General features: G+C 69.1%; 52 protein-coding genes and 1 pseudogene (2 of these 53 running past the window's edge). 36 read left to right on the top strand and 17 right to left on the bottom strand.

Annotated elements, in window-relative coordinates:
- Both FSV73_RS03085 and FSV73_RS03080 read left to right on the top strand, forming a co-directional pair.
- Nucleotides 1-638, top strand: partial view of an ABC transporter permease gene (locus FSV73_RS03085; protein ID WP_145003654.1) — the 3' portion only. The gene continues 316 nt to the left of window position 1, outside the view; only the last 638 of its 954 coding nucleotides appear in the window; its start codon lies off the left edge, out of view; its stop codon occupies nucleotides 636-638.
- Nucleotides 639-646: 8 nt separating this feature from the next.
- The gene (locus FSV73_RS03080) at nucleotides 647-2050 is read left to right on the top strand and encodes an LLM class flavin-dependent oxidoreductase (protein WP_145003651.1); all 1404 of its coding nucleotides are present in this window, start codon (nucleotides 647-649) and stop codon (nucleotides 2048-2050) included.
- A gap of 61 nt (nucleotides 2051-2111) precedes the next feature.
- Here the strand turns inward: FSV73_RS03080 and FSV73_RS03075 are convergent, their stop codons facing one another.
- Nucleotides 2112-2822 (bottom strand): SOS response-associated peptidase family protein, encoded by a 711-nt coding sequence (locus FSV73_RS03075; protein ID WP_145003648.1) that lies wholly within the window; start codon nucleotides 2820-2822, stop codon nucleotides 2112-2114.
- Nucleotides 2823-3222: 400 nt separating this feature from the next.
- Here FSV73_RS03075 and FSV73_RS25510 point away from each other — a divergent pair, with 400 nt between their 5' ends.
- The 7 genes from FSV73_RS25510 (at nucleotide 3223) to FSV73_RS03045 (ending at nucleotide 8854) form a co-directional block, all read left to right on the top strand.
- Nucleotides 3223-3384, top strand: coding sequence for a hypothetical protein (locus tag FSV73_RS25510; protein WP_181902077.1), 162 nt, complete (start codon nucleotides 3223-3225; stop codon nucleotides 3382-3384).
- A 128-nt stretch (nucleotides 3385-3512) separates the two neighbouring features.
- Entirely contained in the window at nucleotides 3513-4424 is a 912-nt protein-coding gene (locus tag FSV73_RS03070) for a SctD/MshK family protein (protein WP_145003645.1), read from the top strand.
- The gene (locus FSV73_RS03065; protein WP_145003642.1) at nucleotides 4421-4750 is read left to right on the top strand and encodes a hypothetical protein; all 330 of its coding nucleotides are present in this window, start codon (nucleotides 4421-4423) and stop codon (nucleotides 4748-4750) included. Before FSV73_RS03070 ends, FSV73_RS03065 begins: the two co-directional genes overlap by 4 nt.
- Nucleotides 4743-5084, top strand: a complete 342-nt coding sequence (locus FSV73_RS03060; RefSeq protein ID WP_145003639.1) for a tetratricopeptide repeat protein — start codon at nucleotides 4743-4745, stop codon at nucleotides 5082-5084. Before FSV73_RS03065 ends, FSV73_RS03060 begins: the two co-directional genes overlap by 8 nt.
- Complete coding sequence (gene sctV, locus FSV73_RS03055) at nucleotides 5077-7173, top strand: type III secretion system export apparatus subunit SctV (RefSeq protein WP_145003636.1); 2097 nt, start codon at nucleotides 5077-5079, stop codon at nucleotides 7171-7173. The genes FSV73_RS03060 and sctV overlap by 8 nt, the downstream gene beginning before the upstream one ends.
- On the top strand, nucleotides 7170-8471 hold the full coding sequence (locus FSV73_RS03050; RefSeq protein WP_145003634.1) for a type II and III secretion system protein family protein: 1302 nt from the start codon (nucleotides 7170-7172) through the stop codon (nucleotides 8469-8471). The genes sctV and FSV73_RS03050 overlap by 4 nt, the downstream gene beginning before the upstream one ends.
- Nucleotides 8468-8854 carry a hypothetical protein gene (locus FSV73_RS03045; protein WP_145003631.1) on the top strand — a complete coding sequence of 129 codons (387 nt, stop codon included), beginning with the start codon at nucleotides 8468-8470 and terminating at the stop codon, nucleotides 8852-8854. Before FSV73_RS03050 ends, FSV73_RS03045 begins: the two co-directional genes overlap by 4 nt.
- 8 nt (nucleotides 8855-8862) lie before the next feature.
- Here FSV73_RS03045 and FSV73_RS03040 read toward each other — a convergent pair whose 3' ends face one another.
- Complete coding sequence (locus tag FSV73_RS03040) at nucleotides 8863-9633, bottom strand: tetratricopeptide repeat protein (protein ID WP_145003628.1); 771 nt, start codon at nucleotides 9631-9633, stop codon at nucleotides 8863-8865.
- Nucleotides 9634-9717: 84 nt separating this feature from the next.
- Here FSV73_RS03040 and FSV73_RS03035 point away from each other — a divergent pair, with 84 nt between their 5' ends.
- The 14 genes from FSV73_RS03035 (at nucleotide 9718) to FSV73_RS02970 (ending at nucleotide 22083) form a co-directional block, all read left to right on the top strand.
- On the top strand, nucleotides 9718-10308 hold the full coding sequence (locus FSV73_RS03035; protein ID WP_145003625.1) for a hypothetical protein: 591 nt from the start codon (nucleotides 9718-9720) through the stop codon (nucleotides 10306-10308).
- 14 nt (nucleotides 10309-10322) lie between these two features.
- Nucleotides 10323-10535, top strand: coding sequence for a hypothetical protein (locus FSV73_RS03030; RefSeq protein ID WP_145003622.1), 213 nt, complete (start codon nucleotides 10323-10325; stop codon nucleotides 10533-10535).
- A 9-nt stretch (nucleotides 10536-10544) separates the two neighbouring features.
- Nucleotides 10545-10934 carry a hypothetical protein gene (locus FSV73_RS03025; protein WP_260856013.1) on the top strand — a complete coding sequence of 130 codons (390 nt, stop codon included), beginning with the start codon at nucleotides 10545-10547 and terminating at the stop codon, nucleotides 10932-10934.
- A 3-nt stretch (nucleotides 10935-10937) separates the two neighbouring features.
- Entirely contained in the window at nucleotides 10938-11717 is a 780-nt protein-coding gene (sctJ, locus tag FSV73_RS03020; RefSeq protein WP_145003619.1) for a type III secretion system inner membrane ring lipoprotein SctJ, read from the top strand.
- Nucleotides 11714-12292 (top strand): hypothetical protein, encoded by a 579-nt coding sequence (locus FSV73_RS03015; RefSeq protein ID WP_145003616.1) that lies wholly within the window; start codon nucleotides 11714-11716, stop codon nucleotides 12290-12292. Before sctJ ends, FSV73_RS03015 begins: the two co-directional genes overlap by 4 nt.
- Complete coding sequence (locus FSV73_RS03010; RefSeq protein WP_145003613.1) at nucleotides 12285-12866, top strand: HrpE/YscL family type III secretion apparatus protein; 582 nt, start codon at nucleotides 12285-12287, stop codon at nucleotides 12864-12866. Before FSV73_RS03015 ends, FSV73_RS03010 begins: the two co-directional genes overlap by 8 nt.
- Nucleotides 12856-14184, top strand: coding sequence for a FliI/YscN family ATPase (locus tag FSV73_RS03005; protein WP_145003610.1), 1329 nt, complete (start codon nucleotides 12856-12858; stop codon nucleotides 14182-14184). Before FSV73_RS03010 ends, FSV73_RS03005 begins: the two co-directional genes overlap by 11 nt.
- Nucleotides 14181-14642, top strand: a complete 462-nt coding sequence (locus FSV73_RS03000; RefSeq protein WP_145003607.1) for a hypothetical protein — start codon at nucleotides 14181-14183, stop codon at nucleotides 14640-14642. Before FSV73_RS03005 ends, FSV73_RS03000 begins: the two co-directional genes overlap by 4 nt.
- Nucleotides 14633-15604, top strand: coding sequence for a type III secretion system cytoplasmic ring protein SctQ (gene sctQ, locus FSV73_RS02995; protein ID WP_145003605.1), 972 nt, complete (start codon nucleotides 14633-14635; stop codon nucleotides 15602-15604). The genes FSV73_RS03000 and sctQ overlap by 10 nt, the downstream gene beginning before the upstream one ends.
- Nucleotides 15601-16257 (top strand): type III secretion system export apparatus subunit SctR, encoded by a 657-nt coding sequence (gene sctR, locus FSV73_RS02990; protein WP_145003602.1) that lies wholly within the window; start codon nucleotides 15601-15603, stop codon nucleotides 16255-16257. Before sctQ ends, sctR begins: the two co-directional genes overlap by 4 nt.
- A gap of 3 nt (nucleotides 16258-16260) precedes the next feature.
- A complete protein-coding gene (locus FSV73_RS02985; protein WP_115946921.1) occupies nucleotides 16261-16530 on the top strand; it encodes an EscS/YscS/HrcS family type III secretion system export apparatus protein in 270 nt (89 codons plus the stop codon).
- Nucleotides 16531-17346, top strand: coding sequence for a type III secretion system export apparatus subunit SctT (gene sctT, locus FSV73_RS02980; RefSeq protein ID WP_145003599.1), 816 nt, complete (start codon nucleotides 16531-16533; stop codon nucleotides 17344-17346).
- A 3-nt stretch (nucleotides 17347-17349) separates the two neighbouring features.
- Nucleotides 17350-18399, top strand: a complete 1050-nt coding sequence (locus tag FSV73_RS02975; protein WP_145003596.1) for an EscU/YscU/HrcU family type III secretion system export apparatus switch protein — start codon at nucleotides 17350-17352, stop codon at nucleotides 18397-18399.
- Nucleotides 18400-18531: 132 nt separating this feature from the next.
- The gene (locus FSV73_RS02970) at nucleotides 18532-22083 is read left to right on the top strand and encodes a hypothetical protein (protein WP_145003593.1); all 3552 of its coding nucleotides are present in this window, start codon (nucleotides 18532-18534) and stop codon (nucleotides 22081-22083) included.
- Between the two features lie 55 nt (nucleotides 22084-22138).
- Here the strand turns inward: FSV73_RS02970 and FSV73_RS02965 are convergent, their stop codons facing one another.
- Entirely contained in the window at nucleotides 22139-23686 is a 1548-nt protein-coding gene (locus FSV73_RS02965) for an ATP-binding protein (RefSeq protein WP_145003590.1), read from the bottom strand.
- Nucleotides 23687-23976: 290 nt separating this feature from the next.
- Entirely contained in the window at nucleotides 23977-24930 is a 954-nt protein-coding gene (locus tag FSV73_RS02960) for a GlxA family transcriptional regulator (RefSeq protein ID WP_145003587.1), read from the bottom strand.
- Nucleotides 24931-25361: 431 nt separating this feature from the next.
- Between FSV73_RS02960 and FSV73_RS02955 the strand changes: the two genes are divergently transcribed.
- Together FSV73_RS02955 and FSV73_RS02950 are read left to right on the top strand one after the other, a co-directional pair.
- On the top strand, nucleotides 25362-28562 hold the full coding sequence (locus FSV73_RS02955) for a hypothetical protein (RefSeq protein ID WP_145003584.1): 3201 nt from the start codon (nucleotides 25362-25364) through the stop codon (nucleotides 28560-28562).
- 256 nt (nucleotides 28563-28818) lie between these two features.
- On the top strand, nucleotides 28819-31020 hold the full coding sequence (locus tag FSV73_RS02950; protein ID WP_145003582.1) for an OsmC domain/YcaO domain-containing protein: 2202 nt from the start codon (nucleotides 28819-28821) through the stop codon (nucleotides 31018-31020).
- A gap of 51 nt (nucleotides 31021-31071) precedes the next feature.
- Here the strand turns inward: FSV73_RS02950 and FSV73_RS02945 are convergent, their stop codons facing one another.
- The 11 genes from FSV73_RS02945 to FSV73_RS02895 form a co-directional block, all read right to left on the bottom strand.
- Nucleotides 31072-32688, bottom strand: coding sequence for a gamma-glutamyltransferase family protein (locus tag FSV73_RS02945; RefSeq protein WP_145003579.1), 1617 nt, complete (start codon nucleotides 32686-32688; stop codon nucleotides 31072-31074).
- A 33-nt stretch (nucleotides 32689-32721) separates the two neighbouring features.
- Entirely contained in the window at nucleotides 32722-33498 is a 777-nt protein-coding gene (locus tag FSV73_RS02940; protein WP_145003577.1) for an amino acid ABC transporter ATP-binding protein, read from the bottom strand.
- Nucleotide 33499: 1 nt separating this feature from the next.
- On the bottom strand, nucleotides 33500-34267 hold the full coding sequence (locus FSV73_RS02935) for an amino acid ABC transporter permease (RefSeq protein WP_145003573.1): 768 nt from the start codon (nucleotides 34265-34267) through the stop codon (nucleotides 33500-33502).
- Between the two features lie 12 nt (nucleotides 34268-34279).
- Nucleotides 34280-35086 (bottom strand): ABC transporter substrate-binding protein, encoded by an 807-nt coding sequence (locus FSV73_RS02930; RefSeq protein WP_145003570.1) that lies wholly within the window; start codon nucleotides 35084-35086, stop codon nucleotides 34280-34282.
- A 46-nt stretch (nucleotides 35087-35132) separates the two neighbouring features.
- Nucleotides 35133-35813 carry a GntR family transcriptional regulator gene (locus FSV73_RS02925; RefSeq protein ID WP_145003567.1) on the bottom strand — a complete coding sequence of 227 codons (681 nt, stop codon included), beginning with the start codon at nucleotides 35811-35813 and terminating at the stop codon, nucleotides 35133-35135.
- A gap of 211 nt (nucleotides 35814-36024) precedes the next feature.
- Nucleotides 36025-36852: a phosphodiesterase gene (locus tag FSV73_RS02920; RefSeq protein ID WP_145003564.1), complete on the bottom strand. Its 828-nt coding sequence runs from the start codon at nucleotides 36850-36852 to the stop codon at nucleotides 36025-36027.
- Nucleotides 36853-36864: 12 nt separating this feature from the next.
- The gene (locus FSV73_RS02915; RefSeq protein WP_145003561.1) at nucleotides 36865-37896 is read right to left on the bottom strand and encodes an ABC transporter ATP-binding protein; all 1032 of its coding nucleotides are present in this window, start codon (nucleotides 37894-37896) and stop codon (nucleotides 36865-36867) included.
- Nucleotides 37893-38687: an ABC transporter permease gene (locus FSV73_RS02910; RefSeq protein ID WP_145003558.1), complete on the bottom strand. Its 795-nt coding sequence runs from the start codon at nucleotides 38685-38687 to the stop codon at nucleotides 37893-37895. Before FSV73_RS02910 ends, FSV73_RS02915 begins: the two co-directional genes overlap by 4 nt.
- Nucleotides 38684-39541: an ABC transporter permease gene (locus FSV73_RS02905; RefSeq protein WP_145003555.1), complete on the bottom strand. Its 858-nt coding sequence runs from the start codon at nucleotides 39539-39541 to the stop codon at nucleotides 38684-38686. The genes FSV73_RS02910 and FSV73_RS02905 overlap by 4 nt, the downstream gene beginning before the upstream one ends.
- A 1-nt stretch (nucleotide 39542) precedes the next feature.
- Nucleotides 39543-40556: an ABC transporter substrate-binding protein gene (locus FSV73_RS02900; RefSeq protein ID WP_145003552.1), complete on the bottom strand. Its 1014-nt coding sequence runs from the start codon at nucleotides 40554-40556 to the stop codon at nucleotides 39543-39545.
- The gene (locus FSV73_RS02895) at nucleotides 40553-41554 is read right to left on the bottom strand and encodes a LacI family DNA-binding transcriptional regulator (RefSeq protein ID WP_145003549.1); all 1002 of its coding nucleotides are present in this window, start codon (nucleotides 41552-41554) and stop codon (nucleotides 40553-40555) included. Before FSV73_RS02895 ends, FSV73_RS02900 begins: the two co-directional genes overlap by 4 nt.
- Before the next feature lie 304 nt (nucleotides 41555-41858).
- Here FSV73_RS02895 and FSV73_RS02890 point away from each other — a divergent pair, with 304 nt between their 5' ends.
- The 8 genes and pseudogenes from FSV73_RS02890 (at nucleotide 41859) to FSV73_RS02860 (ending at nucleotide 50454) form a co-directional block, all read left to right on the top strand.
- Nucleotides 41859-43613: an ABC transporter permease gene (locus tag FSV73_RS02890; RefSeq protein ID WP_145003547.1), complete on the top strand. Its 1755-nt coding sequence runs from the start codon at nucleotides 41859-41861 to the stop codon at nucleotides 43611-43613.
- Nucleotides 43614-43768: 155 nt separating this feature from the next.
- Nucleotides 43769-45076: an ABC transporter ATP-binding protein gene (locus FSV73_RS02885; protein WP_145003544.1), complete on the top strand. Its 1308-nt coding sequence runs from the start codon at nucleotides 43769-43771 to the stop codon at nucleotides 45074-45076.
- A gap of 98 nt (nucleotides 45077-45174) precedes the next feature.
- Nucleotides 45175-46233, top strand: coding sequence for a sensor histidine kinase (locus tag FSV73_RS02880; protein ID WP_145003542.1), 1059 nt, complete (start codon nucleotides 45175-45177; stop codon nucleotides 46231-46233).
- Nucleotides 46230-46862, top strand: coding sequence for a response regulator transcription factor (locus tag FSV73_RS02875; RefSeq protein ID WP_145003539.1), 633 nt, complete (start codon nucleotides 46230-46232; stop codon nucleotides 46860-46862). Before FSV73_RS02880 ends, FSV73_RS02875 begins: the two co-directional genes overlap by 4 nt.
- Nucleotides 46863-46996: 134 nt before the next feature.
- Nucleotides 46997-47767, top strand: a pseudogene (locus FSV73_RS26020) (MCP four helix bundle domain-containing protein); the annotation flags it as partial.
- Nucleotides 47741-48625 carry a methyl-accepting chemotaxis protein gene (locus FSV73_RS26015; RefSeq protein WP_437179258.1) on the top strand — a complete coding sequence of 295 codons (885 nt, stop codon included), beginning with the start codon at nucleotides 47741-47743 and terminating at the stop codon, nucleotides 48623-48625. The pseudogene FSV73_RS26020 and the gene FSV73_RS26015, both read left to right, overlap by 27 nt.
- A 243-nt stretch (nucleotides 48626-48868) precedes the next feature.
- Complete coding sequence (locus FSV73_RS02865; protein ID WP_145003534.1) at nucleotides 48869-49921, top strand: catalase family peroxidase; 1053 nt, start codon at nucleotides 48869-48871, stop codon at nucleotides 49919-49921.
- Nucleotides 49918-50454, top strand: a complete 537-nt coding sequence (locus FSV73_RS02860) for a cytochrome b (protein ID WP_437179251.1) — start codon at nucleotides 49918-49920, stop codon at nucleotides 50452-50454. Before FSV73_RS02865 ends, FSV73_RS02860 begins: the two co-directional genes overlap by 4 nt.
- 130 nt (nucleotides 50455-50584) lie before the next feature.
- Here the strand turns inward: FSV73_RS02860 and FSV73_RS02855 are convergent, their stop codons facing one another.
- Nucleotides 50585-51208: a VOC family protein gene (locus tag FSV73_RS02855; protein ID WP_145003531.1), complete on the bottom strand. Its 624-nt coding sequence runs from the start codon at nucleotides 51206-51208 to the stop codon at nucleotides 50585-50587.
- Nucleotides 51209-51655: 447 nt separating this feature from the next.
- Here FSV73_RS02855 and FSV73_RS02850 point away from each other — a divergent pair, with 447 nt between their 5' ends.
- Entirely contained in the window at nucleotides 51656-52978 is a 1323-nt protein-coding gene (locus FSV73_RS02850) for a M20/M25/M40 family metallo-hydrolase (RefSeq protein WP_145003528.1), read from the top strand.
- Nucleotides 52979-53002: 24 nt separating this feature from the next.
- Here FSV73_RS02850 and FSV73_RS02845 read toward each other — a convergent pair whose 3' ends face one another.
- Nucleotides 53003-54127: an MFS transporter gene (locus FSV73_RS02845; RefSeq protein WP_145003525.1), complete on the bottom strand. Its 1125-nt coding sequence runs from the start codon at nucleotides 54125-54127 to the stop codon at nucleotides 53003-53005.
- Nucleotides 54128-54410: 283 nt separating this feature from the next.
- Between FSV73_RS02845 and FSV73_RS02840 the strand changes: the two genes are divergently transcribed.
- Nucleotides 54411-54839 (top strand): DUF2231 domain-containing protein, encoded by a 429-nt coding sequence (locus FSV73_RS02840; protein WP_145003522.1) that lies wholly within the window; start codon nucleotides 54411-54413, stop codon nucleotides 54837-54839.
- On the top strand, nucleotides 54836-55524 hold the 5' portion of the coding sequence (locus tag FSV73_RS02835; protein WP_145003520.1) for a PQQ-dependent sugar dehydrogenase. Its footprint extends 607 nt past the window's final position; only the first 689 of its 1296 coding nucleotides appear in the window; it begins with the start codon at nucleotides 54836-54838; its stop codon lies off the right edge, out of view. The genes FSV73_RS02840 and FSV73_RS02835 overlap by 4 nt, the downstream gene beginning before the upstream one ends.

Below are 55524 nucleotides of genomic sequence, written 5' to 3'. Positions count from 1 at the left end.
TCGGCGTGGCCAATGCCCTGCTGGTGGCCGGTGTGGGGCTGTCGCCCTTCCTCGCCAGCCTGGGGCTGCTGTTCATCGGCACCAGCCTGCAACAGCTGCTGTCGGAGGGCGGGCTGCCGCTGTATCTCAAGCCCGAATTCAGGCCGGCCGCGAGCAGCTGGCTCGAGGTCCCGGCGGCGGTCTGGACGGTGTTGCTGTTGGCCCTGGTCTACGGCCTGGTGCTGGCCCGCGGGCGCCTGGGCCGCGCCGTGCTGGCGCTGGGCAGCCAGCCGCTGGTGGCGCGTTATTCGGGGCTGGCGCTACGGCGCCTGGCGCTCTGGACCTGCCTGGCCACCGCCCTGGCGGCCGCGGTGGCGGGAATGCTGCTGGCGCTGCGTATCGACGCCTATGTGCCGCTCTCGGGCAACGCCTATCTCATCAATGGCATCGGCGCCGTGTTCATCGGTGCCAGCCTGAATCGCCATGGCCGGCCCAATGTGCCTGGCACCCTGCTGGGCGTGCTGCTGCTGGCGGTGGCCGCCAACGGCCTGCTGCTGGTGGGCTGGAATTTCTATTGGCAACAGGTGGCCACCGGCCTGCTGATCCTCCTGGTGCTGACCCTCAATCAACTCGCCCGGCGCCACGACGCCTCCCACTAGGAGCCCCCATGTCCAGTGAAATCCGCCTCAACGCCTTCGACATGAATTGCGTGGCCCATCAATCGCCCGGCCTGTGGCGCCACCCGCGCGACCGCTCTTGGGAATACAAGGATCTCGAGTACTGGACCGACCTTGCGCAATTGCTCGAACGCGGCCTGTTCGACGGCCTGTTCATCGCCGACGTCCTCGGCCTCTACGACGTCTACGGCGGCGGCCCCGAGGCTACCCTGCGCGAGGCCACCCAGGTGCCGGTCAACGACCCTCTGGCGCTGATCACGCCCATGGCGGCGGTGACCCGCCATCTGGGCTTCGGCCTGACCGCCTCCCTGAGTTTCGAGCATCCCTATCCCTTCGCCCGCCGGCTGTCCACCCTGGATCACCTGACCAAGGGGCGCATCGGCTGGAACATCGTCACCTCCTACCTGGAAAGCGGTGCGCGCAACCTTGGCCAGTCCGCCCAGGCCGACCACGACGCCCGCTACGACTACGCCGAGGAATACCTGCAGGTGATCTACAAGCTGCTGGAGGGCAGCTGGGAAGAGGGCGCGGTGGTGCGCGACCGCGTCTCCGGGCGCTTCACCGATCCGGCCAAGGTGCATCCCATCGGTCATCACGGCCGGCATTTCCAGGTACCGGGCTCCCACCTTTGCGAACCCTCGCCGCAACGCACCCCGGTGCTCTACCAGGCCGGCGCCAGCAGTCGTGGCCGCCAGTTCGCCGCCGAGCACGCCGAATGCGTCTTCGTCGCCGCGCCATCGAAGACGGTGCTCAAGAAGACCGTGGCCGACATCCGCCGGCGGGCCGCCGAGGCCGGGCGCGATCCGCGCCAGGTACTGATCTTCAACCTGCAGACGGTGATCGTTGGCGAAACCGATGCCCAGGCGCGGGCCAAGTGGCAGGAGTACAAAGGCTACGTGAGCTACGAGGGTGCGCTCACCCTGATCTCCGGCTGGACCGGTATCGACTTCGCCGCCTACCGTCCGGACCAGGTGCTCAAGCACCTGCACACCAACGCCATCCAGTCGGCGGTGGAAGCCTTCTCCACCGCCGACCCCAGCAAGCAGTGGACGGTGCAGGAGCTGGCCGACTGGGTCGGCATCGGTGGCTTCGGGCCATTGCTGGTGGGCAGCGCCGCGACGGTGGCGGACGAGTTGCAGAGCTGGGTCGAGGAAACCGACGTGGACGGCTTCAACCTGGCCTACGCCGTGACCCACGAGACCTTCGCCGACGTGGTCGAGCTGCTGGTCCCCGAGCTGCAACGGCGCGGCGTCTACAAGCGCGCTTACCAGGAAGGAACCCTGCGCGAGAAGCTTGGTGGTTCCGGCCCACGCCTGCCGGCGGCGCATCCTGCGGCGGGCTACCGCGATCTGGCGCGGCACCGGGAGGTGAGTGCGGCGCGGGTTCTCGCCTGACCAGCGCCGGCCTCGTTCCGGCGGTCGAGCGCAGGGTTCGGCAGCCGGTCAGGCCGCGCCGTCAGACCAGCGGGTCGTCGACGCGCGTCAGCAGCGCCGGCCCCTCGTTCTTCACGCTGCCCACCGCCTGGCCCACGGGATACCAGTCGAAGGCCGCCACCGGCATACCTTCGACCTGGCCGATCTCGCTGGCGCGCGCGTCGTCCAGGGCGGGATCCAGCCATTCGCGGGCGATGGGCGGCGGCAGGACCAGGGGGCGGCGGTCGTGGATGTCGACCATGCCGGCATCGGCGGCGGCGGTGACGATGACGAAGCCGTCTTCCTCCTGGGGCGCCTGGTCTGCCGGCCGGAAGTGGCCGATGGCGGCGAAGAACAGCGGCTCGCCGGATCTCGTGGTGATGAAGTAGGGCTGCTTGCGCTTTGGATCCGCCGGATCCTTCTTCCACTCGTACCAGCCATCGGCGACCACCAGGGCGCGGCCGTTGCGCCAGAGGCCGCGAAACATCCGGCTGGTGGCCGCGGTCTCGACCCGCGCATTGATCACGGGAGGCCGCTTGGCTTGGCGCGCCCAGGCGGGCTGATACCCCCAGCGCACCGGGTCCAGGTGCAAGCCGTCCGCCTGCAGGTGGAGCAACGGCACCCGGGTGCCGGGCGCCACGTTGTAGCGGCCCAGGGCGCGCGGCTCAAGGCCGGTACGAACGTCCGAGACGCCGGCGCCGAGGGCGCCCAGGTAGTCGAGGGCATAACGGTATTGGGCGAAGCGACCGCACATGGCTGGCTCCCGAGGGCGAGGCGTGGGGGCGGACGCCCCCGGTCGCTGCTCGGCGGCGCGGCCGGGCGCCCGGTCCAGACATGGGACCTCATATCCCCGCGGAAGTAGCGACGGTGCCCGTCAGTACCCGGCGCCCAGGCAGGGCGGGCGCGTCCGCTGCAGCGGGGCGCGACGCTCCCCGGCACCTGGCCGCCGGTGTTTGGCCACCGCGGACGCCGACTGCATCACACCTGGCCAGGGCTTCATGCCACTTCACAACTTTTAACACCCGCACGGCGGAGGCCTGCCTAGCATGGATTGCGCCGATGCCCATCCCGACCTCGCTCGGACCAGGCAGTCGTTCGGTTACGCAAGCGACGCCCTACGTCGCCCAACCTGACCTCGTTTCTGGAGCTAAACCATGAGCAATACGCCCCCGGTAAGCAGTGGCGGTACCGACGCCGCTATCGACAAGATGTCCGCGGTGTTCGACATGGCCATCGAGAAATCCGCCAAGATCACCGAACTCACTACCGCCAAGAAGGCTGAGCTCGACGCGACCAAGCAGCGGCCGCAGAACTAGCCGTCTGCGCGGGTGGCGCTGCGCGCCGCTCGCGCCTCCAATTCCCGGCGTTCGCGCGACTGCCGTCCGCGAGCGCCTGATCTTCGGATTGCCTGGCCAGCCGCCGGTGTAGTGGGAGTCCTCCGATCATGACCGCCGCCGCCATCGAATTGCCCACCACGCTCGTCGATGCCCTCCAGCTCGTGGTGCTGGAAGGGCGGCATCGGGGTGTCCAGTTGCCGCTGTCCCGTGCCCGCTACCGGGTCGGCACGGAGCCAGGCGCCGACGTCGTCCTGCTCGACGAAGGGGTGGTCGAAGGCCATCTGGAGCTGGACCTCACCGCTCGCGAGGTCGAGATACGGGCCCGGCGCGGCGCCGTGCAACTGCTGCAGGGCGGTGCCGGTCTCACGCTCCAGGCGGGGCAGGGCTGCCGCCTGGCACTGCCGGTGGAATTGACCCTTGGCACCGCCCGCCTGGTGCTCAGGGGCCCGGTCGCGCCGGCTGGCGCGTCCGTCAGCCGGCCCTGGCAGTGGGGCGTCGCCGCAGTACTGATGGGCGTCTGCCTGACCACCTACGCCATGTGGCCGACGGTGAACGCGCCTACGACCCAGGCGGCGCCCCCCGCTGCGCTACCGGCCCTGGCCACGCCGACGCCGGACCCGCAGGCGCTCATGCAGCCCCTGCTGGACGCCAGCCAGCTCGGCACGATTCGCCTGGGATGGCAGGACGATCGCCTGATCGCCAGCGGGGTCATCACGCCCGCCCAGCGGGCGGCCTGGATCGCGGTCCAGCGGCGCTTCGACGAGGTGAGCGGAGGCCGCTTCCCCTGGCACGACGCCGTGCGCGTGGAGGCCCTGTCGGCGCCGCCCGCCTTGGCGGTGCGGGCGGTCTGGTTCGGTCCGGCGCCCTATGTCGTCGTCGATCAGGGCAAGCGCCTCGTCGAGGGCGCGGCCCTCGGCGATGGCTGGACCCTGGCGCGAATCGCCGACCGGCAACTGGTGCTGGCGCAGGGTGAGCGCCGGGTGCTGCTGGATGTCCCGCGCCTGGAGGCGCGTCGATGAGAGTCGGCAACGAGCCGCTGTCCAGGCTCGTCGAGCCACGCGCCGCTGCCCACCACCCCCTGGCGACGCCGGCTGCCCAAGCGGCACGCCCCCAACCGATCCCACCGCCAGCCGCCAGCCTCGACCGCCCGGGCGGCCCCTCACCGCAGGCCAGTGTGTTCGCCGAGGCGCCACGGCTGCTGCGGGATCTGCTGGAGCGACGCCTGCCCGCCCTCGGCCTCGATCCCGCCACCCTGGAGCAGGCGCGACAGCTGCTGCAGGACGAGCTGCGGACCCTGGAGTGGCTGGCCGACCAACGTCACCCCCTGGAGAGCGAACATGAATGACGATGCCCTGACGACGTGTTTGCTCCAGCGGCTGGCGGAACTCTACCGCGAGGCGGGCGATGCCGAGCGTTCGCTGGCCTTGCTGCTACTCGCCGACCGGCTCGCCCCGGCGCAGACCGAGCTGCGCATTGCGCTGGCCGCGGCCTTTCTCGCCAGCGGCCAGGCAACGCGCGCCCTGGCGGCGCTGGACCCGCTAGTGGGCCAGGCGGCCGATCGGCCCGCGGTGCTTCGTCTCTCCAGCCAGGCGCTCTGGGCGCTCGGTCGGCGTGACGAAGCCCGCCAAAGCCTGCAGCCCTGGCTCACCCGGATTCGCCAGGAGGCCACCCATGCTTGAGCGGCTGAGCGGGTTCGCCCAGGTCGCCGCGCGGCGCACCGACATCATCATTGCCCTGTTCATGATCATGGCGGTGGTCATGCTGGTGGTACCCCTGCCCACGGCGCTGGTAGACGTGCTGATCGCCATCAACATCGCCTTCAGCCTGCTGATCCTGGTAGTGGCCTTCTACCTCACCAATCCGGTGGAGCTCTCGGCGCTGCCGCCGCTGATCCTGCTCAGTACGCTGTTCCGCCTGGCCCTGGCCATCAGCACCACGCGCCTGATCCTGGTGCAGGGCAACGCCGGCCATATCGTCAAGGCCTTCGGTGAATTCGTCATCGCCGGGGAAGTGGTGATCGGCCTGGTCATCTTCCTGATCATCACCACGGCCCAGTTCGTGGTGATCACCAAGGGCTCCGAGCGGGTCGCCGAGGTGGCGGCGCGCTTCTCCCTGGATGCGATGCCGGGCAAGCAGATGAGCATCGACAACGACCTGCGCAGCGGCGACATCGATGCCCAGGAGGCGCGCCGCCGGCGGGCCGACCTGCAACGTGAGAGCCAGCTGTTCGGCGCCATGGACGGGGCGATGAAGTTCGTCAAGGGCGATGCCATCGCCGGCCTGGTCATCCTCGCCGTCAACCTGCTGGGCGGCCTGCTGATCGGGATGCTGGAGCGGGGCCTGAGCCTCGCGGAAGCGGCCCACCTGTATACCCTGCTCAGTGTCGGCGACGGCCTGATCGCCCAGCTTCCAGCCTTGTTGATCTCGGTGGCGGCCGGGGTCGTGGTGACCCGGGTACGCAACGAGGCGGCCACCACCAGCCTGGGTGGCGAGATCTTCCAGCAGCTGGGTGCCAGTCGCTCCGCGCTCCTGTTCACGGCAGCGGTCACGCTCGCGCTGGCGGCGGTACCCGGCTTCCCCAGCCTGGTGTTCCTGGTGCTGGCGGCGATCCTGGGCGCCTGCGGCTATGCCGCGGGTCGCCGCGCGCGTGCCGCCACGCCGGGCGTGCCCGCCGCGGCCGTGGAAGTCGAGGATCCTGCCCCGGTCGACGTGGAGGAGCCGGCGGCGGTGGAGGACCTGCAAGGGCGGCTACGGCTGCGCCTCGCCGGCGGTCTCGACGCGGCCGTGGATCGCGCGGCGCTCCGGCAGCGCCTGGAGGCGGCGCGCTTGAGTGTCCAGGAGCAACTGGGCCTGGCCTTGCCGCGCTGCGGTCTGGTCCGGGACCCGGCGACGGCCGATGCCTATGGCTTCGAGCTGGACGAGGTACCGCTGGACGGCCGCGCCTGGCCGAGCGGCGCGCTATTGGTGCGGGGCGACGCGGAGCGCCTGGCACTGTGCGAGATTCCCGCCGAGGCGGCGGGGGAGGCCGGAACCTTCTGGGTCGCTGCCGAGCACGGCCCCCTGCTGGACGCGGCCGAGCTGGCCCACTGGTCCCTGCCGGACTGGCTCGCCGAGGGCTTGCGCCGACTCTATCAGGAGCAGGCCGCCGAGTTCCTCGGGCTGCAGGAGACCCAGGCGCTGGTGGCGGCCATGGAGCAGGACTATGGCGAATTGGTGCGCGAGGCGCTGCGCTGCGTACCCTTGCCGCGCCTGGCCGAAACGCTGCGGCTGCTGGTCGCCGAGGGCGTCTCGCTGCGCAATCTGCGTGGCGTGCTGGAAGGGGTGGTGAAGAGCGGTGCCGGTACCGAGACGCCCTTGCTGGTGGAGCGACTCCGGCGGACCCAGGCCCGCCAGATCAGCCATCGGCATGCCGATCCCGAGCGGCTGATCAGTGCCCTGGTCCTGGCGCCGGCGCTGGAAGAGCGGCTCCTGGCGGCGGTTCGCCGGGGCCCGGGCGAGCAGGTCCCCAGCGAACTGGCGGACGTGCTGGTGGAGGCGCTGGCGGCCTGTTGTCGCGAGGCGAACCGGCCGCCCCTGCTGGTGGTGCATCCCGGCTTGCGCCCGGCCGTGCGGCGGCTGGCCCGCCAGCGACTGCGTGGCTTGCGCGCGGTGCTGTCGTTCGCCGAGATCGCCGACGACTACCGCCTGCATGCCGCGCGCGTGGTGGCCGGTGGCGAGTTGCAGGAGCCGCGCCGGGCGCGCGCCCTGGCGGGAGCGAGCCCCCTATGAAGCGGATGACGATGGCACTCTGGCTGGGTCTGGCGCTGCTGGGTCTGACCCTGGCGTATCACGCTGGCGCCGAGGCCGCCGGCCTGCCGCGCCAACTTGAGCTGGATGCGGGCCAGGGTCGCCTGTTGCATTTCAAGGCCCCGGTGGATACGGTCCTGGTGGCCGACCCCGAGATCGCCGACCTGCAGGTGGTCTCGGCCGGGGTCATCTATGTGTTTGGCAAGCGTCCCGGTGATACCACCCTGGCCGCGGTCAACGCGGCGGGCGACACCCTGGCCGACATCGCACTGGCGGTGTCCGCCAATGCCACCGGGGTAGGCCAGGCGCTGCGCCAGGCTCACCCCGGCAGCGGCGTGCAGGTCCGGGGTGCGGGCAATCGCCTGGCGGCGCGGGGACGCACCGCGGACGTCGGTGAAGCCCTGGAACTCGATGCCCTGCTCGACGAGCGCGATCAGGCCTGGAAGGGCAGCGTCAACACGGCGCGCTACGCGGGCTCGCCCCAGGTCAACATCCGCGTGCGCTTCGCCGAGGTGTCGCGCAGTGAACTGCTGCGCTACGGCGTGAGCTGGAATGCGCTGTTCAACAACGGCACCTTTTCCTTCGGCTTCCTGACCGGGGGCGCGTTGCCCGCCCAGGCGGCCAGTGGCGCCTCCAACCTGATCAGCGCCGGCCTGGCCTCGGGTAACGTCAATATCGATTCGCTGCTCGAAGCCCTGCAGAGCAAGGGCGTGCTGGACATCCTGGCCGAGCCGAACATCACCGCCGTCAGCGGCGAGACCGCCAGTTTCCTCGCCGGTGGCGAGGTCCCGGTCCCGGTACCGGTGAACCGCGACCTGGTGGGTATCGAATACAAGTCCTATGGGGTGTCGCTGCTGTTCAAGCCGACGCTGCTACCGGATGACCGCATCGCCCTGCAGGTGCGGCCCGAGGTGAGCGACCTGTTGAGCGAGACGGCGGTCAGCGTGGGCGGTATCAGTGTGCCGTCGTTCCGCGTCCGCCGCGCGGATACCCGGGTCGAGGTGGGCAGTGGCCAGACCTTCGCCATCGCCGGGCTGTTCCAGCGCAACAACACCCAGGATCTGGAGAAGGTGCCGGGGCTGGGCGACCTCCCGGTATTGGGCAACCTCTTTCGCTCCAAGCGCTTCCAGCGCAACGAGACCGAGCTGGTGATCCTGATCACCCCCTACCTGGTCGAGCCGGTGCGCAATCCCGAGCAGCTGCGCACGCCGCTGGATCCGCCGCAGCGCCTGTCCAGCGGCCAGGCCGCCGGGCAACCCTTCGGGTTCTACGTCCGATGAGCCGGCGTCTGGCTAGCCTTATCCTGCCGCTGGGACTGGCGCTGGTGGCCGGCTGTGCCACGTCGCTGGAGACGCCACCGCTGCCCCACGGCTACCGCCCGGTGGTCACCGCCAACGGTGAGACCCTGCTGCTGCCGCGACGCTGCGCGGCCTGGGATACCAGCGAGCCGCCCGCGGCCTTGCCGCCGGGCTGCGCCTCGGCGCTGAACCTGCTGGAGATGGTGGAGCGCCAGGACGATCTGCGGGTCGGTCGCGCCACCGGTCCGGCCTTCGCCGCGCCGGTGGGGCGTGCCGCCCATCGGTACCTGCAGGGCGACGAATTGCAGCAGCGGCAGCGCGAGCGTGACCAGGATGCCCAGGCCACGACCCGGGGGCAGCCATGAGTCGCAACTCAGGGTTCCAGCAGGCCCAGCGCCGTGATCCGCGCCTGGGGATTGGGCAGCCCCGCGATGCGCTGGGCCTGGTGCAGCAGCTGCGTTCGCTGCGCGGCATCCCGGGCGCCCAGGGGGACCTGCTCGGCGCGGGCCTCCTGGCCGGCCAGGACCAGCACCATCAGGGCATTGCGCTGCTGCCGGGGCAGGGCGTCGGCCTGTTGCCCGAGATCGCCGAGGGTCTGCAGCGCCTTGCCGGGGTCCTCGGCGACAGCGTAGGCCAGGGCCAGGTTGCCGCGGATATCGGCATTGTCGGGTTCGCGGGCGAGGGCCTTGCCCAGGGCGGCCTGGCCTCCCGTGGCGTCGCCGGCGAACAGCCGGGCGAGGCCCAGCCGGCTCCAGCTGCTGCCGTCGTCCAAGGCCTGCGCCGCCTGCTCCAGCAGGGGCACGGCCAGTGCCGCCTGGCCCTCGCGCAGATACAGGGTGCCCTGGCCGAGCTGGCTGCGCGCATCGTCCGGCGCCAGGCTCAGGGCCTGGCGATAGGCCGCCGCGGCGCCCGAAAGGTCATCGCTGGCCAGGCGGATGTCGCCGAGGCGGCGCCAGAGATCGGCATTCGCCCCGGGCAGCTGACTGGCCCGCTGGTAGAGCGCCGCCGCCGTGGCGTTGTCGCCGCGCTGGGCGACGTCATCGGCCAGCTGGGTAAGACGAGTCTGTTCGTCATCCCGCGGGGTATGGCTGCAAGCCGCGAGCAGCAAGGGCAGAGCGAGAGCGAAAGCGCGACGACTGGGCACCGGACAGCCTCTTGGCGGTGGACGAGGAGCGCCAGTGTAGCTGCAGCGCGTCCGTCGTGGGACAGGCGCGGGCGTCGAATCACGGTGCCAGGGGCCTGGCTGTCAGCCTGCCTCGTCCTGCTCCTGGCCTTGCCGGCCCAGGCGCGGGTCGAGCCGGCCTGGTGGCCGCAACCCTATCCCTACGTGGTGGTGGACCAGCCGCTGCAGGAGGTGCTGGAGGCCTTCGGCCGCAACCTCGGGCTACCGCTGGACGTGGATGCGACCATCGAGGGCCAGGCCCCGGCGCGGCTGGAGGCGGCGACCGCCGGCGAATTCCTCGACGCCCTGGCCCGGAGCGCGCGGCTCGCCTGGTTCTACGACGGCAACACGCTGCACGTGACGCCGGCCGCGCGTAACCAGCAACAGCGTATCGCCACCGGCGGCCTGGCGGTGGCGCAGGTGCAGGAGCGCCTGGATGCCTATGGCGTTTCCGGTAATCCCCTGGCCGTGCGGGCCTTGCCCGGAGCCGGCGGCATCCTCGCTTCCGGCTCGCCGGCCTTCGTCGAATGGCTCCGGCAGCGGCTGGAGATCCCGCCCGTCATCGCCACCCGGGAGCCGTCCCGGGGTGGCGTGCGGGTATTCCGTGGCGCGGCGCGGGAAGAAACCGTCCCGGTCCGCGCCGCTTCGTCCCCCTGAACCAGGAGTTCCCCATGTCCGTGACCCCCGTAGGTGCCAGCGACGTTCCGGTCGACACCACCCAGCGTTTCGAGGCCGCCGTCGACTCGGCCAAGAGCCAGACCTCCGACGCCCAGTTGCAGGATGAGCTGATCAGCAACGCCGTGAGCATCGGCGGGCAGTTCATCATCATGCCCAGGGCGCAGGAGATCTTCCAGGAAGCCATGTCCTCGGACGATGAAGAGTAGGAGGTCAGCATGAGCCTGCCCGCGGTGGCCGCCCCGGCGGTCGCTCCGGCGCCCGCGATGGCGCCGGAAACCCTGCACGCCCAGAACCTGTTCGAGCAGCTGGCGCAACGGGCGGCGGCCGCACCCGCGCCCGATGCCCAGCTCGGCGAGCGTCTGCTGCAGCGCCTGGATGGCTTTCTCGACCGCTCCCATGCCTTCGCCAGCCAGGCCCATGCCGGCGAGCAGGCGCCGGCGGCGGTCGCGCCCCAGGCGTCACCCCGGCAACAGCCGGCGGCTGACGTCGGCCAGCTGGTGGGCAACCTCAGCCGCCTGTTCGACTACGCCATCGAGACCCAGATGGTGGTCCGCGGCGCGACCCAGGTGTCGGGTTCGGCCAACACCCTGATGCGAGGGCAATGACGCATGAGTACCGCCTGGTTGCGTAGAAGTCTGCTGTTGCTCTGCCTGGCGCTGCATGGCTGCGGCGGTACCACGCTCTACACCGACCTCAGCGAGCGCGAGGCCAACACCATGGCCGCCGCGCTGCTGCGCGCCGGCATCGCCGTCGAGCGGCAGGCCCAGGATGACGGCAAGGTCACCCTGAGGGTCGACGAAGCCCGCTTGGCCGAGGCGGTCCATATCCTCAACGAGGCGGGGTTGCCCGAGTCGCGCTTCGACAACCTCGGCCAGGTGTTCAAGAACAATGGCCTGGTGTCCTCGCCGATGCAGGAGCGGGCGCAGATGATCTATGCCTTGAGCCAGGAGCTGGCCCATAGCCTTTCCGAGATCGACGGCATCCGCTCGGCGCGGGTCCACGTGGTGCTGCCGGACAACGACCTGCTCAAGCGGGTGATCTCGCCGTCGTCGGCCTCGGTCCTGGTGCGCTATGGCAAGGGCACCGACATCGGCCTGCTGCTGCCGCAGATCAAGACGCTGGTGGCGAAGGGGATCGCCGGTCTCACCTACGAAAACGTCTCGGTGACGGCCATCGAGGCCGTGGAGCCGCCGCCGAGTACGGCGCCGCTCCTCCAGCCGTTCCTCGGGCTGCAATTGACGGCGTCCAGCCTGCCGTGGGCGCGAACCCTGGCCAGCGGTGCCCTGCTACTGGTGCTCGGTCTCGCCGCGGCCCTGGCCTGGAGCCTGGGACGGCGCCGGTCGCGGCCCGCGGCACCGGTCGTCTACAGCCTGGAGTCCCGCGAATGATGCCGGCACCGGCCGCGGCCTTCGATCCGCTGGAGCTGTTCGACGATGCCTTCCTCGCCGCCTGTTTTCCCGGCGCGCTGGCCGTGGCGGAGGCGCGCGTGCTGCGGCAGGCGCGTTGGTGCACCGAGGCGGCAGCGGTCATCGCCGAGATCCATGACCTGCCGGCCTGGGCAGGCGGCGCCCTGGCGAGTGGCGATATCGCCTTGCTCCGCAGCGGCGCCGCGGGACTGCAGCGCGTGGCCCTGCGCTGCGGTGCGGTACGCCAGGCGAGCGCGCTCAACGCCGAGGTTCGCGGCGAGTATCGCCGGGTGTTCGAGGCCGAGCTGGGCGCCGATGCCCTGGGCTTCGCGCGGCGCCATCCCGCACCCCCGGACGCACGGCCACCGCTGCCCGCCACCCGGGTGATCGAGGCGGTGCGGACGGAGGGGGCCGCCTGTCTCGACGCCTGGCTCGCCAGCCTCCCACCGCCGGTCATGGCCTGGGTGCGGCTCGGGTTGGCGCTTCCCGTGGCCGGCGCTCAGGATGGTGATGCCGAGCTGTTCCGCCGGTTGGGCGAGGAGGGCGGTGATGTCTGACTTGCCCCGGCAACCCACGGCGCGGGTGATTTGCGCTGCCGAAGCCGACGCCTGGCGCGATGGCTTCGCGCTGCTGGAGGCGGCACGCCGGATGCTGGCCGAGCAGCAGGCGATCACCGAGGCCGCGCGCGCCCTGGCCTATGAGGAGGGCTTGGCGGAGGGTCGCCGCGCTGCCGAGCGCGAGGCGGTCGGGCACCTGGCTGAGCTGAAGCGCCGCGTGCAGGCGTACCTGGCTGGTCTCGAGCCCGCCCTGGCCGAGCTGGCCGTCGGCACTGCGCAGCAGGTGGTGGCGGACTGGCCCTTCGCCGACCGGCTGCGTGGCGCGACGCGGCGGGCCTTGACCGCCTTTCACGACGAGCAGGAGCTGGTGCTTTACCTGGCCCGCGAGAGCTTCACCCCCGCGATCGCCGAGGCGCTCGCCGATCTACCGCTGCGGCTGCAGGTCGACGACGAGCTGGCGGCGGGTCGCGCGCGGCTGTGCAGTCCGGCGGCCTGCGTCGAGGTCACCCTGGACGCCCAGTGGGCGGCCCTGCGCCAGGCCTTGCGACCCGCGGAGGCCGGCGATGACCGATGACCTCCAGGCCATCCTGCCACGGCTGTCCCAACGGCTGCACCAGGCCCAGCCGCGGCCGCTGCTCGGACGGCTGCTCGGGGTGCGGGGCCTGGTGATCCAGGCTAGCCTGCCCGGCGCCCGGGTCGGCGACCAATGCGAATTGCTCGATCCCCACCGCGCTGCGCCATTGCCGGCCGAGGTGGTGGGGCTGGACGGCGCCCAGGCGCTGCTGGCGCCCGCGGGCAGTCTCGAGGGGCTGTCGCGGCACACGGCGGTCCGCCGCACCGGTCGGGCCCAGGAGGTCGCGGTGGGCGAAGCCTTGCTCGGGCGGGTGGTGGACGCCTTCGGCGCGCCCCTCGACGGTGGCCCTGCCATTGCCGCCACGGCGCTCAGTCGCTGGCCGTTGCGCGCCGCGCCGCCGGCGCCCTTTGCCCGGGAGCCCCTGGAGCGCCCCCTGAGCCTCGGCGTACGGGCGATCGATGGCCTGCTGAGCGTCGCCCAGGGCCAGCGGCTCGGGATCTTCGGCGAGCCCGGGGTGGGCAAGTCGTCGCTGCTGGGCAGCGTGATGCGGCATTGCCAGGCGGACGTGCTGGTGATCGGCCTGATCGGTGAGCGCGGGCGTGAGGTACGGGACTTCATCGAAGGCCAGCTGGATGCCACCAGTCGGGCGCGGACGATCGCCGTGGTGGCCACCGCCGAGCGGCCGGCCGCGGAACGGGTGCGTGCCGCCCTGATGGCTACCGCCCAGGCGGAATACCATCGCGCCCAGGGCCGCCACGTCCTGCTGCTGATCGACAGCCTGACCCGCTTCGCCCGGGCGCAGCGCGAGCTGGGGCTGGCGGCCGGCGAGCCGCCCACCCGGCGCGGCTATCCGCCGTCCTGTTTCGCCAGCCTGCCGGCCTTGCTGGAGCGCGCCGGGGCCACCGCGTCCGGCAGCGTGACCGCGCTGTACAGCGTGCTGACCGAAGGCGAGGCCGATCTCGATCCGATCGCCGAGGAAGTACGCTCCCTGCTCGATGGCCACCTGGTGCTCAGCGCCACCCTCGCGCAACGCAATCACTTCCCCGCCATCGACATCCTGCGCAGTCGTAGCCGCCTCATGGAGCGGGTGGTCACGCCCCAGCAGAGCGCCCAGGCCAGTCGGATCCGCGCGCTGCTGGCACGCCATGCCGACCTGGAACTGGTGCTCGCCACCGGTGACTACAGCCCTGGTAGCGACGCCCTGAGCGATGAGGCCATCGCCCGGCGTGCGGCGATCGAGGCCTTTCTGCAACAGCGCGCCGAGGAGCCGAGCACGCCGGCGGCTACCTGGCGGCAGCTGGCGCAGGTGCTGGCATGAAGTCCGGTCTTGCGGATCTTCACCGGCTGCGTGAGTTACGGCAGCGCCGGGCCCTGGCGGCCAGGGCGGCCCAGGTCGAGCGCGTGCGCCTGGCCGAGCAGGCGTTGCACCAGGCGCGAAGGGCCGAGGATGCCCAGGCCGAGGCCGGACGGGCGGCGCGCGCGGCCTTTCTCGACGCCCTGGCGCAGGACGGCGCAGGGCCGGCCCAGGGTACTCGCGAACGCCATCGGCAGGCAGAGCATCGCCGAGCGGCCGAGACCCTGGCCGCCCGCTGCGCAGCCCTGGAAGCCCAGCTGGTGCAGGAACGCCAAGAGGAACACCACCTGCGGCGGGAGCTGCTCCGCCAGCAACGCCGGCTGGACGCCCTCGGCGAGCCCCTGGCGGCGGCGCAGCGGGCGGAGCTGCAGCGGCGGGAGGAACGGATGAACGAGGCTGTGGAGAGGTCGCGATGCCCCTGACCGAGTTGGCCCTGCCCGAATGGCCACCCGCGTGTGACTGGCGGCTGCACAATCGGCTGCACCGGCCCGGCCGCCTGGCGGTGGGCGACGTCGTGTTGCAATGGCCCTGGGCGGAGCCACCGGCGGCTGCCCGCCTGCTGTGCCTGAACGTGGCTATCGCCGGAGAGGGCGCTCGGATCCGCCTGCCGGAGGCGTGGCTGGCGGCGCGGCTGGCCCCCGCCGACCTGGCGGCGACCCTGGCCTTGCCCCCGCGGGCGCGGACGCTCCTGCTGAACCTGCGCCTGGCGCCCTGGCTGGACGCCCTCGGCGCGGCCCTCGAACGGCCGGTCGCCCTGGTGACGGCGCCGGGAGAGCCACCCGCCTATCGCCTGGCGCTGGGGATCCTGGCCGGGGAGCAGGTCACCGTCGCCGATTGCGCCTTCGGTCCCGAGGCCGCGGCCTGCCTGAGGCGCTATCTGGAGCGTCTGCCCGCGTCCGACACGCCGGCTTTCGCCGGTGTGCCGCTTCAGGCCCGGGTCGAGGCGGGTCGCCAGTGGCTGACCGTCGCCGAGTGCCGCGCCTTGCAGCCCGGTGACGTGGTGCTGCTGGAGACGCCCGCGCCCGACGGCGCCCGTCTGGTGATCGGCGACCGGCTTGGCGCGCGGGTACGCCTGAGCGACGCCGGCTGGCTGCTTAGCGAACCCCTTGGATCCCTTGACCTTGCGAGAACACCGCCCATGCTCGACTCCGAACTCGATGCGACCCTGGATGAGCTGCCCCTGGAACTGATTTGCCAGGTCGGCCAGCTGCGGCTGACGCTGGCCGACCTGCGTGGCCTGGGCGAGGGCAGCGTGCTGCCGCTGAACGCCAATCCGCCCGGCCAGGTGGAGTTGCTGCTCAATGGCCGGCGCCTGGCTCTGGGCGAACTGATCAAGCTTGGGGAAGGGCTGGGCGTGCGGCTGTTGCGGGTGGAGCGCGCATGACCGGCTACCAGCCCAATCTGGTCGAGATCATCCTGGTCGTCGCCACCATCGGGTTGATACCCCTGGCGGTGGTGACCCTGACCGGCTTCCTCAAGATCTCCGTGGTGCTGTTCCTGATCCGTAACGCCCTCGGCGTTCAGCAGACGCCCCCCAACCTGGTGCTCTACGGCCTGGCGCTGATCCTCTCGGTCTATGTCACCACCCCGCTGATGACGCAACTCTATGGCGCGGTGGCCGACCGCCCGCTGGAGCTGGAACGGGTGGAGCAGCTCAAGGAGCTGGGAGCCACCCTGCGCACCCCCCTGCAGGAGCACCTGGGTCGCTTCGCCAATCCGGGCGAGCGGCAATTCTTCCTGCAGGCCACCGAAGCGGTCTGGCCTGCGGCCGCCCGCCAGGATCTCAAGGAAGACGACCTGGTGATCCTGGTGCCGGCCTTCGTCAGCTCCGAGCTGACCCGCGCCTTCGAGATCGGCTTTCTGCTCTACCTGCCCTTCCTGGTCATCGATCTGCTGGTGGCCAACGTGCTGATGGCCATGGGGATGATGATGGTGTCGCCGACGCTGATATCCATCCCGCTGAAGATCTTCCTGTTCGTGGCCCTGAGTGGCTGGTCGCGACTGATGCACGGCCTCATCCTCAGCTATGGGAGCTGATCCATGAACCAGGCGCTGTTCCAGGGCCTCATGCAGCACGCCTTGCTCACGGTCCTGCTGTTGTCGGCACCGGCGCTGCTGGTGGCCATCGTCATCGGCCTCGGGGTGGGGCTGCTGCAGGCGCTGACCCAGGTGCAGGACCAGACCCTGCCGCAAGGCGTCAAGCTGGTGGCCGTGCTGCTGGTGGTCATCTTCCTCGGTCCGCTGCTAGCGGGGCAGGTCATGGGCCTGGCGGACGAGGTGCTGAACAACTTCCCGGCCTGGACGCGCTAGATGGATTTCGCCCTGGCGCCCGATGTGCTGGAGCAGGTCGTCCCGCTGCTGCAGGGCGTGGCGCTGGCCGCGAGTCGCGCCACTGGCCTGGTGCTGGTGACGCCGGCCTTCAACCGGCTCGGCCTGACCGGGCTGTTGCGTACCAGCGTCGCCGTGGTGATCGCGGTCCCCATGATGCTGCCGGTGCAGCAGGGCCTCGCCGCGCTGGCCGACTACTCGGGCTGGCTGATCATGGGCCTGCTGGTGAAGGAGCTGCTGATCGGCGTCACCGTCGGCCTGCTGTTCGGCATTCCGTTCTGGGCGGCGGAGGTGGCCGGCGAGCTGGTCGACCTGCAGCGGGGTTCGACCATGGCGCAGCTGGTGGACCCGGCGCAGTCCGGTGAGACCGGGATCTCCTCGACGTTGCTGTCGGTCGCCCTGATCACCCTGTTCTTCCTGTCCGGCGGCTTCATGCTCATGGTCGGCGGCTACTACGACAGCTACCGCTTCTGGCCGGCCACCGCCTTCACCCCGGTGGTGGTGGCGCCGGCCCTGGAAGGCTTGCTCGCGGTGCTCGACCAGGTCATGCGGAGCGGATTGCTGATGGTGGCGCCGCTGGTGATCGCCCTGCTGATCGCCGACCTGATGCTGGCCTTTCTCGCCCGCATGGCGCCCAACATGCACATCTTCGACCTGTCGCTGGCGGTCAAGAACCTGATCTTCGCGGTCATCATGGTGCTGTACTGCGTCTACCTGGTCCCGCTCATGCTCGACCAGCTGGCGGAATTCCGCGGCACCGTGGAGTTGCTCAAGACCCTCGCCGGCGCGGAGGGCTGAGGGGTGGCCGATACCTCTGAAGAGAAGTCCCAGCCCGCCTCGGACCGCAAGCTGCGCGAAGGGCGCCGCAAGGGCCAGACCGCGCGTAGCCAGGACATGGTCTCCGCCGTGGTGCTGCTCAGCGCCAGCCTCGCGCTGCTGGTGCTGGTCCCGCGCTTCGTCGGTCGGCTACGGGCCTTCTTCGAGCAGGTCGCCGACCTCTATGTGCAGCCCTTCGCCGAGGTGGCGCCGCGCCTGCTGGGTGATGCCCAGGGCCTGATCCTCCAGGGCTGCCTGCCGCTGTTCGCCCTGGTAGTGGTCACGGTGATCCTCACCAACTGGCTCATCACCCGTGGACCGGTGTTCTCCCTGGAGCCGCTCAGGCCGCAGTTTTCCCGCATCAATCCGGTCGAGGGCCTCAAGCGGCTGTTCGCCCTGCGCAACCTCGTGGAGTTCCTCAAGGGCCTGGTCAAGGTCGGGGTGCTGTCGCTGGCCTTCTATGTCGTCGGCCGGCTGGGCCTGCAGGCGCTGCTGGAGTCGTCGCGGTGCGGCCTCGGCTGCGTCGACGCCACCTTCATCGCCGTCCTCAAGCCGCTGGCCGTCATCCTGATCGTCGTCTACCTGGCGTTGGGCTTGGCGGACATCCTGCTGCAACGCTGGCTGTTCCGCCGTGACCAGCGCATGACGCGCAGCGAACAGAAGCGCGAGCGCAAGGATCTCGAAGGCGATCCGGCGATCCGCCAGGAGCGCCAGCGCCTGCGGCGCGAGACCCAGACCCTCACCAGTCGCCGTACCGGGCTGGCGGCGGCCACCCTGGTACTGGAAGGCGCCGGTGGTGAGGTGGTGGGCCTGCGCTATCGCCGGGGCGAGACACCGGTGCCGGTGGTGGTCTGTTCCGCCCAGGGCGAGGGTGCCCAGGCACTGCGCCAGCAGGCGCGGGCGGCGGCGCTGCCGATCGTCGCGGTGGGCGACCTGGCGGCGCGCATCACCCGCCGCAGCGTGGCGGGCGAGCCCATTCCCGAGGCGACCTTCCAGGAAGTGGCCGACCTGCTGGTCCAGGCAGGCTTGATCTAGCAGCGCCACGAATCCCGTCACAACTCGGTGATTTCACAACATTTCGCAGCCATTTAACCCTGAGCGCCACGGCCGCTTCCTAGACTGGAGGAGGCCACCTCGTCCCCACCGTCGCCTTGAAGGATTCCCGAAATGTCGACCTCACCCGTCTCCAGCAAGACCGATCGTCCCGCCGCGCCGACCGCCGACGCCCCCAGTGCCAAGCAGGGGGTGTTCCTGCGTGCCCTGAAGAACAGCGGCACCACCCCGCCACGGGCGGCCGGACCGGGTGACAAGGCGCCGGCGCTGAGCGACTACGCGAGCATCGGCAAGCCCGGGGCTCAGGGCGCCGATACGGTCGTCTATGTCACCGCCGACGGCGAGCGGGTGCTGGTGGCCCGTTCCACCAATCCCGACCTCTACGAGCAGGTACTGGCCGATGCCAAGGCGCTGCCCACCGTGCAGGCGCGGCTGGCGGAGGGCTATAGCCTGGCCGATGCCGATGGGCAGGCACCGGCTGCGCTGGCCGGCTATGCCGGGGTCCCCGAGCGCCTGAGCGATCGCCTGCTGGCCTACAGCACCCCCGAGGGCAAGGTGTTGGTGGACGTCGCGCGCAGCCCCGAACTCGCCAAGCAGGTCAAGGCCGATCTCGAGACCCTCGCCGCGCTCGACGGCAGCGTGGCCCAGGGCTATGAGCGCGCGGGGAGCGAGCGGGCCCCGGAAGCCGCGGACAACTACCTGAACATCGGGCCGCCGGACGAAACCGGCCCCGGGGTGATCCGCTACGAAACCCAGGACGGGCACAAGGTGGTGATCGCCGAGCGCGAGAACCCGGAGGCCTACGCCGCGGCGAAGAAGGCCTACCAGGCACTCGCCGAGGTCAACCAGCGCCAGGCGGAAGGCTATCGCGCCGCCGCGGCGGACGACGTGCCGCCGCCCTACGTCGGTACCAACATCGAGGCCCCGGGCAAGGGTGGCACCCTCAGCTACCGGCATGGCGACGATAAGGTGGTGGTGGACCCCCATACCAATCCCGCGCTCTACGCCTACCTCGAGGGCATGCGGACCATCGAGGCGGACCCTGGGCGTTCCAGCGCCATCCAGGGCGCCCTCGATGGCGGTGCCACCCTGGCCAGCCAGGATGCCACCGCGCCCAAGCTCAACGACTATAAGGAATTTCATTGGCAGGTGGGGGAGGAGGGCAACGTCCTCAGCTACCAGACCCACGATGGCCAGAACGTGGTGGTCTCCCGTGACCTGACCCCTGAACTCTTCGCGCGGGTCAAGGCGGACAAGCTGAGTTGGGACAAGATCCACGAGAGCGAGCAGGACGGCTACAAACTGGCCGGCCCCAACGACTTCATGAAGGGCGATTCCTGGACGATCGGCCCGCCGGACGAACTCACCGACGGCCTCATCCGCTATGAAACGCCCGACCAGGGCAAGGTGATCGTCTCGCGGGATCTGAGTCCCCAGCTCTACCAGGAAGTCCTGGATCGCTGGGACGCCATGAGCGCCAAGCCGGTGGACGATACCCGGGCCAAGTACGAGCTCAAGCCGGAGAGCGAGCTGGACATCCTCGCCATGGGGACCGGCCAGCATGGCGACGGCGACAACGCCCCTGAGCTCAATGTCCAGGAGCTGGCCACCAAGGACCTGATCGATGGCTACAAGAAGGGCGTGGAGGACGGCAGCATCGGCAAGGACGATCCGCGCGCCCAACTGGTCCGCGCGCTGGAGGCCCAGGCGGCGTACCAGAACGGCCGTGGGGTCACCGGCTACGAGGAGGCGACGCGCCCCTTCAACACCACCTGGCGCGAGTCCGACGACAAGCAGACCCAGCTCACCTCGGCGGACATGCATGATTTCATCGACGGACCCAAGCTGCAGGAGCGCCTCACGGCGCTGTTCGACGACCCGACCATCCAGAAGGATTACGCCGACAAACTCAATGGCGCCCTCGAACGGATCCCCGACAAGGACAAGATCAAGCAGAACCTGATCGATACCCTCAACAGCGACGCCTACACCCACTACCTCGACGACCTCAAGGGGCAGGGACGGCAGAACGAAGCCAGCCAGGACGTCAACCGGATGCTGGCGGCGCTCAACGTGCTCGACCCGGAGGAGGGCAAGAAGGCGGCCCAGCGGCTGCAGGTCAACGCCCTGACCAGCGATCTCAACGAGCTGGTGGACGATCCCAGCAAGATCGAGCAGTCGGTGAAGAACAAGGCCGCCGGCGATCTCTTCACCCTGATCAAGAGCATCCTCAGTTCCTCGGCCGGCATCAGCCGGCAGACCTACAACTCCATCGACGGCTTCATCAAGGAATTCGCCGGCGACGCCAAGCTCACCGAGGTGACCAAGGCCATCGAGGAACTGCAGACCAAGTTCAAGAACGGCGAGATGGTTACCGCCGACGACATCAGCAAGGCGGTACAGAAGCCCTATGTCCCCCTGGAAGATCGCGGCAAGATCGCCGGTTTCCTCGGGACCCTCAACAACGCCGGCATCCTCGGTTCCTTCTCCGGCGCCCTGAGCCTGGTGTCGGGTATCTATACCCTGACCAAGGGCGGTGAGGCGCTGGCCAGCGATCCGCTGGCGCGTCTCGGGGTGGCCCGTGACTTCATCAACTTCCTCAGCATGGGGCCGCAGTTCGCCAAGCTGTTCGACCAGGGGCTGTCGGTACTGGGCAAGAATGGCGTGGCCGATGCGCTGGGGGTCAGCAAGACGCTCAAGGAAAACCTCGGCGCGTCCTGGATTCCGACCTGGGACAAGCCGCCGCAGATTTCCTCGGTACCCCTCTATGTCCCGGAGCTGCCTGAGGTGACCACCGGGGTGGCGGACGAACTGCGTCGGGACGGCAATGCGATCGCCGATCGGGTGCTCAGCGAGGCGACCCCGCCAGCGGCCCCCGCCGTGCCGGCTACCGGCAGTGGCAGTGGTGCGGCCGGCGGCAACGATGCCAAGGGCATCCAGGGGCTGATGGACGACCTCGCCAACAGCTCGAAGATTGCACCGGTGAAGAGTTCCACCGGGACCCGGATCGCCGGTTCCGCGCTGAAGACCCTGGGCGCGCTGAGCGACGGTGTCGGCGGCGTGGCGGACATCGTCCTGGGCGCCTTCTCGCTCAAGTCCAGCGTGGCGAGCAACGACAAGGCCGGCATCGCCATGGGTTCCTTGCAGGTGGTCAGCGGCACCATGGGCATGGCTGCCGGCGGCATCGGCATCGCCGGGCTGTTCGGCAGCGTCGGCGCGGCATCGGCGCTCACCGGCCCGCTGTTCCTGGGGGCGCTGATCCTCGGCGGCATCGCCGCCATCGCCGGCATCTTCATCAACCACAACAAGAAGCAGAAGGCCACCGACGGCGAGGGCGACTGGTACAAGGAGCTGGCCAAGGACGGTCTGATGCAGGCGGATTGGGCGGAGAAGCTGGAGTACGCCCGCTACGAGATCCACCACTACGGTGGCCGCGATACGCCGGACGACGACAGTCTGTTCCGCTACCAGTCCAGTGAATTCGAGCATTTCAAGGACACGCCGCAGCAGGGCGGCAGCTCCAGCAATCGCCTGGATGGCACGCTGCACAAGGACTACGTCTCGCCCGAAGAAGCGGCGGCCAAGGCCAAGGCCGAGGAGGAGCAGGATAAGCAGCCGGAGCGTCCGACCCGCGGGGGTGGCGGCGCCGGTGCGCGGCTGGTCTAGGACGCCGCGCGCTACCGGGCCCGCGCGGCGGGCCCGGGGCGCAGGGTCGGGCTGCTCAGGACAGCGGCCAGGCCTCGACCCGGTAGGAAGTAGGGCCGGTATTGGCATAGCCGGTCAGGATGCGTGAGCGCAGCGCGATACCGGTGACCGGCGCCACCACGCCCAGGGGCTCATCCAGCCGTTGCCGGACCTGGCGCAGGACGAAGGCGCGGACGGTGCTATCCAGCCGATAGCGATGGCTGCCATCGACGTTGTCGGTGATCAGCCAGGATTTTTCGATCAGGCTCTCGATGCACAGCAGCAGGTCGCCGCCGAGGCTATCGACCTGGGGCAGGCTAGTGGTCAAGGCCTCCAGCGGCAGGGGACGGCCATGCAGGGCCAGCTGGTTCAGGATCGCCCGCTCCTGGTCGCCCAGGCGATCGTAGGTCCAGTCCAGCGCCGCCTGCAGGGAGCGATGGCGGCCGATGGCGGTCCGCCGTCCGCGCATGTCGAGGCGGAAATCCGTGTCCAGCAGGGTGAGCAGCCGCTCCAGGCCGAAGCTGGGTACCCGGGCCGCGGCCAGTTCCAGCGCCAGCGGGTTGCCATGCAGACGCGCACAGAGGTCGCGTACCAGCGCCAGGTTGCGCTCGTCCAGCTGAAAGCTGGCATCGACGGCGCGCACCCGTCGCTCGAACAGCGCCAGGGCCGGGTAGTCGGCCCAGCACAGCCGCTCCGGCGTGGCCTGCTCGGGAAACCCCAGGGGCGGAATCCGCTCGATGACCTCGCCCAGGGCGCCGAGGGGTTCACGCGAGGTCACCACGACCTTCGCCAGCGGGCACTGTTCCAGCAAGCGCTCGACGAACAACGCCAGGCTGCCCAGCACCTGGTCGCAACCATCCAGGATCAGCAGGAAATCCTCCTGGGTCCGGGCCAGCAGCTCCTGCAGGGTGGCGCCGGGCGTGGTGCCCGGGGCGCGCAGGGCGAGGCGGGCGGGCACCTCGGCGTCCGCGGTCTCGCTGACGTCGACCAGGTAGACACGGCCGCCGAGCGAATCGCTCAGCGCGCGTCCCAGCGCCTGGGCCACCACCGTCTTGCCCGCGCCGGCCGGTCCGCTCAGCGTCAGCAGGCGTTGCCTGGCCAGGGTGCCGAGCAGCCGGGCGAGCAGGCTGTCGATGCCGAACAGCTCGGTGCCGCCGCCCAGCGCCGGCATGACCTCGCGCGCGTCGGACTCGAGGGTGCAGGCCGCGACGGGTATCACGAAGCGATAGCCGCGACCCGGTACGGTGACGATGTAATCCGTGCCGGGATCATGCTCCGCCAGCAGGCGGCGGATGGCGACCATCTGGGCGCGCAGGTTGCACTCCTCGACGAAGGCGTTCGGCCAGGCGCGGGTCAGGAGCTCCTGTTTCGACAGCAGGACCCCGGCCTGGGCGACCATGGCGCCCAACAGTTCCATGGCCCGTCCGCCCAAGGGGATCGGCACGTTGTCCTTGAGCAATTGCTGGCGCTGCGGCAGCAGCAGGAAGGGGCCGAACGCCCATCCCGTTGCCTCGGCTGACAGATTGACGACTGAATCTTCGGTCTCTTCATGACGGAGGCCGTAAGCACCTATCGTGTCTAGCATGAATCACCCCTTTGCCTGACTGAGCCCTGGTCCCGACAGCGAAAGGCAGTGGCAAGGCCCCTGGCTCGTACCTGATTTTTTCGGAGAACCTTTGTTCTGCAGCGGCGATGCTTCGCCGTCTTGTCTGTGGTTCCCGCGTCTGCACGGATCGCCCCTGCCAAGGGCGTCTAGCGACGGCTACGACCTTTGGCTAAGGGGCTAACCCTATGATCTATCACCAGATGTGTCCTGTGAGTTACAAATGGGTAGCGATCCGGCCACGGACGTACGCCAGACGGTCATATCGCCGATTAAGTGAACTGCTTCCGATACTGGTTCGGCGAAACGCCGAGTTTTTCGATGAAGGCCTGGCGCATGGTGCGCACCGTGCCGAAGCCTGCGCCGTGGGCAATCGCCTTCAGCGGCAGGGTGGTGCTCTCCAGCTGGGTACGGGCATGGTCGATCCGCACCCGTTTCAGGTACTCCATGGGCGTCAGCCCGGTTTCCCGCACGAAAACGCGGGCGAAGTGCCGGGCGCTCATGGCGGCGGCGGAGGCCAGACGCTCGATGGTCAGGGGCTCGTGCAACCGCTCGACCATGGCGTCGTAGGCAGCGCTCACCGCGGGCGAGGCCGCTCCATGCTGCTGGATCAGCGGGCTGAACAGGCGCTGGTTGGTCTGCCGCGGCAGGCTGACCACCATGGTCTTGGCCACCTCGGTGGCGATGCGCTGACCGTGGGTCTCGGCGACCAGGGTCAACGCCAGGTCGATGCCGGCGGTGATACCGCCGGAGCTGATGAAGGCGCGGTCGCGCAACACGATGTGGTCGGCTTCCACCGACAGGGCGGGGTACCGCTGGGCCAGCCGTTCGGTGTAATTCCAATGGGTGGTGACGCGGTAGCCGTCGAGCAGTCCGGCCTGCGCCAGGACGAAGGCGCCGGTGCAGATGGAGCCCAGCACCGCGACCTCGGCAGCGGTTCGCCGGAGCCAGGCCTGCAGGCGTTCCGGCGGGGCCTGCTGGTAGGCGCCCGGCCCACCGGGAATGAGCAGGTAGTGACCGCTGGTGGGGGCGTCGTCCAGGCACCAGTCCGTCTGGATCCGCATGCCATTGCTGGCGGTGATACTGCCCTGCCGCTCGCTAACGGTACTGATGCGGTAGTGCTGGTCTTCCGCCAGGAAGCGATTGGCCAGCGAAAACACCTCGATGGGCCCCACGACATCCAACAACAGTACATCGTCGAACAGCACGACCAGGATTGTCTTCATGAAGTCATCGAGTGAGAGGGCCTAGTGGCGGACACACGGGCTTACGAATCATTCAGACCATATGGTCATACTATGTCTAACTGGTCAACCGCTTCGTTTCAGTCCTTTGGCGGATGTCGCCTTCCATCGCCGCGGGTGGCGCGTTGGCGTCCCCAGGCCGCCGGCTCGCTGCAACAGGACTGTCACCCGGCGGCGCCATAGTCCTCCACTCGGGCACGGCAAGCGACCCTCCCGCGTGGCCATCGATCCAGGTGGCCGGCAGGCCAGCGAGCCCGCCGCCGCAAGGCGTAGGCACCCTCGAACCCAGGATGCTTGCCCGTGCACCGCCATCTTGTCCCACGGCAGCACCCGCTGCCGCGGCCATGAACCTGGAGTGGCGTCGTCGTCACTGAAGTCCGGGTCCTTTTGCGCGCCTCCCAGGGAGTACGACAATGACCACCGTCCAGGATTACAAAACCGCGAGTGTCCCGCCCTCCCGCGAGCGTTTCGACAGCCTTTTGCTGGGTAGCCAACGCAAGCAGGGCACTGCCGAGGGCCACGGGGAATATCGGCCCGCCGCTGCCGAGGATCACGCGCCAGCGCTTGGTGACTACCGGGCCATCGGCCGGCCGGGCGAAGTCGCTGCCGATACCATCCGCTACGAAACGCAGCGAGGCGAGAAGGTGCTGGTGCTGCGCTCCACGGCCCCGACCTTGTTCGAGCAGGTCAGGCGCGACCGGGCAAGCCTGGAGGCGCTGAACCAGGCCATGGCCCGGGGTGACCGGCGGGCGACGGCTGCGGATGGCCCTCCGGCCAGTCTCCGAGAGGTGCGCCAGGTCGACAGGCTGGGCCCGGACGTGCTGAGCGTCGAGGACGCCGAGGGGCACCGGACGGTGGTCACCAAGGCGGACAATCCGTCGCTGTTCCAGGCGCTGGAGGGTTACCAGGCAGCGCTGGACGGCATCCAGGGCAGCGAGCGGCAGGGCTATAGACGCGCGTCCGACAACGAGACCTGGCCGCCCTACAGTGGCATCCAGGTCGGCCCGGTCGATGAAGCGGGGCCGGGCCTGATCCGCTACGACAATGGCGACGGCAAGGTCGTGGTGCACCGCGACGACAATCCCGGCCTGTTCGACTACCTCGCGGGGTTGCAGCGCATCGTCAGCGACCCGGCCAGGCGTGAACGCCTGGACCAGGCCCAGGGGGAAGGCTTCGGGCTGCTGCAACGCGACGGCGACGCGCCCCCCTATGGCGACATCGCGCGCCTCGTGCGCGCCGACGGCCTCATCACCTACGAGACCTTCGCCGGCGAGCGGGTGGCGGTGTCCGAGGCGCTGAGTCCCCAGGCCTATGCACGCCTTTCGACCTACACCGAGGTGATGGTGAAGGCCAATGAACAGGAGCAGGAGGGCTATGCCACGCTGCATCCCGGCGATTACCTGACCACCCAGGAAATCGAGGGCGCGACGATAGGCCCGGAGGGTGAGGTGGGCGAGGGCTTCATCCGCGCGGAGATCCCGGATGGTGCAGGTGGCCTGCGCAAGGTGATGGTCTCCCGCGAACTCAGTCCGGAGCTGTATGAGCGCCTGGTCGCCCAGTACGAGGGCCGGGTCCATGGCGCCGCGCAGATCGACGCTGCCCGGCGGGACAGCCGGTTGCCCACCACCGGCGAGGTCGATGTGCGGGCGCTGAATACCACGGAGCAGGATCCCAACGACCGGCAGCGGACCCTGACCGTCGGGGAGCTGACCTGGCAGAAGGCGGTGGAGGGCTGGAAAAAGGGTATCGCCGATGGCTCGATCAAGGCCGATGACGATCGCGCCAAGCTGTTCCGGGCCCTGCGCGCCCAGGGCATGCTGGAGAGCGGCCTGGACATGGTGACGCTGGACATCAGCCAGGGCCAGGGGACCGCGAAGACCCAGGGCGAGGATTTCCGCTCGATCATCGACGGCCGCACGCTCGACCGGCAGTTGACCGGTCTGTTCGCCAGCGACAGCGTGCAGCGAGACTTCGCCAGCGCCCAGCAGTCGGCCCTGGCGGCCTTGCCCAATAAGGACGAGGTCGTCGGGAAACTCGAGGACATGGCGTTCAGCGAAGGCTATGTCCAGCATCTCGCCCAGTTGCAGCAGGACGGGCAGGGTGACCTGGCCGAGGCCGACATGCGCGAGACCTACGCGGCCCTGGCCAGCGTGGACCCGGCGCAGGCGGCGCGCTTCGCCCAGCAGGTGCAGATGGACACCCTGATGCTCGACCTGGATGGCCTGCTGGCCGATCCGAGCCGGTTGACCGACGACAACGTCGCCCTGGCGACCCAGGACACCGTCAAGACCGTGCTGACCGCCCTGAAGAAGGCCGGGGTGGACCTGCCGCGGCGCACCGCGGAGAGCCTGGACAAGTTCGTCGAGGAGCTGCTGGGCGACAAGCGGACCGCCAAGGATTTCGGTAAGGCCCTGCAGCAGTTGGGCGATCGCTATACCCGCAACGGCGAGATCAGGCAGTCCGACATCGACCAGCTGATGAAGAGCGACGTCTACACCGCGCTCAACGAGAAGACCCACGGCGGGATGCTCACGACCATCGCCGAGCTGAACAAGAACGGCGTGCTGGGCAGCACCGGCGGCCTGATTTCGCTCGCCTCGGGCATCTACCAGATGGCGGGTGGCAAGCTGGGTGGCAGCCCCGAGGAGCGCCTGGCCATCGCCAAGGAACTGGTGTCCTTCTTCGGTGCCAGCCAGCATTTCGTCAACCTCGGCACCCACGTCATCGACGCCCTCAACGGCACCGACCTCAACCGGGTGCTGGCCCTGGACAAGTCGCTGCCGGACATCTTCGGCAAGGACCAGGCCAAGGGCAAGGCGCCCGCGCGGGCCGAACCCAGCTGGAGCGCCTTCGCCGAGCAGGTGCGGGGATTGCTGGACGGGGCATCCACGGATGGCGAGCGCAAGCTCAACCGCCTGCTCGACCTGGACGACGCCGGCAAGGACGAGGTGCTCAAGGGCATGCAGGGCGAGTACGTGAAGAATCCGACAATCAAGGGCGCCAACCTCGGCACGCGCAGCCTGTCGGCGTTCCTCCGCGTGCTGGATGCCGGTGCCAATACCTTCGTCGGTGCGGCGGATGTCGCCCTCGGAGCGTTGATGATCAAGGGCGGCCTGCAGCGCAACGACGGGGCGACCATCGCCCAGGGTGCGGTCACCGTGGCGGCGGGTTCCTTCGGCATCGGTGGCGGTGCAGCTGCCTTCGGCGCGCTCAAGGGGCTGGCCTTCGCCCGCGCCGCGGTAGGGCCGATGTTCTGGGTCTCGGCGGCGCTGACAGTGGCCACCTTGCCCTTCGCCATCGTCCAGGACATCAAGTACAACAAGCAGCTCGACGACTACCGCAGCGGCCTGGCGGACTTGTTCAAGCAGCTCGACGGGGATGGCGTGCTGACCCGGGATGGCCTGCAGCGCTACCAGTTCCTCGACGACTACCTCTACAGCTACGCCCAGCGCGACGCGCCGGCGGACCAGAGCATCTTCGACTACCGCCAGGACGAGTGGGACTACTTCCTCGACCACGGCTATGTGTACCTGGACGGCCAGCATCAGGATTACCGCGGCGACGGCGATAACCTCGACACCCAGATGGACAGCGGCTCGACCATCGCCTCCTGAGGCGGCCCGGCAGCCAAGGCGCAGAGCGCCGGATACTGGCGGCAGGAGGCTGCCAGGTCAGGGCGCTTGCCATACGCCGGCTGCTGCACGGCGCGCGTGGGTGGCACGCTCGGGGTGAAGGCCCTGCGGGTCTCTTCCGTAGGAGAGGGCCGGTACGAGCCGCCCGCGGCAGGCGCGATTCGACGGGCTACGTATCACCGGCGGTCCTTTGTCCGGATAATGGCGGCCACTCTGTCTTTACACCGGAATGCCGTGCATGGAAATCAAGGTCAATTTTCTCGACAACCTGAGGCTCGAGGCCAAGTTCGACGACTTCTCGGTGATCGCCGATCAACCGATCCGCTACAAGGGCGATGGCTCGGCCCCGGGACCCTTCGACTATTTCCTGGCGTCCTCGGCGCTCTGCGCGGCCTATTTCGTCAAGCTCTACTGCCAGACCCGCGACATCCCCACCGACAACATCCGCCTGGCGCAGAGCAACATCGTTGACCCGGAGAATCGCTACAAGCAGACCTTCAAGATCCAGGTCGAGCTGCCCGCCGATCTCTCCGACAAGGACCGCCAGGGCATCCTCAGATCCATCGATCGCTGCACCGTGAAGAAGGCGGTGCAGGCCGGCCCCGACTTCATCATCGAGGCGGTGGAGAATCTGGACGCCGATGCCCAGGCGCTGTTGCTGCCCAGCGCTACCGGCAGCCAGACGTACATCCCCGGCAAGGATCGCCCGCTGGAAGAGACCATCGCCAAGCTCTCCGGCATCCTTGCCACGCTGGGCATGAAGGTGGAGATCGCCTCCTGGCGCAACATCGTGCCCAACGTCTGGTCGCTGCACCTGCGCGATGTGCAGTCGGCGCTGTGCTTCACCAATGGCAAGGGCGCGACCAAGGAAGCGGCCCTGGCCTCGGCGCTGGGCGAATTCATCGAGCGGCTCAACTGCAACTTCTTCTACAACGACCAGTACTGGGGCGAGGCCATCGGCAACGCCGCCTTCGTCCACCATCCCGCCGAGCGCTGGTTCCAGCCGGGCCCCAAGGATGCGCTACCCCGGGAGATCCTCGACCGCTACTGCCGGAAGATCTACGACCCGGAAGGCGAGCTGCGTGCCTCGCACCTGTACGACACCAACTCCGGCAACCCGGCCCGCGGCATCTGCTCCTTGCCCTTCGTGCGCCAGTCCGACGGCGAGGTGGTGTACTTCCCCTCGAACCTGATCGAGAACCTCTACCTGAGCAACGGCATGAGCGCCGGCAACACCCTGGCCGAAGCCCAGGTGCAGTGCCTGTCGGAGATCTTCGAGCGGGCGGTGAAGCGCGAGATCCTCGAAGGCGAGCTGGCGTTGCCGGATGTTCCTGAGGAGGTACTGGCCCGCTATCCCGCCATCGTCGAGGGCATCCGCGGCCTGGAGGCCCAGGGTTTCCCGGTGCTGGTCAAGGACGCTTCCCTGGGCGGTGAATTCCCGGTGATGTGTGTGACCCTGATGAATCCGCGCACGGGCGGCGTGTTCGCCTCCTTCGGTGCCCATCCGCGCCTGGAGATCGCCCTGGAGCGTAGCCTCACCGAGCTGCTGCAGGGCCGTAGCTTCGAAGGCCTCAACGACCTGCCGCAGCCGACCTTCGAGAGCCAGGCGCTGATGGAGCCGAACAACTTCGTCGAGCATTTCATCGACTCCAGCGGCCTGGTCTCCTGGCGCTTCTTCAGCGCCCGGGCCGACCATGAATTCGTCGACTGGGATTTCTCCAGCGAGGGCGAAGACGCCACCGCTCAGGAGGCCGCCACCCTGTTCGGCATCCTCGCCGAGGGGGAGCTGGAGGCCTACATGGCGGTGTACGAGGAGCTGGGCGCGCCGGCCTGCCGCATCCTGGTGCCGGGCTATTCGGAGATCTATCCGGTCGAGGACCTGATCTGGGACAACACCAACAAGGCCCTGCCGGTGCGCGCGGACATCCTCAATCTGCACCGCCTGGACGACGCGACGCTGGAATCCCTGCTCGAACGCCTGGACGACACCCAGGTGGACGACTACACCCGCATCGCCACCCTGATCGGCGTGGAGTTCGACGAGAACACCGTCTGGGGCCAGCTCACCGTGCTGGAACTCAAGCTGCTCATCCACCTGGCGCTGCGGCAGTTCGAAGAGGCCAAGGAAGAGGTGGAGACCTTCCTCCAGTTCAACGACAACACCCTGGAGCGCGGCCTGTTCTACCAGGCGCTCAATGCGGTGCTGGAAGTCGAGCTGGACGACGAACTGGAACTGGCCGACTTCGAGGTCAACTTCCGCCGGATGTTCGGCAACGAACGGCTGGACGCCGCCCTGGGGTCGGTGTCGGGCGAGGTTCGCTTCCACGGCCTGACGCCCACCAGCCTCCAGCTGGATGGCCTCGACAAGCACCTGCGGCTGATCGACAGCTATCGCAAGCTGCACGCGGCCCGCGCCAAGGCGGCCGGGATCGCGCTGTAACCTCTGGTGGAAACTGGCCCCGCCCGGCGGCGGCGGGGCAGTCGCGAATCGCTAGCAGACCGCGATATGGGAATCCGCGCGCGGCTCGGTGCCGCCGCAGAGCACGCCGGTCTCGGGATCGCGGACGATGATCTGGCCGCGGCCGAAGTCGGTGGAGTCGTGGGCGATCTCGATCTGGTGGCCGCGTCGCGCCAGGCCACTGGCCAGGGCGCGGGAGGCGGCCTGCTCGATGCCGACCTTCATCTCCCCCAGCCATTGCCAGCGCGGCGCATCCAGCGCCGCCTGGGGATTCAGGCCGAAGTCCACCAGGTTCATCACCATCTGCACATGCCCCTGGGGCTGCATGTAGCCGCCCATGACGCCGAAGGGGCCGATGGGTACGTCGCCCTTGGTCAGGAAGCCGGGGATGATGGTGTGGAAGGTCTGCTTGCCCGGTGCCAGGGCATTGGAATGTTCGGGGTCGAGGCTGAATTCCGAACCGCGATTCTGCAAGCCGATGCCGCTGTCGGGCAGCACCACGCCGGAGCCGAAGCCGTGGTAGGCGCTCTGGATGAAGGACACCATGTTGCCCTCGCCATCGGCGGTGGCGATGTAGACGGTGCCGCTGGCCTGGGGATCGCCGTGCAGCGGCGCCTGGGCCTGGTCGCCGATCTCGGCGCGACGGCGCTCGGCATAGGCATCGTCCAGCAAGACGCTGGCGGCGACCCTCATGTGCTCGGGGTCGGTGATGTAGTGCAGGCCGTCGGCATAGGCCTTCTTCATGGCCTCCAGCTGGCGGTGCCAGGTGAGCTGGCTGTCGCGCTGGTCGAAGTCATAGCCCTTGAGGATGTTCAGCGTCATGAGGGCGATCAGGCCCTGGCCGCTCGGCGGGATTTCCCACACCTGGTAGCCCCGGTAGTCGACCTTGATCGGCGCCACCCAGCGCGGCTGGTAGCCGGCCAGGTCCGCGGCGGTCAGCTGGCCGCCGGTGGCGGCGGCGTGGGCGGCCAGGCGCTCGGCGAGGGCGCCGCGATAGAAGCTTTCGCACTGGGTCCGGGCCAGTTCCTCCAGGGTGCGCGCCTGGGCCGGGTTGCGGAACAGCTGGCCGGCGACGGGAGCTTGACCGTCGATGAGGAAGGTGTCGAACCAGGCTCCCAGTTCAGGCGCCTGATCCCGGCTGGCCTGGTATTCGGCCTGGGCGATGCGCCACTGGTGGGCGACCACTGGTGAGACCGGGAAGCCGTCGCGGGCCAGGGCGATGGCGGGTTCGAAGAGGGTGGCGAAGGGCAGCTTGCCGAAGCGCCGTGACAACTCGGCCCAGGCCGCCGGGCAGCCCGGCACCGTGACCGGCAGCCAGCCGTGCACCGGCATGCGTTGGTGGCCAGCGGCCTTGACCGTGGCGATGTCGAGGCTGGCCGGGGCATGGCCGCTGGCGTCCAGGCCGTGCAACTGGTCCTTGACCCAGACCAGGGCGAAGGCATCGCCGCCGATGGCATTGCCGGTGGGTTCCACCACGGTGAGGGCGGCGGCGGTGGCGATGGCCGCATCGATGGCGTTGCCGCCCTGGCGCAGCATGGCGATGCCGGCCTCGGCCGCCAGCGGCTGGGAGGTGGCGACCATGCCATTGCGGGCGAAGACGCTCTGGCGTTGCGAGGCGTAGGGGTAATCGTGGGCGGAGAAATTCAGCATGGCAGGCTCGTCATGTTCAAGACCGGTAGCGGCTCAGAGCACGCGACTCAGGAATTCGCGGGTACGCGGATGGGTAGGGTTGCCGAACACCTGGGCGGGCGGGCCTTCCTCGATCAGCTCGCCCTGGTGCAGCACCACCACGCGGTCGGCCACCTCGCGGGCGAAGCCCATCTCGTGCGTCACCACCACCATGGTCATGCCGTCCTCGGCCAGTTCCTTCATCACCTGCAGCACCTCGCCAACGGTTTCCGGATCCAGCGCACTGGTGGGTTCGTCGAACAGCATGGCCTGGGGCTTCATGGCCAGGGCGCGGGCGATGGCCACGCGCTGCTGCTGGCCGCCGGACAGCTGCGCCGGATAGTGCTCGGCCTTGTCGGAGAGGCGCACCCGGGCGAGCAGGGCGCGGGCCTGCTCCACGGCGGCGGCGCGCGCCACGCCGAGCACCTGGATGGGCGCCTCGATGATGTTTTCCAGCACCGTCATATGCGGGAACAGATTGAATCGCTGGAACACCATGCCGATGTCGCGGCGGCGGCGGGCGATGTTGCGTTCCGAGTCGCGCACCCGCGTACCGTCGGAGCGCTCGCGAAAGCCCATCAGCTCGCCGTTGACACGGATGGTGCCGCCCTGGATGTCCTCCAGGTGGTTGAGGCAGCGGATGAAGGTGGTCTTGCCCGAGCCGGAGGCACCGATCAGCACCACCACCTCGCCGCGGCGGACCTCCAGGGTCACGCCCTTGAGGATGTCCAGCTCGCCGAAGGCCTTGTGCACCTCCAGCGCCTGGATCACGGGTTCTTGCGTGCTGGTCATGCTAGCGTCCCCTCAGCTTGAGGCCCTGCAGGCTGAACAGCCGGCCGGTGGCGGTCGGGCGCTGGCCGTCGGCCTTGCCGAAGCGCCGCTCCAGCCAGGCCTGGAAGAAGCCCCAGAGGGTGGTCAGCACCAGGAAATAGATGGCCACCACCAGGTACAGCTCGAAGACGCGGAAGGTCGCCGAGGTGATCATCTGGGTGCTGAGCAGCAGCTCCTGCACCCCGATGACGCTGACCAGGGTGGTGTTCTTGAGCATCACGTTGAACTCGTTGCCCAGTGGCGGGATGATCACCCGCAGCGCCTGGGGCAGCACGATGCGCCGCATCAGCTTGGCCGGCGTCATGCCCAGGGAGCGCGCCGCCTCGTACTGGCCGCGATCCACCGCACCGATGCCGGCGCGGATGATCTCGGCCATGTAGGCGCCTTCGTTGAGCCCCAGGGCGATAATGGCCGCCTGGATGTTGCCGGGGATCACCAGAAAGCCCAGGTCGAGGTCCTCGAAGCGGAAGATGCCGCCGGCCGCCAGGGCTGTGTAGAGGAAGACGATCTGCACCAGCAGCGGTGTGCCACGCATCAACCAGACGTAGAAGCGCACCGGGTAGTGCAGCGCCCGGTAGCGCGACAGGCGCGCCAGCGCCGCCAGCAGGCCGAGCGCGCAGCCCAGCAGCATGGCGCCGACGGCGATCACGCAGGTCAGCCAGAGGCCGTAGAGGTAGACGTCGCTCGGGTGCAGCAGGTACTGCCAGAACACATCCCAGCTGAAGTTCATCGTGCCCTTCCTTTAGTCGAGCTTGTCGCCTTCCAGGTGCCATTTCTGCATGAGGGCGGCGTAGCTGCCGTCGGCCTTCATGTCGGTGAGGATCTGGGTGAGGGCGGCGCTCATCTGGGTATCGTCCTTGCGCACGCCGATGCCGGTGAGGATCCGGGCGAAGGCCGGGACGCCGGTCTCGAACTGGCCGGGCGCCACGCCCTGGTAGTAGGCGGCGGTCTCCACCGTGGTGCCATAGGCGTCGGCCTGCTTCAGGCGCAGCGCCTGGAAGGCGTCGGTGTCGCTGTTGTAGGCCACCAGCTTCATGGGCGCCTTGCCGGCCTTCTTCAGCTCCTCATTGTGGGCTTCCAGCAGGGTGCGGATGGTCGAGCCATTGAGCACCGCCACCTTCTTGCCCGTCAGGTCGTCGAGGGTATGGACCCCGGCCGGATTGCCGGCCGGCACCACCACCGCCTGGCTGGAGTACATGTAGTTGACGATGTCGATCACCTGGCGGCGTTCCGGCTTGTCGAACAGCTGGTCGATCAGCAGGTCGCACTGGCCGGCGAGCAGGGCCGGGATCAGGCCGGAGAAGGGCACCACGCGCCAGTCGACCTTCTTGTCGCCAAGGCGCTTGGCGATCTCGGCGCCGAGGTCGACGGTCAGGCCCTGGGCCTTCTGGCCGGCGTCGAAGAAGCCGATCGGCGGGGTGTCGAGGGCGCCGCAATAGGTGATCTTCGGCGCCTTGGCCAGGCGGTCGGGAATCTGGGGGGCGGCCTGGGCGAGGCCGGCGGCGAGGGTCAGGGCGAGCAGACTGCAGGAAAGCCGGTGGCGGGTCATGGTCTTCTCCGGAAGGACGGGGATGGGCAGGGCAGATGGCTCAGCGCTAGGGTTCACTTCGGGTCTGGTCGCCCGATCGTTCGATGAAGTTCAGCAGGTCGGGCACCGTGCTCTCGATGTGCTCACGCAGCACCCGTTCGGCCTCGGCGGCATCGCCGGCCTGCAGCGCGGCGAGGATGGGCGCATGTTCGTCGCGCGCCGACTGGGGGCGGTCGGCGTGCAGCCAGAGCTGCATGTGCGGCTCGATGAGGGTGTAGAGCCCGTTGATCTGGCGCAGCAAGCGCGGCCGTCCGGCCAGGCTGCACAGGTATTCGTGGAAGGCGCGGTGCTGCCGCACCCAGGCGCTTGGGTCATGTTCCTCGTCCAGGTCTTCCAGCAGCCGTTCCAGGCGGGTCATCTCGCGCGGCCCGACATGGGGGGTGGCCAGGCGGATCGCCAGCCCTTCCAGGGCGCCGCGCATCTCGAACACCTCGCGCATGTCGTCCAGGTCCAGGCCGCTGACCACCGCGCCGCGATGCGGCCGCAGGATCACCAGGCCTTCCGCGGCGAGGCGCTGGAAGGCGCTACGGACCGGCATGCGACTCATGCCCAGGCCCGTGGCGATGTCCTCGGCGATCAAGCGGTCGCCGTTGCGATAGCGCCCGCCGCAGATGGCCTGCAGCAGATGGCGATAGGCCTCTTCTTCGGCACTGAGTGCGGCGGAGTGGGACAGGGCGGAGAGCGGCATGGAATGGCTTCCTGGATTTTTGTATCCAATCCGTTCAGGCAAGCCGCGTGCCAGCACGCGGAAAGCCCAGCGGCTCTGGACCGCAGGCTTGAGCGCGCCTGGCTGACGTTACCTTTTGCACCAGCTTGGTTCGTCCGCGAGGCCTTTCGCTACCCCTGGTACCTGAAAAGGGGCAGCCACCGCCCTGGCTCGCCCCGGCGACCGGCTGGGCTCAATCGAGCAACTGGCCGTCGGCGGCGAAGAAGGGGTAGGGCCCTGGATAGTCGCCCAGGGGCAGATAGTGGGTGGTCAGGGCTGCGTCCGCCCAGCGGTGCAGCAGCAGGCCTGGCGGCTCCAGGCGGAAGCGCGAGGGCGCCGCGTCGCGCAGGTCCAGGTCGACCTGGTGCGAGACGCCGGGGCAGACGCAGGCCAGGGTGCCACCGAAGCGGCGCTGGATCAGCCGGTGCAGATGGCCACAGAGTATCCGCTCCACCTGGGGATGGCGCCGGATCACGGCTTCCAGCGCGGGGGCGCCGTCCAGGCCGATGCGGTCCATGTGGCCGATGCCGACGCTGAACGGCGGATGGTGCAGCAGGACCAGGGTCGGCTGCGCGGGCCCCTGGCCGAGCTGTTCATCGAGCCAGGCCAGTTGCGCGGCCTCGAGCCGGCCGCCGTGCTCGCCGGGGATGTGGGTATCCAGGCCGATCAGCCGCAGCGGGCCGCAGTCCTGCTGCCAGTCCAGGGTGCCCTGGGCCGGCAGATAGGGGTGATCGACGAAGGCGGCGCGCAGGGCGGCGCGGTCGTCATGGTTGCCCAGGATGACATGGAAGGGCATGGTCAGCCCGGCGAGCACCTCGCGCAGGGTGGCGTATTCCTCGGGGGTGCCGAAGTCCACCAGGTCACCGGTGATGACCAGGGCGTCGGGGCGTGGTTGCAAGGCATTGAGGCGATCCACCGCCAGGCGCAGGGCGCCGAGGGTATCGACCACCCCATAGGACAGCCGGCCGCCGGCCTTGATGTGCAGGTCGCTGAGTTGGGCCAGCAGGAAGGGCGCGTGCATGGGATCTCCTTGTCAGGACGCCAGGGTGAAGAGGGCGTCGGTTTTGACGCTCAGGTGCAGCAGGTCGCCGGGTTGGGCCGGGAGGTTCCGGGCGGTATCCACCAGCAGCGGCTGGCCGGTGCCCACCTCCACCAGTAGCCGCGAGTGGGCGCCCTGGAAGAATTGCCCGACCAGGATGCCGGTGAGGTGCGCGGGGGTCGCGCTCGGCTCCAGGTGTTCCGGGCGACAGAACAGGGTGGTGGCGGTGCCGGTCCAGGGCAGGCGCCCGCCGGCGACCGCCACCTCGGTGCCGGTCTGGCCGCGCACCTCGAAGCGGTTGAGCTGGCCAACGAAACCGGCGACGAAGCGACTGGCCGGGCGCTGGTAGATCTGCGTCGGGGTGCCGATCTGGGCGATGCGGCCTTCGCCCATCACCACGATGCGATCACCCAGGGCCAGGGCTTCCTGCTGGTCGTGGGTGACATAGACGGCGGTGGTGCCCAGTTCGCGCAACAGGGCGCCAATGTCGGCGCGCAACTGCTCGCGCAGCTGGGCGTCGAGGGCTGCCAGGGGTTCGTCGAACAGCAGCACCCGCGGCCGCGGCGCCAGGGCGCGGGCCAGGGCCACGCGCTGGCGCTGGCCGCCGGAGAGTTGCTGGATGCGGCGCTCGGCCAGGGCCTCCAGCTGCATCATGGCCAGCAGCTCGGCGACCCGGGCGTCGCGCTCGGCACGTGGCAGGCCGCGGATCTTCAGGCCATAGGCGATGTTGCCGGCCACGTCCAGATTGGGAAACAGGGCGTAGTTCTGGAACACCATGCCGACGTCGCGGCGCTCGATGGGCAGGGCGGTGACGTCGCGGTCGTCGAACCGCACCTGGCCGCCGGCATCGGGCTGTTCCAGCCCGGCGATCAGGCGCAGGGTGGTGGTCTTGCCACAGCCGGACGGGCCGAGGAACACCAGGGTCTCGCCGGGGTGGATGTCGAGGTCCAGGGGCTGCAGCACCTGGCGGCCTCCGGGAAAGGTCTTGGCGCACTGGCGCAGGCGGACGGCGGTACCTTGGGTCATCGCAGGGCTCCACGGGAGAGGCGGGCGCTGAGGGCCTGGAGGGCGACCAGCAGCGGCACGATCAGACAGAGGAAGATCAGGGTGTAGGCGGAGCCCACCTCCAGCCGCGCCGAGGCGTAGCTGTCGGCCAGGCCCACCGGCAGGGTCTTGGTCAGGGGCGTGTGCAGCATCCAGGTGAGGTTGAATTCACCCAGCGAGAGGGTGATCACCATGAGGCTGCCGGCGAGGATGCCGGCGCGGGCATTGGGTACCACCACGCCGAAGAAGCGCCGCCAGGGACCGGCGCCAAGGCTGGCGGCGGCTTCTTCCAGCAGCGGCAGCTGGCTGCGCCTGAGTACCGCCATCACCGGGCGGATCAGGAAGGGCAGGGTGAACAGCAGGTGGCCCACCAGGATGATCGCCGGGCTGCGGCGAAAGCCGCCGAGATGGCCGTAGGTCAGCAGCAGCGCCAGCGCCGAGGCGAAGCCGGGCATGGCCACCGGCAGCACCAGCAATTCCTCGAAGGCGCGGGCGACCCTGTTGTCCAGGCGCACCAGGGCATAGGCCGCCGGGACGCCGAGCACCACCGCGAGGGCGGCCGTGCCCAGCGCCAGTTGCAGCGACAGCCAGACGGTGGGCGCATAGGCCTGCCAGACCTGCATCACCCAGTCGAGGGTGAGGCCGCTGGCGAGGCCCTGGAAGTAGTTGCGGGTAAGGCCGGCCAGCACCGAGAGCAGCACCGGTACCAGCAGGAAGGCCGCCACCATCAGGGTGAACAGCAGTTGCAGCCAGAAGCGCAGGGGTCGATTCATCGCAGGTCTCCCTGGACGCCGCCGAGGCGCCGCGCCAGCAGCAGGACCAGCCAGGTGACGAGGCCGAGCACCACCGAGAGCGCCGCGGCCACGCCGAAGTTGGCGAAGTTGGTGAAGGTGTCGTAGATGGCGATGGGCGTCACGGACAGCCGCGTGCCGAGGGTGAAGGCGGTACCGAAGGCGCCCATGGCGGTGGCGAAGCACAGCGCGCCGCTGGACAGCAGCGCCGGGGTCAGGCCGGGGATCAGCACGTCGCGCACCACGGCGAAGAGGCCGGCGCCCAGCGAGCGGGCGGCCTCTTCCAGGCTGGTGTCGAGGGTCTCGCAGGCCGCCATCACCGTGAGGATCACCCGCGGGATGGAGAAATAGAGATAGCCGAGAAACAGCCCGAACAGCGAATAGGCGAACACCCAGGGCTCGCCGAACAGGCCGCGGCCGAGACCGGCGAACAGGCCCTGACGACCACCCAGCAGGATGATCAGGAAGCCCACCACCACGCCGGGAAAGGCCAGCGGAAAGGTCAGCAGGGCCACCAGCAGGCTACGCCCGGGGAAGGCATGGCGCGCCAGGAAGCAGCCGGCGATGCCGGCCACCAGCAAGGTGGCCAGGGTGGTGACGGCGGCCAGCGCCACCGTCTGGGCGAGTCCGGACAGATAGCCGGCGCTGGTCAGCACCTGCCAGTAGCCGGAGCTGCCGGCGGCGTCCGCACGGGCGCCGAGCACCAGCAGCTGCGCCAGCGGCAGCAGCCAGAAGGCCAGCAGGAAGGCGCTCGCCGGTGCCAGGGCGACGAGCACCGGCCAAGGCAGCCGGCGCGGCACCCGCGGGTGCCCGAGGGGAACGGCGAGGCCGTGCATGTCAGCGCACCTCGGCCTGGTAGCGCTTGGCGAAGGCTTCCTGGACCGCCGCCATATGGGCGTAGTCCACGGTGCCGGCGCGGGCATAGTCGGCGGCGGGCAGGAAGCGCGCCTTGACCTCGGCCGGCAGCGGCACGTCGCGCACCGGGCGCAGATAGGCCTGGGCCCAGAGCGCCTGGCCCTTGTCCGACAGCACGAAGTCCAGCACCTTCTCGCCATTGGCGCGGTGTGGCGCGCCCTTCACCAGGCTCATGGTGTAGGGCACCGTCAGGCTGCCTTCCTGGGGGATGACGAAGGCCACCGGCGCGTTGTCCTTGTAGCGCGCACGGTAGGCGTTGAAGTCGTAGTCGACCAGGATCGGGATTTCGCCAGAGAGCAGGCGGGCATAGGCGGTCTGCTTGGGCACGATGGGATCGTTGGCGGCCAACTGCTTGAAGAAGGCCAGCGCCGGGCCGAAGTCGTCAAGGGTGCCGCCCAAGGCCTGGTTCACCGCCACCGCGGTGACATAGCCGACGAAGGCGCTGGACGGATCCAGGTAGCCCACCAGGCCGCGGTACTCGGGCTTGAGCAGATCGGCCCAGCGTTGGGGGACCGGCTTGCCGCTTAGGGCCTGGGTATTGACCATGAAGCCGAGGGTGCCGGAGTGGATGGCGGTCCATTCACCCTTGGGATCCTTGAGGCCGGTGGGGACCTGGTCCCAGTGCTTGGGCTGGTAGGGCTGCAGCACCCCGGCCTTGTCGGCCTGGATACCGAAGGTCACCCCGTAGTAGACGACGTCGGCCACCGGGGCTTCGCGTTCGGCCACCAGCTGGGCCAGCGACTGGCCGGAATTCTTGTTGTCCTGGGGGACTTCGATGCCGGTGTCGGCGGCGATGGCCTTGAGCTGGGCGCCCCAGTCGGCCCACTCCAGCGGGCAGTTGTAGCAGATGGCGGTTTCGGCGGCCTGGGCAGTGGCCAGGCCGCAGGCGAGGGCCACGCCGGCCAGGAGACGACGCAAGGGGAAGCGGGATTTCATCGGCAAGGCTCCTTGAGGGGACCGGCACTGCTGCCGGGACGGACGAGGCAGGGCAGGCACTGCTGGTGGATGGCACTGCCGGCGATCAGCGCCAGCAATTCGGTGACAAGCACGGCGCCCAGGCTCTGCAGCGGCTGCATGACGCTGCACAGGCTGGGTTCGAGGCGGGCGCCCATGGCGATGCCATCGAAGCCCACCACCGACAGGTCGGTGGGCACGGGCACTCCGTGGCGCTGGAGTTCGGCGATGACGCTGATGGCCAGCAGATCGTTGGTGCAGAGCAGGGCGGTCGGGGCGTGACGCTCCAGCAGGGGCGCCAGCGCCGCCCAATCGGCGTCGGTGTGGCTGGCCAGCTCCAGGCGTGGCAGGGTCGGCAGACCGGCGGCGGCCATGGCCTGGCAATAGCCGGCGAAACGGCGCTCGCTGCGATCCGATTGCAGGGCCGGCCCCGAGACCAGGGCGATGCGGCTGTGGCCCAGCCCGAGCAGGTGCTCGGTGGCCATGGCCATGCCCTGGCGGTTGTCCACCGCCACCGCCGCATAGGGGCGCTGGGGCTCGTGGTAGGCGAGGATGAAGGGCGTGCGCTCGCGGCTCAGCTCGGCCAGCACCTGGCTGCGGTCGGCATCGGCCACCGTCAGCACCAGGCCGGCGACGCGCTGGCGCAGCAGTTCCTCCACCACCGCCGCCTCGCGCTCGGGCTGGTAGTCGGTGGTGGCGATCACCAGGGAATAGCCCTGGCTGCGGGCGGTGCGCTCCATGGCGTGCAACTGTTCGGCGAACACCGGGTTGAGCAGGCTGGGCACCACCACGCCGATCAGCCGGGTGCTCTGCTGGCGCAGCTGGCGACCCAGCAGATTGGGCCGGAAATTGAGACTGCGTGCGGCGTCCAGCACGCGCTGGCGGGTGCTCTCGCGCACCTGCTCGGGCTGGGCGAAGGCGCGTGCCGCCGTCGCTCGGGAGACCCCAGCCTGCTGCGCCACCTGTTTCAAATCGGTCATGCCGGCCTCGTTTGAGATCGATCTCATTGGGGCGCAGCCTGAGCCCTGCAGATGTCGCGGCGATGACAGGGAGATGAAGTTTCGACGGCGCAGGGGCAGGGGGAGAGATGCGGGCCAAGCGGCTGGTTGCCGCTGCGCGGCCGGCGTCATCGGCAGCCCGGGTGACGCCCTATACCTTGGTATAGCCAGACATCCAACGTTTCGATGGCCGGGGCGCCGCGGCGGACCTAGATTAGCCCGGCGGCTGGAACCTGCGCGGCAGGACCGGCCCTTTCCCTAGGCCCTTTCCTTCACGAGGTGCGCCATGAAGACCCTTCCTGGCCTCTATGCCCCTGCCGTGGCGCCGCGCCCGCTGCGGCAACGTCCGACATCGCTGTGGGCCGATGCCCTCTGCCTGGTGCTCGGGCTGATCGCGATAGCCCTGATCTGGCACGGCGTCGCCGAGATGCGCGCGCCCCTGGCCGTGCTCGACGCCGACCCCATGACCCTGGACCTCGCCCGCCTGCCGGAATATGCGCTGCGCACCACCCTGCGCATGTTCATCGCCCTGGGCGCCTCGCTGCTGTTCACCTTCGTCTTCGCCACCCTGGCGGCGAAGAGCCGCAAGGCGGAGCTGCTGATCCTGCCGGCCATCGACATCCTGCAATCGGTGCCCATCCTCGGCTTCCTGACCTTCACCGTCAGCTTCTTCCTCGGCTTATTCCCGGGGCGCCAGCTGGGCGCCGAATGCGCGGCCATCTTCGCCATCTTCACCAGCCAGGCCTGGAACATGGCCTTCGGCTTCTACCAGTCGCTGCGCACCGTGCCCGAGGACCTGCAGCAGGTGAGCCGCCAATTCGGTCTGTCCGCCTGGCGGCGTTTCTTCCGCCTGGAACTGCCGTTCGCCATTCCCGGCCTAGTGTGGAACACCATGATGTCCATGTCGGGCGGCTGGTTCTTCGTGGTCGCCTCGGAAGCCATCACCGTCGGTGACAACACCATCAACCTGCCCGGCATCGGCTCCTGGCTGGCGCTGGCCATCGCCAAGCAGGACATCGCCGCCATCGGCTGGGCGGTGCTGGCCATGGGCTTGGTGATCCTGGTCTACGACCAGCTGTTCTTCCGCCCGGTGGTGGCCTGGGCCGATCGCTTCCGCGTCGAGCAGACCGCCAGCCAGCAGGTGCCGCGCTCCTGGGTCTACGACCTGGTCCGCCGCGCCCGCCTGGGGCGCATGCTGACCGGCTTCGGGACCTTCTGCACCCAGCTCGCCACCCCGCGCATCCGGCGTGCCTGGCCGCACTGGCAGCTGGCGCCACAGGGCCGCGTCTGGCTGCAGCGGGGCCTGGATATGCTCTGGTACGGGACGCTGCTGCTGGTGCTGCCCTATGGCATCTACGCGCTGTTCAACTTCATCGCGAGCACGGTGTACTGGGTGGAAGCGGTGTCGGTGCTGGGGCTGGGACTGCTGACCATGGCCCGGGTACTGCTGCTGATCGCCGTCGCCAGCCTGATCTGGGTACCCATCGGCGTCTGGATCGGCCTGCGCCCGGGCTGGTCGCAACGGCTGCAGGCGGTCGCCCAGTTCCTCGCCGCCTTCCCGGCCAACGTGCTGTTCCCGGTGGCGGTGGTGGGCATCGTCAGCTTCCACCTCAATCCGGACATCTGGCTGTCGCCGCTGATGGTACTGGGCACCCAGTGGTACATCCTGTTCAACGTCATCGCCGGCGCCAGCGTGCTGCCGACCGACCTGCGCGAGGCGGCCCGGCTGTTCGGCCTCAAGCGCTGGCAGTGGTGGCGGCAACTGGCCCTGCCGGCGATCTTTCCCTACTACGTGACCGGCGCCCTGACCGCCGCAGGGGGCTCCTGGAACGCCAGCATCGTCGCCGAGGTGGTGAGCTGGGGCAACGAGCGCCTGCAGGCCCACGGCCTGGGCGCCTACATCGCGCAGATGACCACCGCCGGCGACTTCCCGAGGGTCGCCCTGGGCATCGTGGTGATGTCGATCTTCGTGCTCGGATTCAACCGGCTGCTCTGGCGGCCCCTGTATGCCTACGCCGAACGGCGCCTGCGGCTCGACTAAGAGCCTGTTCAAAGGCTGCTGCGCGTCGGCCGAACTGCGTTGGAAATGGCTTCGGAATGCTCATTTACCGCTCGTAAACTCCGCTTCCTCAGCCATTTCCGCCTTGTCTGTCTCTAGCTCGCTAGCCTTTAAACAGGCTCCAGAGGAGAACCGCCATGAACCTGACCACCTTGAACCAGCGTCCCCTGATCGACGTCCAGGACGTCCGCCAGCTCTATGGCAACGCCGCCGGCCCGGCCCGCGTGGTGCTCGACGGGGTCTCCCTGACCCTGCACGAGAACGAGATCGTCGGCCTGCTGGGCCGTTCCGGCTCGGGCAAGTCGACCCTGCTGAGATCCATCGCCGGCTTGCTCACCCCCAGCGGTGGCACCGTCGATTTCCCGCCCAAGGACGACGGCCAGCGCGCCCGCGTCAGCATGGTGTTCCAGAGCTTCGCCCTGTTTCCCTGGCTGACCGTGCTGCAGAACGTCGAGATCGGCCTGGAGGCGCTGCACGTCCCCCTGGACGAGCGCCGGCGGCGCGCCCTGGCGGCCATCGACCTGATCGGCCTGGACGGTTTCGAGAGCGCCTACCCGAAGGAGCTATCCGGCGGCATGCGCCAGCGCGTCGGCCTGGCCCGCGCCCTGGTGGTGCATCCGGACGTGCTGCTGATGGACGAACCCTTCTCGGCGCTGGACGTGCTCACCGCCGAGACCCTGCGCACCGACCTGCTCGACCTCTGGGTCGAAGGCCGCATGCCGATCCGCTCGATCCTCATGGTCACCCACAACATCGCCGAGGCGGTGCTGCTCTGCGACCGGGTGCTGATCTTCTCCAGCAATCCCGGGCGGGTCGCCAGCGAGATCCGCATCGACCTGCCGCAGCCGCGCAATCGCCATGACCCGGCCTTCCGCGAGCTGGTGGAGGAGATCTATGTGCGCATGACCGGCGAGACCACGCCGACGCCCCACGAGGGGGTCTTCCCGGGCAGCGGCCTCGGCATGCTGCTGCCGACCGTGTCGACCAATGCCCTGGCGGGTCTGCTGGAGGCCGTTCAGGCCGCACCCTACGAGGGTCGTGCCGACCTGCCGGAGCTGGCCGGTGGCCTGGGCTATGCGCTGGACGAACTCTTTCCCCTCGCCGAGGTGCTGCAACTGCTGCGCCTCGCGGTGCTGGAGGGCGGCGATCTGCGCCTGCTGCCGGCCGGGCGTGCCTACGTCGAGGCGGGCGTGGACGTGCGCAAGCAACTCTTCGCCCGGCAACTGCTCAACTTCGTGCCCCTGGTCGGCCATATCCGCCGGGTGCTGGACGATCGCCAGGGCCATACGGCGCCAGCGCGGCGTTTCCGCGACGAACTGGAGGACTTCATGGACGAGGCCGATGCCGCCCGCACCCTCGGCAGCGCCATTCAGTGGGGGCGCTACGGTGAGCTCTTCGCCTATGATCAGGCGGCCGACATGTTCAGCCTGGAGAATCCGGGCTAGGAACGACTGACAACACCACCGCGCGTCCGCCAGGCGGGCGCGCGCTACGTGTGTTGGCCGCTCCCCTTGGGCGCGCAACTTCGAACGAGAGACTGGCCATGGATCGACGACCCTTCGCCACCACCACCCACTGGCTGCGCCTGGGAGGCCTTTGCGCCCTGGCGCTGGGCATCGCCCTGCTGGACACCTTCACCGACCGGGAGATCGCCATCGGCGTCTTCCAGGTGGTGGTGGTGCTGCTGGCCGCGGGCTTCCTGTCCACCCGCGGCGTCACCGTCACGGCGCTGGGCTGTGCGCTCCTGGTGCTGTGCAGCTATGCCGCCACCCGCAGCGGCGACCGGGACGCCGGCCTGGTCAACTGCGTCATCAGCCTGCTGGCCATCGTCGCGGTCGCGGCCCTGGCCCTGCGCCTGGATGCCGCCAAGCGCGCCGCCGATGCCGCCCGGGCGCGGCTGACCCAGGCCGGTCGCCTCAGCCAGCTCGGTGAGCTGGCAGCCTCCATCGCCCATGAGGTGAACCAGCCGCTCACCGCCATCGCCGCCAGTGGCAATGCCTGCCAGCGCTGGCTGAGCAATCACCCGCCGCAGGTGGAGCGGGCCGTGCAGGCCGCGCAACGGGTCATCGACGACGCCCACCGCGCCAGCGCGGTGATCGCCCGGGTGCGCGGCCTGGTCCGCCAGGCCCAGGTGGCCAAGGACTGGCTCAACGTCGGCGATACGGTGGAGAAGGTGCTCGATTTCGTCCGCGCCGAACTGGTCCAGCGCCAGGTCGCCGTCGAGGTACGCGTCCAGGAAGGCCTGCCGCCCTTGTTGGCCGATGAAAGCCAGTTGCAGCAGGTGATCCTCAACCTGCTGCTCAATGCCCTCGACGCCCTCGAGGGCGTGCCCCCCGAGCAGCGCCGGGTGGTCATCCAGGTGGGCCTGGACACCGCGGGCTGCATCCGGCTGGGCGTGGAAGACAGCGGCCGCGGCCTGAGTCCGGCGGCTCGCGAGCAGATGTTCGAGGCCTTCTACACCACCAAGGAACAGGGCATGGGCCTGGGGCTGGCGCTCAGTCGCTCCATCGTCGAGGCCCATGGCGGCCGCATCTGGGCGACGTCGTTGCCCGAGGGCGGCACCGGGGTCTACTGCAGCCTGCCGAAGGATCAGGAACCATGACCGAGCGCGCCTTGCCTACCCTGGTCCACCTGGTGGACGACGACGCCTCGGTGCGTGCTGCCCTGGAAGACCTGCTGGCCTCCGTGGGGCTCACCACGCGCAGCTATGTGTCGGCGGCCGACTTTCTCGACCACGCGCGGTTCGACGTCCCGGGCTGTCTGGTCCTCGATGTGCGCATGCCGGGCATGAACGGCCTGGATCTGCAGCAGGAGTTGCAGCGGCGTGGCCTGGCGCTGCCGATCATCTTCATCACCGGCCATGGCGACATCCCCATGTCGGTGCGGGCGATGAAGCAGGGCGCCCTGGAATTCCTCACCAAGCCGTTCCGTGACCAGGACCTGCTCGATGCCATCGACCAGGCCCTGCGCAAGGCCCAGGACGCCCATGCACAGCGGGCGCAGCTGCAGGAGCTGCAGGGGCGGCTCGAGACGCTCAACGAGGGCGAGCGCGCGGTGCTCGCGCGGGTGGTCACCGGCCTGCTCAACAAGCAGATCGCCGCCCAGCTGGGCGTCAGCGAGATCACCGTCAAGGTGCGCCGCGCCGCCCTCATGCGCAAGCTGCAGGCCGGCTCCCTGGCGGAGCTGGTGAAGATGGTGGAGCGGCTGGAAGCACTGCGCTCCCAGGCCTAGAGGGGGCGGGGGATACCCTGGTAGACCAGCCGGCCCTTCACGGGTGCGCCAATCGAGATCGCACTAAAGAAAAAGAATAGTCAGTCGATTCTAGGGCTCTAGAGGATCGCTTCCGCCGATCCAAGGAGCCCGCCTTGAACCTTCGTTCGCTACGCATCGCCCCCCGCGCCACCCTCTGCTTCGGGGCGGTAACCCTGCTCGTGATGCTGCTCGGTGGCTTCGCCCTGATCCAGCTGAACGCCCTGCGCGCCACCGAACAGGCGATGGAGGCCGAATGGCTGGCGAGCGTGCAAACCGCTGACGATATCCAGGTGGCACTGTTGCACACCCGCCTGGAAAGCATCCGGCTGCTGGCCAGCGAAGACCCGGCCGCCATGGCCATCGCCATCCAGCAGATCCAGCAAAATCGCGACGTGATGAACGCCCGGACGTCCTACTACCGCGACAACCTGCTCTCAACGGCGGAGGAGCGGTCCAACTTCGACCGGGCCGCGCTGCAGATGAAGGGCTACCTGGAGGGCTTGGACCGCGTCGTGTCCCTCGCCGGCACCGACCGCGCCGAGGCGCTCAAGCTGGCCAACGGCGATCAGCGCCTGCGCGCGGAAGGCTACCAGGAGCAACTGACCCGGCTGCGCGAATTCAACAGCGAAGGCGCCCGGCATGCCGGGGAAGTCGCGACCGGCATCTATGACCACAGCGTACGGGTGGTCCTGGCCATCATGGCCCTGGCGGTGGTCCTGACGCTGCTGCTGGCCTGGCGGCTGACGCGCAGCCTGGCCCAGCCGATCGGTGACTCCCTGGCCGTGGCCAATGCCATCGCCCAGGGCGAGCTGACCGGCAAGATCGATCCGACCGGCGCCGACGAGGCGGCTGGTCTCATGCGCGCCCTGGCGCAGATGCAGGACAATCTCAAGGACACTCTCCATGGTATCTCCACTTCGTCGGGGCGCCTGAGCGAAACGGCGCGGACCATGAATCTGGTGACCGATGGCGCCAGTCGGGTGCTGTCCAGCCAGAACGCGGAAATCGACCAGGCGGCCACGGCCGTCACCCAGATGAGCGCCGCGGTGGAAGAGGTGGCCCGCAACGCCTCCTCTACCTCCCAGGCGGCACGGGAATCCAGTGCGGCGGCGGAAAGCGGCAACGCCAAGGTCGGCCAGGCGCTCGACGCCATGCAGCGCCTGAGCCACCAGGTGCAGTCGACCTCGGTCCAGGTCGAAGGCCTGGCCGGGCAGGCCCAGGACATCAGCCAGGTCTTGAGCGTGATCGGCTCCATCGCCGAGCAGACCAACCTGCTGGCGCTGAATGCTGCCATCGAAGCGGCCAGAGCGGGCGAGCAGGGCCGTGGCTTCGCCGTGGTCGCCGACGAGGTGCGGGCCCTGGCGCACCGCACCCAGACCTCGACCCGCGAGATCGAGCAGATGATCCAGGCCATCCAGCAGGGCTCGGCCGAAGCCGTGGACTCGATGCAACTCAGCACCAGCCAGGCCCAGGCGACCTACGAAATCGCCCAGGACGCCGGCCGCGCCCTGAACGACATCCTCCAGGCCGTACGGCTGATCGACGAACGCAACCTGCAGATCGCCACCGCCGCCGAAGAACAGGCCCACGTCTCCCGCGAGGTGGACCGCAACCTCATCAGCATCCGCGACCTCTCGGTGCAGACCAGCGATGGCAACCGCGAAACCGTGGGCGCCAGCGAGCAGCTGTCGGAACTGGCGGGCGAGCTGCAGACGTTGGTGCGGCGATTCAAGTTGGCGTGAAGAGGGCAGGGGCGGGGTTGCCTCCCGCTCCCCGGTCACGCTGCGGTGGCCGGCCAGCACGGCGTAGCCGAGAGCGTTCCGGCGGGTAGCCAGGGAGTGCCGAGCCCCCGTGCCCGGATCGGGCCGGAGGCATCGGCGTGGAGGCCTCGCTGCCGTCCGTCGCCTTGGCTCGCCATCGCTTAGCGCAATTCACTTCCTTGCTCTAGGGTCTTTCCTATCGGCGCTACGCTCAGGGGAGGCACGATGGCTGGACGGTCCGCTTCATCTCATCTCGGGTCCTGGCTGCTCATCGGTGGCGTCGCGGCGATCGCCGTCGGCGCCTTCGCCTTTACCGCCGGCTGGCTGACACCGGCGCGCCTCACGCCGACCAAGCTGGTGGATACCCTGGCGCCGCCCACCGGGGCGATACCCGGGTTCCGCCGCAACCATGCCAAGGGTATCTGCTTCACGGGCACCTTCGAATCCTCCGGCGCGGCCGCCGGTCTCTCGCGGGCCCAGCTGTTCGCGACCGGGAGCTACCCGGTGGTAGGACGCTTCAACCTGGCGACGCCCAACCCCACGGCGGCCGACCCCAGCGCCCGGGTGCGCGGTCTCAGCCTGAGCGTCACCACGCCGGATGGCCATGAATGGCGCTCGGCGATGATCGACGCGCCCTTTTTTCCGGTCGCCACGCCCCAGGCCTTCTATGCCCTGCTGCAGGCCGGGGCGAACAAGGGCGATCCCGACGCCATGAAGACCTTCATCGCGGCGCATCCCGAGTTCAAGAACTTCGCCGGTTGGGCCGCCACGGCGCCCTGGACCTCTTCCTACGTGCAGGAGCGCTACAACAGCCTCAACAGCTTCGTGCTGGAGAACGCCCAGGGACAGCGCCAGGCGGTACGTTGGTCGTTCCTGCCCACGGCCCCGGTGCAGGCTCTCTCGGCAGACGAACTCAAGGCCAAGGGCGCCGATTTCCTGGCTGCCGACGTGACCCAGCGCGTGACCGCGGCCCCCCAGCGCTGGACGCTGCAACTGACGCTGGCCAATGCCGGCGATCCAACGGCCGACCCGAGCAAGGCCTGGCCGGAAGACCGGCGCAAGGTCGAGGCCGGCACTTTGGTGGTCCAGGCCATCGAGGCCGAGCCCGACGGGCCCTGCCGCGACCTCAACTTCGACCCCACCGTACTGCCGCCCGGCCTGCAGGTTTCCGACGATCCCTTCCCGGCGGCACGTTCCGCGGCCTACTCGGTGTCCTTCAATCGCCGTACCGCCGAGGCCGACGCCTATCCGCGCACGGCTGCCCAGGAGGCCAGATGATGAATGGATCCCCTACGCACTTCACGCCGTTGCAGCGCGGCCTGCACTGGCTGATGGCCCTGGCCATCCTGTCGATGCTGTTCATCGGCGTGGGCATGGTCTCCACGGTGACCCCCCGCTATCTGACCCTAGTCTCCATCCACAAGCCGCTGGGCCTGTTCATCCTCGTCCTCGGCCTGGTTCGCCTGGCGGTACGCCTGCGCTACGGGGCCCCGCCGCTGCCCGCCAGCATGCCCGAGCCCATGAAGCTGGCCGCCAAGGCCTCTCACTGGGTGTTCTATGCACTGATGATCATGTTGCCGCTGATCGGCTGGGGCATGCTCTCCGCCGCCGCTTACCCGGTGGTCGTCCTCGGCGTTCCGCTACCGGCCATCCTGCCCCCCAGCGACGGCTTGCATGCGGCTCTCTGGGCAGCCCACAAGACCCTGGCGCTGAGCTTCTTCGCCCTCATCGTCATCCATGTGGCCGCCGCCCTGATGCATGCGCTGATCCGCAAGGACGGGGTGTTCGAGGCGATGGCGGGACGTCGCTAGGCCGTCCCACCATGATGGCCGGGATCTTTCCAATGCGCGCCCGTCGCAAGGCGCCGCGCGACTAGCTTCTCGAACGGCTCGCGGCGCATGCCCGCGGTGGATCGCTGGTGAGGAGAGCGCAGTCCTGCCGTCAGAGGGTCTTGCAACCTGCCGCCGTCTCGATGGCGGCCGATAAACCGCATCTCTCGCCGGGCAGCACCGTTAGCGGTCCGGAAAAGCCAATGGTCGCCAGGTGCCGCCTGACCAGCGCGGGATCGGGATGGGTGATCGCCAGGCGCTGCAAGGTGCAGCCCAGATCGTCCAGCCGTTGCGCGGGATGGGTGGCGTCGCCCCAATCGATCAGGCTGGGGATCGTGCCTTCCAGGGGTAGGTGGCCGTCAGGCCGTATCGAGATCCGCCAGGCGAGCGTGCCTCGGCTCATCGACTCGATGGCGCCGAACACCCCGGTCAGGCCTACGTCCGCGTCATCCAGTCCCGACGTCCGCGCCACCCAGTGGGCCAGGTGGGGAAGGGTATCCGGGCTTAGGGTGTCCAGGCCGAACCAGCGCGGCCTGCTCGGCGCGGGAGCGTCCGGGTCCGGGGCGATGACCTCCAGATAGCTGGCGCCCAGGCGCAGCAACAGATTATGGGTGCCCATGCGCGGGTGCTTACCGCCTGCCTGCAGCTTCACTCCGAGTTTCCGCTCGACGAACGCCGCGCCGGCGGCGAGCGACGGCGCCACCACCACCAAATGGTCCAGGCTGGAAAGCCTCATGGGTGCATCTCCCGCCAAGCGCTGTTCGCCGTCTTGCTGCCTCCTTGCCAGCCTAACACCTTTGTTTTCGATCGAGCTGCAGGCAGCGATGACCTGCCGCTGTCAGTCGAGGGCGAGGATGCACCTTGGTTGCCGCCTTCGCGGACGCACCGGTGATCGCCAACCGCCTCGGATTGGCGGGGGCCACGGGGCAGGCGCCCGCTCGCCGGAAAGGCTGTGACCGGTGCGCGGCGCTGGCCGGCGTCCCTGCGACTGCCGGACGACCCGGACCTCGCCGTAGTGCCAGGGCAGGCCTTCGCCCCTGGCTGGCCTCGCCGACGTCCGCGCCACATCCCGTTACAGCCTGATTTTTGACGCCTTACCCACTCCCGCCTAGCGTCAAGAGGTTGCGCATTCGTCTGACGATTGCGCGCTACCGGAATACCACCTAGGCAATGGGAGTGTCAGATGTCTTTTGCTCGTTCGTCTTTGGCCAATCGCTTGTCCGCTATCCTGCTCGCTACTACGGCGGCCACCCTGGCATTGCCGCTGGCTGCCGCGCCGACCGTCGAGGGCGCGCTGGCCGCCGTCCAGGGCGATGCCCGGGTGGCCAAGGCCCTGGAGGCGCTGCGCGCCGATGATGGCCGCACCTTCGAGGAGCAGAAGCACATCGCCCAGATCCCGGCGCCGCCGTTCAAGGAGCAGGTGCGGGCGGAGTATTACCTCAAGCGCTTCCAGGAGCTGGGTCTGAAAGACGCCAGCATCGCCCCGGAAGGCTATGTGATCGCCACCCGCAAGGGCAGCGGCCAGGGGCCGCAGTTGGTGGTGTCGGCGCACCTGGACACGGTGTTTCCCGAGGGCACCGACCTGACCCTCAAGGAAAAGGAGGGCAAGACCTTCGGCCCGGGCATCGGCGATGACGCCCGGGGCCTGGCAGCGCTGCTGTCGGTGATCGATGCCCTCAACAAGAGCGGTCTCGAGACGGTGGGCGACCTGGTCTTCGTCGGTACCGTGGGCGAGGAGGAACTGGGCAACCTGCGCGGGGTGAAGGCGCTGTTCAAGGATCGCCAGGGGATCGATGGTTTCATCTCGGTGGATGGCATCGACGTGCGGCGGATCGTCAACCGGGGGACCGGCAGCCACAGATACGAGATCACCTTCAAGGGCCCGGGTGGCCACAGCTTCGGCGAATTCGGTCGGCCCAGCGCCATCCATGCCATGGGTCGGGCCATCGCCAAGATCGCCGAGGTGCGACCGCCCAAGGAGCCCAAGACTACCTTCACGGTAGGCACCGTGCAGGGCGGCACCTCGGTCAATGCCATCGCCGCCGAGGCGCGCCTGACCCTGGACATGAGATCCAATGAAGAGGCTGCGCTGTTGGCGGAGGAAAAGGAAATCCTGGCGCTGGTGCAGGACGCGGTGAAGGAAGAAAACCAGCGTTGGGCGACCGACCAGATCTCCGTCGAGGTCAAGCTGATCGGGGATCGCCCGGCCGGTGGCACTCCGGAGGATTCGCCCCTGGTACGGACGGCGCAGCGCGCCATCGCCGCGGTCACCGGTGGGGCCAAGGCCACCCTCAGCGGCGGCAGTACCGACTCCAATACCGCCATGTCCCTCGGGGTGCCGGCCATGACCATCAGCGGTGGCGGGGAGGGCGGCAGCGCCCATTCCCTGGCGGAGTGGTACCAGCCGGTCAATGCCTATCAGGGGCCCCAGAACGTCCTGTTGACCAGCCTGACCCTGGTCGGGGTCAAGGGTGTCAGCGAGCCGGTACTGGCGATCAAGCGCTAGCCTGGGCGCGCGCCGAGCCGGTCGTCAGGCCGGCGACCGCGCGACCTGCCAGCAGGCCAGGGCGCTGGCGAGCACGGCGAAGCCGGCCAGCGGATAGACCCAGGCCGGGGACAGCACCGGCAGCAACACGCCGGCCAGTAGCGGGCCCAGACCCGCACCCACGTCGCGCCAGATGGCGTTGGCGGCCAGGGCCTGCACCCGCGCCTGGCCGGGATGCTGCGCCGCCACCAGGGTCACCACCAGGGGCAGCTGCAGCGCCCGCAGGATCAGCACGCCGCCGGCGCCCAGCACCAGCCAGTGCCAGCCGAACGCGCTCAGGGCCAGGGCGGTGAGGGCGGAGAAGGTCACCAGCATGGTCGCGGCGCCGTAGCGGTCGGCGGCCCAGCCGCCCAATGGACTCAGGCTCATCTCCGAGGCGTAGCGCAGGGCCATCAGCAGTCCGGCGATCAGCACCGCGTTGCCGCCGAGGGCGGCCTGGGCGAACATCGACAGGCCGAAGATGAACAGGCCATCCAGGGCGACGCCTTCGATGAAGGACCAGACGGCGATCCGGTCGGGCCACTGGAAGCGCCGACCCGTGCCAGGCAGTTGATGCGGCTGCGCCGGCAGGCGGCTGGCGACCGCCAGGCCCACCAGGCAGAGGCCGGCGAGCAGCAGGAAGATCAGTCGCGGTCCGAAATGCAGGGTGACCCAGGCGCCGAGGGGCAGGGCGAGCATGGGACCGATGGCGATCAGCGCGCGCGAGGTGCCCGAGCGGCGGGCGGCGCCGCCGGCCTCGGCGGTGGCCAGCACCTGGGTCGAGAGGTTGAAGACCGCGAAACACAGCCCCCAGGCCAGCCGCAGCAGGATCAGCAGCCAGAAGCCGGAGAGGGTGGCGTTGCCCAGGGCGCACAAGGCCGCCACCCCGGCGGCGAGCATCAGGCTGTGGCGATCGCCGAAACGGGCATAGGCGTGCACCACGTAGCGATAGCCGAAGATCCGCACCAGGCGATTGGCCGCGAGCAGCACCCCGGCCTCGGTCAGGCTGATACCGAAGGCCTCGGCATTCATCGGCAGGATGAGATAGAGCAGGACGTCGCTGGGCAGGCACAGCGCGAGCACGATCGCGGCCTGCCGAGAGGCGCGGTCGACGGGGCGGTTGCTGGCCATGGGCGGTCCGTCCTGAAATAAAACTGACTTTTTATCACGGGCGCTAGGTCGAGCGGAAACGGGCGCTCGACCGCCGCCGGTCGTGGAAGGCAGCGGGGAAGCTGCCTTCCGGCCAGGAACCGCGTGCTAGCGCGGGCCAGCCGCCGTGAGACTTTTGCAAGAGGTGTCAGGCGGGCGAAACGGCTGAACTAACCGCGCGCCGGCACAATCCTTTTCAGTGCACCGTCCCCGTCGCCGCGGCCGTCGAACACGCGCGGCGCTTCGTCTTGAAAAGGAGTCGTCAGTGACCGTAGCTGCCCACCGTCCCTATCCCGTCCGGCCTGGCGCGTTGCACGCGCTGCTGTTGGCGGGTTCCGTCCCCCTGTTCATCGGCGGCCTGCTCAGCGATATCGCCTATTACCAGACCCAGCAGATCCAGTGGGCCAACTTCGCGGCCTGGCTGATCGCCGGGGCGCTGTTGCTGTCCGGGCTGGCCCTGCTGTTCGCCCTGGGCAATCTCTTCGGCGCCCGTTTCCGCGGCCGGCGCCCGGCGGCCTATTTCCTGTTGCTGCTGCTGGCCTGGGCGCTGGGGTTGGTGAATGCCTTCGAACACGCCAAGGACGCCTGGGCGGTGATGCCCGCCGGGCTGATCCTGTCGGTGGTCGTCTCGGTGCTGAGCCTAGTGGCTGCCTGGATTGGTCTCTCCAACCTGCGTTCGGAGGTGGTTCGATGAGCACTCCAAGAGCCTTGAGCGTCCTGGGCCTGGCCGTGCTGTTGGCCGCCTGCGGCAACGAGGGCGGCGCCGACACCCAGGCACGGGGCCCGGATCCCAAGCTGCCGGAACCTCAGCGTGGCCTGCTGCCGAGCATGAAGATCGCCGAGCCGGCCCCTTGGGGGGATCGCGTGCCTACCGTGCCCCAAGGCTACAAGATCAGCGCCATCGCTACCGACCTGCGCATTCCGCGGCAGCTGCTGGTACTGCCCAATGGCGACATCCTGGTGGCCGAGGGCCGCGGCGGCAACGCGCCCAAGCTCAAGCCCAAGGATGTGATCGCCGGCTACATCAAGGCCCAGGGCAACACCCAGGTGAAGGGCGGCAACCGCCTGACCCTGCTGCGCGACGCCGATGGCGACGGCACCTACGAACTCAAGACGGTGTTCGCCGAGAATCTCAACGCGCCCTACGGCCTGGCCTTCGCCAATGGCCGCATCTACGTGGCCAACCAGGACGCCCTGGTCAGCTTCCCCTACCAGGACGGCCAGACCCAGGCCAGTGGCGCGCCCACCACGCTGGTGGACCTGCCCGCGGCGATCAACCACCACTGGACCAAATCCCTCGCGGTGAGCGCCGATGGCCGCTACCTCTATGTCGGTATCGGCTCCAACAGCAACGTCGGCGAGCGGGGCATGGACGTCGA

It is taken from the genome of Pseudomonas oryzihabitans, assembly GCF_007665395.1.
GTDB lineage: Bacteria > Pseudomonadota > Gammaproteobacteria > Pseudomonadales > Pseudomonadaceae > Chryseomonas > Chryseomonas psychrotolerans_C.
Note: the sequence above shows the minus strand (reverse complement) of the source record. Positions and strands in the feature narration are given on the sequence as shown.

Bases quoted from the DNA above. Each gene is read 5' to 3' on its own strand.
- FSV73_RS03080 (WP_145003651.1), top strand. From the start codon at position 647: ATGTCCAGTGAAATCCGCCTCAACGCCTTCGACATGAATTGCGTGGCC.
- FSV73_RS03075 (WP_145003648.1), bottom strand. From the start codon at position 2,822: ATGTGCGGTCGCTTCGCCCAATACCGTTATGCCCTCGACTACCTGGGC.
- FSV73_RS25510 (WP_181902077.1), top strand. From the start codon at position 3,223: ATGAGCAATACGCCCCCGGTAAGCAGTGGCGGTACCGACGCCGCTATC.
- FSV73_RS03070 (WP_145003645.1), top strand. From the start codon at position 3,513: ATGACCGCCGCCGCCATCGAATTGCCCACCACGCTCGTCGATGCCCTC.
- FSV73_RS03065 (WP_145003642.1), top strand. From the start codon at position 4,421: ATGAGAGTCGGCAACGAGCCGCTGTCCAGGCTCGTCGAGCCACGCGCC.
- FSV73_RS03060 (WP_145003639.1), top strand. From the start codon at position 4,743: ATGAATGACGATGCCCTGACGACGTGTTTGCTCCAGCGGCTGGCGGAA.
- sctV (WP_145003636.1), top strand. From the start codon at position 5,077: ATGCTTGAGCGGCTGAGCGGGTTCGCCCAGGTCGCCGCGCGGCGCACC.
- FSV73_RS03050 (WP_145003634.1), top strand. From the start codon at position 7,170: ATGAAGCGGATGACGATGGCACTCTGGCTGGGTCTGGCGCTGCTGGGT.
- FSV73_RS03045 (WP_145003631.1), top strand. From the start codon at position 8,468: ATGAGCCGGCGTCTGGCTAGCCTTATCCTGCCGCTGGGACTGGCGCTG.
- FSV73_RS03030 (WP_145003622.1), top strand. From the start codon at position 10,323: ATGTCCGTGACCCCCGTAGGTGCCAGCGACGTTCCGGTCGACACCACC.
- FSV73_RS03025 (WP_260856013.1), top strand. From the start codon at position 10,545: ATGAGCCTGCCCGCGGTGGCCGCCCCGGCGGTCGCTCCGGCGCCCGCG.
- sctJ (WP_145003619.1), top strand. From the start codon at position 10,938: ATGAGTACCGCCTGGTTGCGTAGAAGTCTGCTGTTGCTCTGCCTGGCG.
- FSV73_RS03015 (WP_145003616.1), top strand. From the start codon at position 11,714: ATGATGCCGGCACCGGCCGCGGCCTTCGATCCGCTGGAGCTGTTCGAC.
- FSV73_RS03010 (WP_145003613.1), top strand. From the start codon at position 12,285: ATGTCTGACTTGCCCCGGCAACCCACGGCGCGGGTGATTTGCGCTGCC.
- FSV73_RS03005 (WP_145003610.1), top strand. From the start codon at position 12,856: ATGACCGATGACCTCCAGGCCATCCTGCCACGGCTGTCCCAACGGCTG.
- FSV73_RS03000 (WP_145003607.1), top strand. From the start codon at position 14,181: ATGAAGTCCGGTCTTGCGGATCTTCACCGGCTGCGTGAGTTACGGCAG.
- sctQ (WP_145003605.1), top strand. From the start codon at position 14,633: ATGCCCCTGACCGAGTTGGCCCTGCCCGAATGGCCACCCGCGTGTGAC.
- sctR (WP_145003602.1), top strand. From the start codon at position 15,601: ATGACCGGCTACCAGCCCAATCTGGTCGAGATCATCCTGGTCGTCGCC.
- FSV73_RS02985 (WP_115946921.1), top strand. From the start codon at position 16,261: ATGAACCAGGCGCTGTTCCAGGGCCTCATGCAGCACGCCTTGCTCACG.
- sctT (WP_145003599.1), top strand. From the start codon at position 16,531: ATGGATTTCGCCCTGGCGCCCGATGTGCTGGAGCAGGTCGTCCCGCTG.
- FSV73_RS02970 (WP_145003593.1), top strand. From the start codon at position 18,532: ATGTCGACCTCACCCGTCTCCAGCAAGACCGATCGTCCCGCCGCGCCG.
- FSV73_RS02965 (WP_145003590.1), bottom strand. From the start codon at position 23,686: ATGCTAGACACGATAGGTGCTTACGGCCTCCGTCATGAAGAGACCGAA.
- FSV73_RS02960 (WP_145003587.1), bottom strand. From the start codon at position 24,930: ATGAAGACAATCCTGGTCGTGCTGTTCGACGATGTACTGTTGTTGGAT.
- FSV73_RS02955 (WP_145003584.1), top strand. From the start codon at position 25,362: ATGACCACCGTCCAGGATTACAAAACCGCGAGTGTCCCGCCCTCCCGC.
- FSV73_RS02950 (WP_145003582.1), top strand. From the start codon at position 28,819: ATGGAAATCAAGGTCAATTTTCTCGACAACCTGAGGCTCGAGGCCAAG.
- FSV73_RS02945 (WP_145003579.1), bottom strand. From the start codon at position 32,688: ATGCTGAATTTCTCCGCCCACGATTACCCCTACGCCTCGCAACGCCAG.
- FSV73_RS02940 (WP_145003577.1), bottom strand. From the start codon at position 33,498: ATGACCAGCACGCAAGAACCCGTGATCCAGGCGCTGGAGGTGCACAAG.
- FSV73_RS02935 (WP_145003573.1), bottom strand. From the start codon at position 34,267: ATGAACTTCAGCTGGGATGTGTTCTGGCAGTACCTGCTGCACCCGAGC.
- FSV73_RS02930 (WP_145003570.1), bottom strand. From the start codon at position 35,086: ATGACCCGCCACCGGCTTTCCTGCAGTCTGCTCGCCCTGACCCTCGCC.
- FSV73_RS02925 (WP_145003567.1), bottom strand. From the start codon at position 35,813: ATGCCGCTCTCCGCCCTGTCCCACTCCGCCGCACTCAGTGCCGAAGAA.
- FSV73_RS02920 (WP_145003564.1), bottom strand. From the start codon at position 36,852: ATGCACGCGCCCTTCCTGCTGGCCCAACTCAGCGACCTGCACATCAAG.
- FSV73_RS02915 (WP_145003561.1), bottom strand. From the start codon at position 37,896: ATGACCCAAGGTACCGCCGTCCGCCTGCGCCAGTGCGCCAAGACCTTT.
- FSV73_RS02910 (WP_145003558.1), bottom strand. From the start codon at position 38,687: ATGAATCGACCCCTGCGCTTCTGGCTGCAACTGCTGTTCACCCTGATG.
- FSV73_RS02905 (WP_145003555.1), bottom strand. From the start codon at position 39,541: ATGCACGGCCTCGCCGTTCCCCTCGGGCACCCGCGGGTGCCGCGCCGG.
- FSV73_RS02900 (WP_145003552.1), bottom strand. From the start codon at position 40,556: ATGAAATCCCGCTTCCCCTTGCGTCGTCTCCTGGCCGGCGTGGCCCTC.
- FSV73_RS02895 (WP_145003549.1), bottom strand. From the start codon at position 41,554: ATGACCGATTTGAAACAGGTGGCGCAGCAGGCTGGGGTCTCCCGAGCG.
- FSV73_RS02890 (WP_145003547.1), top strand. From the start codon at position 41,859: ATGAAGACCCTTCCTGGCCTCTATGCCCCTGCCGTGGCGCCGCGCCCG.
- FSV73_RS02885 (WP_145003544.1), top strand. From the start codon at position 43,769: ATGAACCTGACCACCTTGAACCAGCGTCCCCTGATCGACGTCCAGGAC.
- FSV73_RS02880 (WP_145003542.1), top strand. From the start codon at position 45,175: ATGGATCGACGACCCTTCGCCACCACCACCCACTGGCTGCGCCTGGGA.
- FSV73_RS02875 (WP_145003539.1), top strand. From the start codon at position 46,230: ATGACCGAGCGCGCCTTGCCTACCCTGGTCCACCTGGTGGACGACGAC.
- FSV73_RS26015 (WP_437179258.1), top strand. From the start codon at position 47,741: ATGCGCGCCCTGGCGCAGATGCAGGACAATCTCAAGGACACTCTCCAT.
- FSV73_RS02865 (WP_145003534.1), top strand. From the start codon at position 48,869: ATGGCTGGACGGTCCGCTTCATCTCATCTCGGGTCCTGGCTGCTCATC.
- FSV73_RS02860 (WP_437179251.1), top strand. From the start codon at position 49,918: ATGATGAATGGATCCCCTACGCACTTCACGCCGTTGCAGCGCGGCCTG.
- FSV73_RS02855 (WP_145003531.1), bottom strand. From the start codon at position 51,208: ATGAGGCTTTCCAGCCTGGACCATTTGGTGGTGGTGGCGCCGTCGCTC.
- FSV73_RS02850 (WP_145003528.1), top strand. From the start codon at position 51,656: ATGTCTTTTGCTCGTTCGTCTTTGGCCAATCGCTTGTCCGCTATCCTG.
- FSV73_RS02845 (WP_145003525.1), bottom strand. From the start codon at position 54,127: ATGGCCAGCAACCGCCCCGTCGACCGCGCCTCTCGGCAGGCCGCGATC.